The organism is Gilliamella sp. App4-10 (assembly GCF_001690495.1).
Classification (GTDB): Bacteria; Pseudomonadota; Gammaproteobacteria; order Enterobacterales; family Orbaceae; genus Gilliamella; species Gilliamella apicola_G.
In genome coordinates this window covers 1-57,671 of sequence record NZ_LZGS01000018.1, presented here as the reverse complement: position 1 = coordinate 57,671, position 57,671 = coordinate 1, and the positions used below count along the sequence as shown (strand labels likewise).

Annotated in this window: 47 protein-coding genes (1 of these 47 running past the window's edge); 27 read left to right on the top strand and 20 right to left on the bottom strand. The window is 35.5% G+C overall.

Annotation, left to right across the window (positions count from 1 at the left end; translation table 11 throughout):
• Together A9G23_RS03000 and eco are read right to left on the bottom strand one after the other, a co-directional pair.
• A protein-coding gene (locus A9G23_RS03000) for an extracellular solute-binding protein (RefSeq protein WP_065586210.1) crosses the window boundary here: on the bottom strand, nt 1-14 show its 5' end (the start). 1,096 nt of this gene lie to the left of the window's left edge; only the first 14 of its 1,110 coding nucleotides appear in the window; its start codon is at nt 12-14; its stop codon lies beyond the left edge, outside the window.
• Nucleotides 15-354: 340 nt separating this feature from the next.
• Nucleotides 355-849 (bottom strand): serine protease inhibitor ecotin, encoded by a 495-nt coding sequence (gene eco / locus A9G23_RS02995; RefSeq protein WP_065586209.1) that lies wholly within the window; start codon nt 847-849, stop codon nt 355-357.
• Between the two features lie 110 nt (nt 850-959).
• Between eco and ydiK the strand changes: the two genes are divergently transcribed.
• Together ydiK and pssA are read left to right on the top strand one after the other, a co-directional pair.
• A complete protein-coding gene (gene ydiK / locus A9G23_RS02990) occupies nt 960-2,012 on the top strand; it encodes an AI-2E family transporter YdiK (RefSeq protein ID WP_065586208.1) in 1,053 nt (350 codons plus the stop codon).
• Between the two features lie 211 nt (nt 2,013-2,223).
• On the top strand, nt 2,224-3,579 hold the full coding sequence (gene pssA / locus A9G23_RS02985) for a CDP-diacylglycerol--serine O-phosphatidyltransferase (protein WP_065586207.1): 1,356 nt from the start codon (nt 2,224-2,226) through the stop codon (nt 3,577-3,579).
• Between the two features lie 386 nt (nt 3,580-3,965).
• Here the strand turns inward: pssA and guaB are convergent, their stop codons facing one another.
• The 3 genes from guaB to ubiG all read right to left on the bottom strand — a co-directional run bounded on the left by guaB (nt 3,966) and on the right by ubiG (nt 7,785).
• A complete protein-coding gene (gene guaB / locus A9G23_RS02980) occupies nt 3,966-5,426 on the bottom strand; it encodes an IMP dehydrogenase (RefSeq protein ID WP_065586206.1) in 1,461 nt (486 codons plus the stop codon).
• 213 nt (nt 5,427-5,639) lie between these two features.
• A complete protein-coding gene (gene gntT / locus A9G23_RS02975; protein WP_442899761.1) occupies nt 5,640-6,980 on the bottom strand; it encodes a gluconate transporter in 1,341 nt (446 codons plus the stop codon).
• 94 nt (nt 6,981-7,074) lie between these two features.
• Entirely contained in the window at nt 7,075-7,785 is a 711-nt protein-coding gene (gene ubiG, locus A9G23_RS02970) for a bifunctional 2-polyprenyl-6-hydroxyphenol methylase/3-demethylubiquinol 3-O-methyltransferase UbiG (RefSeq protein WP_065586204.1), read from the bottom strand.
• A gap of 364 nt (nt 7,786-8,149) precedes the next feature.
• On the opposite strand from ubiG, the gene A9G23_RS02965 reads away from it, so the two are divergent.
• The 10 genes from A9G23_RS02965 (at nt 8,150) to A9G23_RS02925 (ending at nt 20,111) form a co-directional block, all read left to right on the top strand.
• On the top strand, nt 8,150-9,511 hold the full coding sequence (locus tag A9G23_RS02965) for a sodium-dependent transporter (RefSeq protein ID WP_218058767.1): 1,362 nt from the start codon (nt 8,150-8,152) through the stop codon (nt 9,509-9,511).
• Nucleotides 9,512-9,901: 390 nt separating this feature from the next.
• Entirely contained in the window at nt 9,902-10,153 is a 252-nt protein-coding gene (locus A9G23_RS11830) for an NYN domain-containing protein (RefSeq protein ID WP_442899744.1), read from the top strand.
• 21 nt (nt 10,154-10,174) lie between these two features.
• Nucleotides 10,175-10,417: an OST-HTH/LOTUS domain-containing protein gene (locus A9G23_RS11825; RefSeq protein ID WP_218058765.1), complete on the top strand. Its 243-nt coding sequence runs from the start codon at nt 10,175-10,177 to the stop codon at nt 10,415-10,417.
• A 361-nt stretch (nt 10,418-10,778) separates the two neighbouring features.
• Nucleotides 10,779-12,653 (top strand): molecular chaperone HtpG, encoded by a 1,875-nt coding sequence (gene htpG / locus A9G23_RS02955; RefSeq protein WP_065586203.1) that lies wholly within the window; start codon nt 10,779-10,781, stop codon nt 12,651-12,653.
• Nucleotides 12,654-12,836: 183 nt separating this feature from the next.
• Nucleotides 12,837-13,679: a BglG family transcription antiterminator LicT gene (licT, locus tag A9G23_RS02950; protein ID WP_065586202.1), complete on the top strand. Its 843-nt coding sequence runs from the start codon at nt 12,837-12,839 to the stop codon at nt 13,677-13,679.
• A 188-nt stretch (nt 13,680-13,867) separates the two neighbouring features.
• Complete coding sequence (locus tag A9G23_RS02945) at nt 13,868-15,763, top strand: beta-glucoside-specific PTS transporter subunit IIABC (RefSeq protein WP_065586201.1); 1,896 nt, start codon at nt 13,868-13,870, stop codon at nt 15,761-15,763.
• A gap of 3 nt (nt 15,764-15,766) precedes the next feature.
• Entirely contained in the window at nt 15,767-17,158 is a 1,392-nt protein-coding gene (locus A9G23_RS02940) for a glycoside hydrolase family 1 protein (RefSeq protein WP_065586200.1), read from the top strand.
• A gap of 178 nt (nt 17,159-17,336) precedes the next feature.
• Nucleotides 17,337-18,665, top strand: coding sequence for an OprD family outer membrane porin (locus A9G23_RS02935; protein WP_065586199.1), 1,329 nt, complete (start codon nt 17,337-17,339; stop codon nt 18,663-18,665).
• A 13-nt stretch (nt 18,666-18,678) separates the two neighbouring features.
• The gene (locus tag A9G23_RS02930; protein ID WP_065586198.1) at nt 18,679-19,443 is read left to right on the top strand and encodes a histidine phosphatase family protein; all 765 of its coding nucleotides are present in this window, start codon (nt 18,679-18,681) and stop codon (nt 19,441-19,443) included.
• Nucleotides 19,444-19,583: 140 nt separating this feature from the next.
• A complete protein-coding gene (locus A9G23_RS02925; protein WP_065586197.1) occupies nt 19,584-20,111 on the top strand; it encodes a methylated-DNA--[protein]-cysteine S-methyltransferase in 528 nt (175 codons plus the stop codon).
• Nucleotides 20,112-20,176: 65 nt separating this feature from the next.
• Here A9G23_RS02925 and A9G23_RS02920 read toward each other — a convergent pair whose 3' ends face one another.
• The 7 genes from A9G23_RS02920 to A9G23_RS02890 form a co-directional block, all read right to left on the bottom strand.
• A complete protein-coding gene (locus A9G23_RS02920) occupies nt 20,177-21,085 on the bottom strand; it encodes a lysine exporter LysO family protein (RefSeq protein WP_065586196.1) in 909 nt (302 codons plus the stop codon).
• Nucleotides 21,086-21,164: 79 nt separating this feature from the next.
• Nucleotides 21,165-22,109: a VirK/YbjX family protein gene (locus tag A9G23_RS02915; protein WP_065586195.1), complete on the bottom strand. Its 945-nt coding sequence runs from the start codon at nt 22,107-22,109 to the stop codon at nt 21,165-21,167.
• Between the two features lie 231 nt (nt 22,110-22,340).
• On the bottom strand, nt 22,341-23,642 hold the full coding sequence (gene eno, locus A9G23_RS02910) for a phosphopyruvate hydratase (protein WP_065586194.1): 1,302 nt from the start codon (nt 23,640-23,642) through the stop codon (nt 22,341-22,343).
• Between the two features lie 48 nt (nt 23,643-23,690).
• Nucleotides 23,691-25,328, bottom strand: a complete 1,638-nt coding sequence (gene pyrG, locus A9G23_RS02905; RefSeq protein WP_065586193.1) for a glutamine hydrolyzing CTP synthase — start codon at nt 25,326-25,328, stop codon at nt 23,691-23,693.
• Nucleotides 25,329-25,874: 546 nt separating this feature from the next.
• Nucleotides 25,875-26,162 carry a TonB-dependent receptor domain-containing protein gene (locus A9G23_RS02900; protein ID WP_065586192.1) on the bottom strand — a complete coding sequence of 96 codons (288 nt, stop codon included), beginning with the start codon at nt 26,160-26,162 and terminating at the stop codon, nt 25,875-25,877.
• A gap of 177 nt (nt 26,163-26,339) precedes the next feature.
• Entirely contained in the window at nt 26,340-27,821 is a 1,482-nt protein-coding gene (locus tag A9G23_RS02895) for a TonB-dependent receptor (protein ID WP_065586191.1), read from the bottom strand.
• 49 nt (nt 27,822-27,870) lie between these two features.
• Nucleotides 27,871-28,952 (bottom strand): IS3 family transposase gene (locus tag A9G23_RS02890; protein WP_442899759.1). Its coding sequence is split into 2 segments (ribosomal slippage): nt 27,871-28,706 and nt 28,706-28,952, totalling 1,083 coding nucleotides; the frame shifts between segments, so codons are not numbered across the junction.
• A gap of 77 nt (nt 28,953-29,029) precedes the next feature.
• On the opposite strand from A9G23_RS02890, the gene purL reads away from it, so the two are divergent.
• A complete protein-coding gene (purL, locus tag A9G23_RS02880) occupies nt 29,030-32,890 on the top strand; it encodes a phosphoribosylformylglycinamidine synthase (RefSeq protein ID WP_065586189.1) in 3,861 nt (1,286 codons plus the stop codon).
• A 232-nt stretch (nt 32,891-33,122) separates the two neighbouring features.
• Here purL and A9G23_RS02875 read toward each other — a convergent pair whose 3' ends face one another.
• Nucleotides 33,123-34,208: a 3-deoxy-7-phosphoheptulonate synthase gene (locus A9G23_RS02875; protein WP_065586188.1), complete on the bottom strand. Its 1,086-nt coding sequence runs from the start codon at nt 34,206-34,208 to the stop codon at nt 33,123-33,125.
• 950 nt (nt 34,209-35,158) lie between these two features.
• On the bottom strand, nt 35,159-36,238 hold the full coding sequence (gene aroB, locus A9G23_RS02870) for a 3-dehydroquinate synthase (protein ID WP_065586187.1): 1,080 nt from the start codon (nt 36,236-36,238) through the stop codon (nt 35,159-35,161).
• An 87-nt stretch (nt 36,239-36,325) separates the two neighbouring features.
• On the opposite strand from aroB, the gene A9G23_RS02865 reads away from it, so the two are divergent.
• Both A9G23_RS02865 and glnB read left to right on the top strand, forming a co-directional pair.
• Nucleotides 36,326-37,963, top strand: a complete 1,638-nt coding sequence (locus A9G23_RS02865; RefSeq protein WP_442899758.1) for an NAD+ synthase — start codon at nt 36,326-36,328, stop codon at nt 37,961-37,963.
• A 23-nt stretch (nt 37,964-37,986) separates the two neighbouring features.
• Nucleotides 37,987-38,325, top strand: a complete 339-nt coding sequence (gene glnB / locus A9G23_RS02860) for a nitrogen regulatory protein P-II (protein WP_065586186.1) — start codon at nt 37,987-37,989, stop codon at nt 38,323-38,325.
• Between the two features lie 6 nt (nt 38,326-38,331).
• Here glnB and A9G23_RS02855 read toward each other — a convergent pair whose 3' ends face one another.
• Nucleotides 38,332-38,973, bottom strand: a complete 642-nt coding sequence (locus A9G23_RS02855) for a hypothetical protein (protein ID WP_141669979.1) — start codon at nt 38,971-38,973, stop codon at nt 38,332-38,334.
• A 308-nt stretch (nt 38,974-39,281) separates the two neighbouring features.
• Here A9G23_RS02855 and A9G23_RS02850 point away from each other — a divergent pair, with 308 nt between their 5' ends.
• Nucleotides 39,282-39,908 carry a TfoX/Sxy family protein gene (locus A9G23_RS02850; protein ID WP_065586184.1) on the top strand — a complete coding sequence of 209 codons (627 nt, stop codon included), beginning with the start codon at nt 39,282-39,284 and terminating at the stop codon, nt 39,906-39,908.
• A 136-nt stretch (nt 39,909-40,044) separates the two neighbouring features.
• Here A9G23_RS02850 and rhlB read toward each other — a convergent pair whose 3' ends face one another.
• Nucleotides 40,045-41,274 (bottom strand): ATP-dependent RNA helicase RhlB, encoded by a 1,230-nt coding sequence (rhlB, locus tag A9G23_RS02845; RefSeq protein ID WP_065586183.1) that lies wholly within the window; start codon nt 41,272-41,274, stop codon nt 40,045-40,047.
• A 151-nt stretch (nt 41,275-41,425) separates the two neighbouring features.
• Between rhlB and trxA the strand changes: the two genes are divergently transcribed.
• From trxA to nrdG, 5 genes are all read left to right on the top strand, one after another.
• The gene (trxA, locus tag A9G23_RS02840) at nt 41,426-41,752 is read left to right on the top strand and encodes a thioredoxin TrxA (RefSeq protein WP_065586182.1); all 327 of its coding nucleotides are present in this window, start codon (nt 41,426-41,428) and stop codon (nt 41,750-41,752) included.
• Nucleotides 41,753-42,103: 351 nt separating this feature from the next.
• Nucleotides 42,104-43,366 (top strand): transcription termination factor Rho, encoded by a 1,263-nt coding sequence (gene rho / locus A9G23_RS02835; protein WP_065586181.1) that lies wholly within the window; start codon nt 42,104-42,106, stop codon nt 43,364-43,366.
• A gap of 174 nt (nt 43,367-43,540) precedes the next feature.
• On the top strand, nt 43,541-44,956 hold the full coding sequence (gene gndA, locus A9G23_RS02830) for an NADP-dependent phosphogluconate dehydrogenase (protein WP_065586180.1): 1,416 nt from the start codon (nt 43,541-43,543) through the stop codon (nt 44,954-44,956).
• Nucleotides 44,957-45,307: 351 nt separating this feature from the next.
• Nucleotides 45,308-47,443, top strand: a complete 2,136-nt coding sequence (nrdD, locus tag A9G23_RS02825) for an anaerobic ribonucleoside-triphosphate reductase (protein ID WP_065586179.1) — start codon at nt 45,308-45,310, stop codon at nt 47,441-47,443.
• A 14-nt stretch (nt 47,444-47,457) separates the two neighbouring features.
• Entirely contained in the window at nt 47,458-47,922 is a 465-nt protein-coding gene (gene nrdG, locus A9G23_RS02820) for an anaerobic ribonucleoside-triphosphate reductase-activating protein (protein WP_065586178.1), read from the top strand.
• Nucleotides 47,923-47,931: 9 nt separating this feature from the next.
• Here nrdG and can read toward each other — a convergent pair whose 3' ends face one another.
• The 4 genes from can to A9G23_RS02800 all read right to left on the bottom strand — a co-directional run bounded on the left by can (nt 47,932) and on the right by A9G23_RS02800 (nt 51,143).
• The gene (gene can / locus A9G23_RS02815; RefSeq protein WP_065586177.1) at nt 47,932-48,594 is read right to left on the bottom strand and encodes a carbonate dehydratase; all 663 of its coding nucleotides are present in this window, start codon (nt 48,592-48,594) and stop codon (nt 47,932-47,934) included.
• A gap of 39 nt (nt 48,595-48,633) precedes the next feature.
• Nucleotides 48,634-49,701 carry an FAD-binding protein gene (locus tag A9G23_RS02810; protein WP_065586176.1) on the bottom strand — a complete coding sequence of 356 codons (1,068 nt, stop codon included), beginning with the start codon at nt 49,699-49,701 and terminating at the stop codon, nt 48,634-48,636.
• 186 nt (nt 49,702-49,887) lie between these two features.
• Nucleotides 49,888-50,928, bottom strand: coding sequence for a CobW family GTP-binding protein (locus tag A9G23_RS02805; RefSeq protein ID WP_065586175.1), 1,041 nt, complete (start codon nt 50,926-50,928; stop codon nt 49,888-49,890).
• A 17-nt stretch (nt 50,929-50,945) separates the two neighbouring features.
• A complete protein-coding gene (locus A9G23_RS02800) occupies nt 50,946-51,143 on the bottom strand; it encodes a YbdD/YjiX family protein (RefSeq protein ID WP_065586174.1) in 198 nt (65 codons plus the stop codon).
• Nucleotides 51,144-51,454: 311 nt separating this feature from the next.
• Between A9G23_RS02800 and murA the strand changes: the two genes are divergently transcribed.
• The 6 genes from murA to A9G23_RS02770 all read left to right on the top strand — a co-directional run bounded on the left by murA (nt 51,455) and on the right by A9G23_RS02770 (nt 56,986).
• A complete protein-coding gene (gene murA / locus A9G23_RS02795; RefSeq protein ID WP_065586173.1) occupies nt 51,455-52,708 on the top strand; it encodes a UDP-N-acetylglucosamine 1-carboxyvinyltransferase in 1,254 nt (417 codons plus the stop codon).
• Nucleotides 52,709-52,762: 54 nt separating this feature from the next.
• The gene (locus tag A9G23_RS02790; protein WP_065586172.1) at nt 52,763-53,338 is read left to right on the top strand and encodes a DJ-1 family glyoxalase III; all 576 of its coding nucleotides are present in this window, start codon (nt 52,763-52,765) and stop codon (nt 53,336-53,338) included.
• Between the two features lie 11 nt (nt 53,339-53,349).
• Nucleotides 53,350-54,246, top strand: a complete 897-nt coding sequence (locus A9G23_RS02785) for a cation diffusion facilitator family transporter (protein WP_065586171.1) — start codon at nt 53,350-53,352, stop codon at nt 54,244-54,246.
• 93 nt (nt 54,247-54,339) lie between these two features.
• Complete coding sequence (gene pfkA / locus A9G23_RS02780) at nt 54,340-55,302, top strand: 6-phosphofructokinase (RefSeq protein WP_065586170.1); 963 nt, start codon at nt 54,340-54,342, stop codon at nt 55,300-55,302.
• Between the two features lie 222 nt (nt 55,303-55,524).
• Complete coding sequence (locus tag A9G23_RS02775; RefSeq protein ID WP_065586169.1) at nt 55,525-55,776, top strand: GNAT family N-acetyltransferase; 252 nt, start codon at nt 55,525-55,527, stop codon at nt 55,774-55,776.
• A gap of 139 nt (nt 55,777-55,915) precedes the next feature.
• Nucleotides 55,916-56,986 (top strand): acyltransferase, encoded by a 1,071-nt coding sequence (locus A9G23_RS02770; protein ID WP_081296911.1) that lies wholly within the window; start codon nt 55,916-55,918, stop codon nt 56,984-56,986.
• Nucleotides 56,987-57,671: the final 685 nt, after the last annotated feature.

Sequence of the window (57,671 nt, the reverse complement as noted above, 5' to 3'; positions counted from 1 at the left end):
CGTTGAGTAAACATGCTCACCACTTCTCCTCTAGTTGTAGGGATATTACATGTCAGACACAAGCCCATTGCAAAGACACAACGGACCCCCAAATTTTGCTATCGACGATGCTAACAATGATGTAAATAACCAATATCATAATCGCCCAGCGAAACCGAGGTAATAAGGCAATCACAAGTCATTAATAAAATAAATGAACGAGTAGAGCTAACCTTGCATTACGAGGGATAAAATACCTTTTTTTTAAAAGATGTCTACTTAAAAAATCAAATATTGGAAGTTTCAGTATTGAGTGGTTAAACTTTAACCACCCAAGAGATAGTTGCCACTCAATTAACAATTAATGAACGTATATTATTCGGCTATGGCTTGCATGATTTTAGATTTTGGTTGCCAAACACGATATTTAACTTGCAAATCGTTTGGCACGTAAAAAACTAATGGCAAACTACTATTATAGTTAAATAACCCTAAATTATGGTTAATTGTCACAAATTGATTTTTATTTTTACCTTCAGGACAAGCCATTAATGTTGAAATATTACCAATAGTCTTTTCAACGACATAGTAAGAGTATCCCCAACCTTTAAGCTCTTCTTGCTTAACAACACCACCTAAATTTTGTAAATTGCAATCAACATTCATCTCTTTACCAATAATCACTTCGACTTTTGCATTGTTTTCGTTTGCAATAGTTGGCAAATGAATAGCATAACGCGTAAAACCAACTTCAGCGTTTGGAAATGGTGCCGTATCATTAGCATTTTGAGTAACAGGTTTCATTTTCGGTGAATTAGCACACGCCGTTAACGCCACACCTAATAATGCCAATAACAGTAATTTTTTCATTTGAAATCTCCATTAAAATAATTAATCATAAGCACTATCGCACCATCGTATTAATTTTCAGTGATAATGCGTATAATAACGCTATCTAGATTAATAAATATGGTGCCAAAATGCCAGTAGAAAAAAACACTACAGATTTACTTAAGCTTATTTTAAACCTGTTAATTATTGGGTTGCTAATCATTATTACCTATCGTGTTGTTGAAGTTTTCTTATTTGGATTCTTCTGGGCGGTAATGGTGGTGATTGCCACTTGGCCATTAATGATAAAAATTCAACAAAAGATGTTTAACAAACGCTGGTTGTCAGTACTGGTAATGGCACTAATATTAGCGTTTGTTTGTATTATACCTTTTATATTAATTATTAGTTCGGTAGCACAAAATGGTCATCACCTTATTGAATGGGCAAAAACACTATCACATCAAAAGCTACCAACGCTTGAGTGGCTTGACAGCCTACCAGCTTTTGGCCCCGAACTACACCAAAAATGGTTAAATCTGATTCAAACTGATGGTTCTGATTTAGTTTCGAGCATACAACCTTATATTGGCACCATGATAGGCTGGCTACTTGCCCAAGCTACCAACATTGGCATATTCATTTTTCATGCTGGAGTGATGATTATTTTTAGTCTACTCTTATTTTTAAAAGGCGAAAATATCACCAAGTACGTCTACTTATTAGCCAACCGATTATCAAAACAATACGGCGCAATCACCGTTACATTAGCAGGGCAATCCATTCGCGCAGTGGCACTTGGTGTTGTGGTTACCGCCATCACCTTAGCTTTAATAGGAGGGGTAAGTTTTATATTAACCAATATGCCACTACCGGGGGTGTTAACTTTAATCTTATTTATTTGCTGTGTGGCACAAATTGGCCCAGTGGTTGTTATGCTAGGATCTAGCTTTTGGCAATTTTGGACAAGCAACACCATTGCTGGTATCGTATTAATTATTGTTGCAATCATCTTAACAACTTTAGATAGTGTAATGCGAGCTTACTTAATAAAAAAAGGCGCCAACTTACCGTTTCTACTCATCTTATTTGGCGTAATTGGTGGTTTACTGGGTTTTGGTATAATGGGATTATTTATTGGTCCAGTAGTGCTAGCATTAACTTATAAAATAATTCAAACATGGGTTGATGAACAATCTTAAACCATTTATCATCATAGATAATAAAGCATAAACAAGTTGCTAGAGGCGTAAGCGGCGGAATATGACTTAATTAAATAGCACACTTAACGCTAAAGCAACTTAGTCAAAATGCACATAATTTAAAAGGAGTGTTATTTTTCTGGCTTTACTTATGTTACATTAGAAGAACAAAATTTTAAAGTAACTTGCCAGTTATAATGATAAATAAATCATGAGAATACCATTTATAAAATATAATCATCAAAAGCATCTTGATGAATTAGCCAAAATTCAGCAAGATGCCGAACAATACCATATCTGCTATGATCCTAAAGCGTACCGACTGGCTTTAATTGAAAGTATAAAAAAAGCCCAGCACCGTATTTATATTGTTGCGCTCTATTTGGAGCAAGACGAAGCAGGTCAAGAAATTCTTAATGAACTGTATCAAATAAAACAACAACGTCCAAATTTAGATATCAAAATATTTGTTGATTGGCACCGTGCACAGCGAGGACGAATTGGGGAAGACAAAGCCCATACCAATGCCAATTATTATTACCAACTAAGACAGCAACACCCCAACATTGATATTCCCATTTATGGCGTTCCAGTTAATCGCCGTGAAGTGCTTGGCGTATTACATCTTAAAGGATTTATTATTGATGACACTGTCATTTACAGCGGTGCCAGCATTAATAATGTTTATTTACACAAACATGATAAATATCGTTACGACCGTTACCACTTTATCACTAACAGGTTATTAGCTGATAGCATGGTGCAGTTTATTCACGACCACTTTTTATCATATCAAGCTCTCCAACTGCTTAATACCGGCACAAACAAAACACGTAAACAAATCAAATCCGAAATAAAAATCCTACGCCAGCATTTAATGGATGCCAGCTATCAATACAGTGCCAATACCAACAACCAAACTTTATCGGTTGCGCCAATTATGGGACTTGGACGCAATAACGCATTAAATAAAATTATTCATAACCTAATTAACGTAACAGAACAAAAAGTCACTTTTTGCACACCTTACTTTAATTTGCCGAGCATTTTAGTGCGCGATATTATTCGCCTACTACGCAAGGGACGCCAAGTCGAACTTATTATTGGCGACAAAGAAGCTAACGACTTTTATATTCCACCAGACCAACCTTTTAATATATCAGGTGGACTACCCTATTTATACGAAATCAACTTAAGAAGCTTTATTGAGCGCTTGCAATCCTTTATAGATAAAGAACAACTCATCATACGCTTGTGGAAGGACGGACAGCAAACCTATCACCTTAAAGGCATCTGGGTAGATAATAAATGGGTACTTATAACTGGTAACAACCTAAACCCACGGGCATGGCGACTTGACCTTGAAAACGGTATACTAATACACGACCCAAAACAAGAATTAAGTAACAAATTCAACCAAGAACTTAATACTATTCGCCAAAAAACCACTTTGGTTACGCACTTTCAACAAATCCAAGCGAGCCAATTTTATCCAAGCCAAGTCCATAAATTAATAAAACGACTTAGTCGAATAAAAGTGGATAGAATTATTAAGCGGTTGCTATAAAAGTACCCTACTTTTCGGGTTACTGAATATACATAGCCACGTCAAGCATTAATATTTGGCGTGGCTATGTTTCAACTAATGGGCATCAAAAAGAGCCAATAGGGTGTCTCAGACTCCATTCCTAAGCTATGCTTCGGATATCAGGGGATTTTGCAAAAAAATCTCTGAATTCGGCAGGATAATTGTAGCTATTTTTACATCAAAAGCTCAAGCATTCAAACCTTACCCACCTAAAATAAGATTTGACCATCATAAAAAATTAGAGTGTTTTCTATAAAAAGTGTTCAGGAAAGCAATTGATTTTATTTGTTTTTATTCTTTTTTATGAAAAATAAAAATTCCTGAAAGAGAAGATCAAAAAAGGGAAAATTCCCCCTTTTTTAAGCTCATGCTCTATAATTAGGTGGCTCTTTGGTAATTAGTACATCATGTACATGACTTTCTTTCATTCCTGCACCAGTAATACGATAAAATTTGGATTTAGTTCTTAATTCATCAATTGTTGCGCAGCCAGTTAATCCCATGCAAGATCTTAATCCCCCCATCTGCTGGTGAACAATCTCTTTTAATGGTCCTTTATAGGCAATGCGCCCTTCTATACCTTCTGGTACAAGTTTGTCGGCAGCATTGTCAGTTTGGAAGTAGCGATCAGAAGATCCTTTTGCCATTGCGCCAAGCGATCCCATTCCGCGATATGATTTATACGCTCTACCTTGGAATAGCTCAATTTCGCCTGGGGCTTCTTCCGTACCGGCAAACATTGATCCAACCATCACACAAGAAGCACCTGCTGCGATAGCTTTGGCGATGTCACCTGAATAGCGAATTCCACCATCTGCAATAACAGGGATATTGTGTTTTTGTGCCACTTCAACAGCGTCCATAATAGCACTAATTTGCGGTACACCAACGCCAGTAACAATGCGTGTTGTACAAATTGAACCGGGACCAATCCCCACTTTAACAGCGCTAACGCCTGCATCAATAAGGGCTTTAGCGCCTTCACTGGTAGCTACATTACCGCCAATGATTTGTAAATCAGGATAAGCATTTCTTGCTTGGCCAATACGTTCAAGCACACCTTGCGAATGGCCGTGTGATGAATCAATTAATAATACATCAACACCCGCTTCAACTAATGCAGCAATGCGTTCTTCGTTCCCTGCTGCTGCGCCAACAGCGGCACCCACGCGCAAGCGCCCTTTTTCGTCTTTACAAGCATTAGGCTTTTGTTCCGCTTTATTGTAATCTTTAACGGTGATCATGCCTTTTAGGTGGAATCGAGCATCAACAACGAGCACTTTTTCAACACGGTGTTCATGCATTTTTTGCAGCACGATTTCACGTTGTTCACCTTCATTTACAGTCACTAACCGTTCTTTTGGTGTCATCACAGCGGTAACAGGTAAAGATAGGTCAGTTGCAAATCGGATATCGCGTGCGGTAATAATACCAACTAGTTCTTGAGTTTCAGTCACAACCGGAAAACCAGCAAAGCCATATTCTTTAGCTAGATCGGTAACTTGTTGTAGGGTTGCGGTTGGTAAGACTGATACAGGATCTTGTACAATGCCGCTTTCGTGCTTTTTAACTCGTCTTACATGGTTGGCTTGGCTTTCAATTGACATATTTTTGTGAATAAAACCAATGCCACCCTCTTGCGCTAGCGCGATGGCTAATTCAGATTCGGTCACTGTATCCATTGCAGCTGAGAGCATTGGAATATTTAATTTAATTGTTTGGGTAAGTTGAGTACGAATATCAGCTGTGTTCGGTAATACCGTTGATTGAGCTGGGACTAATAACACGTCGTCAAACGTGAGAGCTTCTTTAACTATACGAGACATGACAATATTCACCACTGGTTGGATTGTTGATAAAATATTGCCGAGGAATTCTACTTACTTTTAACTCAAAAGGCTAGTGGAATTTATTTTTTTATTCGAATGAAAAGATAGCCAATAAAATGAATTCAGATTAAATAAAGATAGATTGAAAGAACCTCACCAATTAAATGAAAACTGATGAGGCAAAAATTAAGTACTGAAGTAGTAGTTCTATTAAATAAACATATTAATAACTAAACATCCTACTAATCCACAAACTGAAATCACTGTTTCTAATAATGACCATGATTTCATGGTTTCAGTAATACTTAAGTTGAAGTATTCTTTAAACAACCAAAAGCCAGGATCATTTACGTGTGAAAACACAACACTACCGGCACCTGTTGCAATCACCATAAGTTCAGGGCTTACCCCTGTTGAAGCAATTAAAGGGAACACGATGCCACCTGCTGTCAATGCGGCCACAGTTGCAGAACCAAGCGCTAAACGCAGCAATGCAGCAATTAACCACGCCATGACAATCGGCGATACATTCGACGAATGCATCATCTGTTCAATGTAAACCTTGACACCACTATCGACAAGTACTTGCTTAAATGCACCACCACCACCAATAATTAATAGCATCATAGAGATAATTTTGATTGAATCAACCAAAGTTGAATTAACTTCAGCCATGGAACGACCGCGTAAAATCCCAAAGGTAAATACTGCGACTAACACTGAAATTAAAGTTGCAATGACTGGATCGCCCAAAAATTCTACATAAGGTAATACTGGATGTCCTTTATCTAAAGTCATATCGCAAACTGCACGAATCGACATTAAAATAACAGGAATTAAGGCAGTAAAGACACTCACAGCAAAGCTAGGCATTTGATCATCAGTGAATTTTTTAGAGTTATATAAACCTTCTTCAATTGGATGATTAATTACACGAATAAATGGTAATTTTGTTAATACAGGTCCGGCTAAAATTACCGTCGGAATGCCAATGATAGTACCATAGAGTAAGGTTCGCCCCATATCGGCTTTAAAAATTTCGGCAATTGCGGTTGGGCCTGGATGTGGAGGTAAAAATCCATGAGTGACAGATAAAGCGGCAGCCATAGGAATACCAATATATAATGGTGATATTCGTAACGTGGCAGCGATGGTTAAGACTAATGGTAATAATAAAACAAAGCCTACCTCATAAAAAAGTGCAAAACCAACAATAAAACCTGTAAGTGTAACAGCCCATTGAATTTTTTTATCACCAAATGTTTCAATAAGCGTTGTTGCGATACGTTGCGCTCCACCACAATCGGCTAATAGTTTTCCTAACATTGCCCCAAAGCCCATAATTAAGGCTAAACTACCGAGTGTGCCGCCTACCCCATTTTTAATTGACTTTACGACATCCATAACCGGCATACCTTCCATTACACCAACACTGAGTGCAACTAAAATAAGAGCAATAAAGCCATTGACGCGAAGCGGTAACATCAAAATAAGTAGCAATGCTACACCAATAGCAATTATTATTAACGGCATAAATAATCCCTCTAAAATAAAATAATCCGTGTTATCGGTAACATGCAAAATTATAGAAGATTTAAAAAAAAATACTGGGAAAAATATCTAAATTGAGAATTTGATCACATTTTTAGAATAAATCTGATTTTTGTGCCATTAATATATAATTTACATCTACATTTGAACTTAATTTAAATTGATTTTTAAATAAATGATATTCCATACCAACAATAGCCTGCACGTCCAATTTTGCTTGCTCAACCCAAACCATCAATTCTGACGGACGAATAAAGCGATTAAAGTCGTGCGTGCCTTTAGGCACTAGCCGTGCAATATATTCTGCTCCATAAATTAATAGCAATTTGGCCTTATGATTGCGGTTAATAGTCGATAAAAATAGTTTTCCACCAGGTTTTAACAATTTTGCGCAAGCTTGTATGACAGAAAACGGATCAGGCACATGTTCTAATAACTCCATGCAAGTAATAACATCATATTGGGATGGATGTTGTTGTGCATGATCTTCAACCGTTTGTTTTTGATAATCAATCGAAAGACCATTTTGCGAGGCATGTATTTTGGCAATGGCAAGCGATTCATCAGCAAGATCAATAGCGGTAACATTCGCTCCTAATTTTGCTAGACTTTCAGACAAAATACCACCACCACAGCCAACATCAAGCACGGTTTTGTTAGTCAATGATCCGCATTTTTGTTTTACATAATCCACACGTAGTGGATTAATTATGTGTAATGGTTTGCATTTGCCATTTGGATTCCACCAATCGGCGGCAAGTCGTGAAAATTTGTCGATTTCATTTTGGTCGATATTTTGTGACATAGAAACTCTTTAATATCAATAAAAGCTGAAAGCAACTATATGCTATGTGCTTGTAATTATCAATAAATAGCTCTAATAATTCTTTTCTGCTTTTAAAAATGGCATATCAAACAAGATTAGCCGTTTAATTATTTTTCTTTTGGGTATATTAAAAATATTTAATATGCTCAGAAATTAATACAATTGTCTTAAAAATGAATATAGTTTATTACTACTCGCTAAATTTTTATACAGACATAACTAATAACCTAATGAAATCTTGTTTATAGCCTTATTTCATGGCATGATTAAAAATTCACTTATAAAAGGCACACTTTTTTCACAACGCTAAATTAAACTAATTGAGATTAAAGGAAAAATATTAATGAGTACTGATACTATGAAAAAAAGTCACTCACAATGGAGCTCGCGCATGGGTTTTATGCTTGCCGCAGCCGGGTCTGCTGTTGGTTTGGGTAACATTTGGAAATTCCCATATATGGCCGGTGAAATGGGCGGCTCTGCGTTTGTGCTTACCTATTTACTTTTTATGTTTGTTATTGGCTTGCCAATTTTAGTTTTAGAATGGTTAATTGGTCGTCGTGGGCAAAAAAATCCAATTCATACTATGGAGGATGTAGCTGTTTCTGAAGGTCGTTCTAAATCATGGCGTTGGGTAGGTATCATTGGCGTAGTGGGTTCATTTTTAATTCTGTCATTTTATAGTGTTATTGGTGGTTGGGCGACAGATTACATTGTTTTAGCCGCACAAGGTACTTTCGAAGGTGCTCATGGTGAAGTTACAGGCCAAATTTTTGATAACTTTCTTGGTAACGTAAGCCATTTATTAACTTGGCACACCGTATTTATGTTTGCCACCGCATCTATCGTTGCTATGGGGGTGGGAGCCGGTTTAGAACGGGCCTGTAAAATTATGATGCCTGGTCTAGGGGTATTACTATTAGCATTAGTTGGGTATGCTGCCTATGTGAGTGGGCCATCTTTTGGTGAAGCCTTTAAATTCTTATTCACTCCAAATTGGTCTGCAATTAATGGCACTGCCGTATTAGCGGCATTAGGTCATGCGTTCTTTAGCCTATCTTTAGGTATGGGTATTATGATGGCGTATGGTTCATACCTTGGTAAAGATGTTAATCTATTATCTACTGCGCGCACTGTGGTCATCTTAGATGTCATCGTAGCAATGCTATCAGGCATGGCAATATTTCCTCTCGTGTTTGCTAATGGTTTACAACCTGGTGAAGGTCCTGGTCTTATTTTTGTTACTTTACCTATTGCCTTTGGTAATATGGCTGGTGGTACTGTTTTAGGTGTTTTATTCTTTATATTCCTAACTTTTGCGGCGCTAACCTCTTCAATTTCATTACTTGAGCCAACCGTTGAATTATTAGAAGAAAAAACACCATTGGGTAGAAAATCAGCTACTATTTTAAGTAGTTTAGTTATTTGGGCTTTAGGTATTGCTTGTTTATTAGCATTTAATGAATGGGCTGAAGTCAAACTATTTGGTAAAAATATTTTTGATTTACTTGATTACCTGACTAGTAAAATCATGTTACCACTTACAGGATTAGGTACTGTGGTATTTGGTGCTTGGATGATGAATCAAAAGCTAATTCGCCAAGAGCTAAACTTAAGCTCGGTCTGGTTTAGCATTTGGACTATATTAACTCGTTACATTGTTCCTGTTGCGGTTATCATAATTTTGGTTTACGGTTTTGTATAAAAGACCATTACAAATTTATTTTTCACAAAAAAGCCTTGAACTATCAAGGCTTTTTTTTAAATTTAAAACAATCATCATAAGGTAATGGCTATGTGTATTACTTTGCATTTATAACAATAACTAGAATATACATATAAATTTTATAGGAAAAATAACTAAAATGAGTAAATTGCCCCAAAATTAGTTGTGCTTATTGATACGAACAATATATCTTCTGATATTATAGGATCTTTACCTGATGAAATAGCCAAATATAGAGTCATTAGTGTTAAACGCATATAGGGTCATGGGAGCTCATCTAAATGATAATAAATGGAAAGAACAATTATTACCTCATTCCATTACATCAACTCAACCGTTTGCTTACACAAAAGGAAACAATGCTAGGATATAGCTATTGTCATTGATGCTATGGATTTACTATATAGCAATCTCTTTAATATTTTTTGTATTGTCTCTAGTGACAGCGATTTTACTAGACTTGCTTCTTGCATAAGAGAAAATAGTATCGCTGTTTATGATTTTGGATTGAATAAGATCCCTGAATCATTAATAAAAGCTTGTAATAAATATATTTATCTTGAAAATTTAATTAAAATTGAAAAAACTAAACTTCAAATATATCTGGACGTAAAGCTCTAGAGGAATGAAAAATATGTCTAGTTGATTTATTTTATTAAAAATTCAGTTAAAAAAGAAAATGACCTTGGTTGGGCATCACTAAGGCAAATTGGTAGCTATATTAAGAAAACTAAACCTAATTTTAATGTTAAAAATCATGGCTACACTAAGCTATTAAACCTAATAAAAACTATTAATTTATTGAAAATTAAATTATCAAAACATACAACAAATGTCAGAGTACACCCGAATACAAAAATATCATCGTTACGAATTAAACTTTGACAAATAAAACTGACTCTTATTTAAACCTAACATGACAAGTGCTAGTTTTTATAGGTGACAGCTAGGTTAAATTTAGTACAGCGATTTATTCCTATATCCATTTTTGCTAAAGTGATGGGGTCATAATTCAATTTTTACCAAAAGTTATGCGATAAAATTCATTTCTGTATCCCTTGAAATTCATTTTTTTATTCCCATATAACAATACATCAATTAATCAAACCATTAAGCTATTTATGCTTAATTAATGTTAAAGATAATTTTACAAAGCGTCACCTAAACAAAAAGGTCAAATTTAAATATCGCTTATTTTATCTTTTATGTTACTTGAGCTAATTAATTATATTTGAGGTACTAATCAATGAGCAAAGCAGGCACTGAAACTCGTGGATTTCAATCCGAAGTTAAACAAATTCTACATTTAATGATTCACTCTTTATATTCAAATAAAGAAATTTTTTTAAGAGAGCTTATTTCTAACGCATCTGATGCCGCCGACAAACTTCGTTTTAAAGCTCTTGAAAATCCAGATCTATATGCTGGTGATGGTGAACTTGGTGTGCGTATTTCTACCAATAAAGAAGCCGGTACTTTAACGATTGCCGATAACGGTATTGGTATGACGCGTGATGAAGTGATTGAAAACTTAGGTACTATTGCGAAATCTGGTACTAAGGCGTTTTTAGAATCTATTGGTAGCGATCAAGCCAAAGACAGCCAATTAATTGGTCAGTTTGGCGTAGGTTTTTATTCTGCTTTTATTGTTGCCGATAAAGTCACTGTTAGAACACGCGCAGCCACTGCAAAAGCTGACGAAGCGGTTATGTGGGAATCATCAGGTGAAGGCGAGTATACAATATCGGACGATAATAAAGAAACTCGCGGTACCGAAATCATTTTACACTTAAAAGAAGACGAAAAAGAGTTTTTAGACGATTGGCGCTTGCGTTCTATTATCAGCAAATATTCTGATCACATTTCACTTCCTGTTGAAGTGCAAACCACTGACGAAGAAAGCAAAGAAGTTAAATGGGAAAAAGTCAACAAAGCCCAAGCACTGTGGACGCGTAGCAAATCTGAAGTGACCGACGAGGAATATAAAGAATTTTATAAACACCTGTCACACGATTTTGCTGATCCACTAAGTTGGAGCCATAATCGTGTGGAAGGTAAGCAAGAATATACCAGCTTACTTTATATCCCAGCAAAAGCACCTTGGGATATGTGGAATCGCGATAATAAACATGGCTTAAAATTGTATGTGCAACGCGTATTTATTATGGATGATGCGGAACAATTTATGCCAAACTATTTACGTTTTGTAAAAGGCCTGATTGATTCAAATGATCTGCCATTAAATGTATCGCGTGAAATTTTGCAAGATAACAAAATTACCCAAAACTTGCGTAATGCGTGTACTAAACGTGTGTTACAAATGCTAGAAAAACTTGCCAAAGACGACAAAGAACAATATCAACAGTTTTGGAGTGAGTTTGGTTTAGTATTAAAAGAAGGTACCGGCGAAGACTTTGCTAACCGTGAAACGATTGCTAAATTACTTCGTTTTGCATCAACCCATACTGATAGCGATGCACAAACTGTGTCACTAGAGGATTACATTAGCCGTATGCAAGAAGGTCAAGAAAAGATCTACTTTATTACCGCTGACAGCTATGGTGCCGCTAAAAATAGTCCTCATCTTGAGCTATTCCGTAAAAAAGGCATTGAAGTCTTATTGTTGTCCGATCGTGTTGATGAATGGATGATGAGTAACTTAACTGAATTTGATAGCAAACAATTCCAATCTATTAGTAAATCAGACGAATCAATCGAAAAATTAGCTGATCAAGATAGTGAAGAGCAAAAACAAGTCGAAAAAGAACTTGAACCATTTATTGAACGTGTTAAAACCGTATTAGGCGATAAAGTGAAAGAAGTGAAATTAACCCATCGCTTAACCGACACACCAGCAATTGTCACCACTGCCGCTGACGAAATGAGCACGCAAATGGCTAAATTGTTTGCAGCAGCAGGTCAGAAAGCGCCGGAAATCAAATACACGTTTGAAATAAATCCAGATCATAAATTGGTTAAACGTATTGCCGATACGCAAGATGAAAGCGCATTTAACGATTGGGTTGAATTATTGCTTGATCAAGCTTTACTTGCTGAAAAAGGCTCGCTTAGCGATCCAAGTAAATTTATTCAAACCATGAATAAACTATTAGCGCAATAATAAGAAAATATTGACTAACTAGCCTCGATAAGTTAACTCTATCGGGGCTTTTTTATACTTGTAAAAAAAGGCCAACTATATTTTTTCAAATAGTATGATGTTTATCACACTTTTTTATTTTTTTGCTTCCGATTTTTTTATGCCGATTCATAATAAATAAACATAAGGAATTGATTATACCCAATGAAAGTTTATAAAATATTAAACAATAATGTTATTGTCACACTTGATGCCAAAGGCAATGAATTAATCGTCACCGGTCGTGGAATTGGATTTAAAAAACGTGAAGGCGATTTAATCGATCCTAGTCTCATAGAAAAGCAGTTTTCACTAGATAATAAAGAAACTTTCCCAAAGTTTGAAGAATTACTTTCAAAAATTCCCTTTGAAGTGTTAACTACATCCGAAGTTATCATTAATCATGCTAAACAGTGTATAGATGGCAGATTGCAAGACAGCATTTATATTTCACTGACTGATCATATCCATTTTGCCATTGAGCGCCATAAACAAGGATTTGATATACCCAATGGCTTTTTATGGGAAATTAAAAAGTTTTATCCTAAAGAGTTTCAGATCGGTTTATATGCGCTAGCAATAATAAAAGATCGATTATCAGTTGAATTACCTGAAGATGAAGCCGGTTTTATTACTTTTCATATCATCAATGCACAATTAAATGACACAATGCCCAATATTGTCAACTTGACTAAAATCATGCGCGAAATCCTCAATATTGTAAAATATCATTTTAACTTTGAATATGATGAAAACTGTCTATCTTATCAGCGCTTTGTTACCCATTTAAAATTTTTTGCGCATCGTATATCAAATCAACAATTCCAACCACATCAAGATACCTCTCTATATGAAATCATCCGTCAAAAATACGCGCAATCTTATTTATGTACTAAACAAATAGATTTACATTTGATACAGCAATATCAACATCCACTTTCTGATGACGAAAGTCTTTATTTAACCATTCATATTGAACGGTTACGCACTGAATTGAAAAAACAATAATGTGATATAAGTCACGATTTAATCATTACGATTAAACAATCTATACTCACTTTTCTTAAATCATGCTAATCTTAGCAAATCATTTTTGGATTGTTATTGCATAGTGAAATAACTAGCTATGCGAGCAAAACCTAAATTCCTTAAATTAAAGGGATTTAGGTTTTTTTTTGCATTAGAAAGGATAAGGTATGAAAAACAAACAACTTGCCGAATCAATTATTCAACATGTTGGGGGAAAGGACAATGTTATCAGCTTAGTGCATTGTGCGACTCGCTTAAGGTTTGTGTTAAAAGATGATAATAAAGCTGATGCAGATACATTAAAAAAACAGGTTGGTGTAATTACTGTTGTACAAAGTGGAGGACAATTTCAGGTCGTTATCGGTAATAATGTTGCAGATATTTTTAGCGATATCATGCAATTAACCAATCTTAATGAAAATCCTAGCTCAGAGACCAAGTCAGGCAAAAAATCAGGCGTGCTATCTAAATTGATTGATTTAGTTTCAGGTATTTTTATTCCTGCGCTAGCTATTCTTGTTGCAGGAGGAATTTTAAAAGGCTTAATATCTCTGTTACAAATACTTAATATCATTGCCCCTGAAACACCAACTTATAACTTCCTATTTGCCATTGCCGATGCACCATTTTATTACCTCCCTATTATTTTAGGTTTTTCTGCCGTGAAAAAATTCGGTGGCAATCCTTATGTTGGAATGGCTCTCGGTGGAGCTTTAGTTCACCCCAATATAGTCGGTATGATGAAAGGAGCTCTAGAATTACAAACTGAATTCTTCTCTATTCCAATTAATCTTATTCCCTATGCTTCATCTGTATTCCCAATTATTTTGGCAAGTTGGTTCTATTCACTATTAGAACGAAACTTTAATAAAATATTGCATGATTCGTTTAAAAAATTTATTTCTCCATTACTTGGCATCTTAATTACGGTACCTTTAACGTTTACGGTCATAGGTCCTATAGTATCAATTTTGAGTGATGCAGTTGCCTCGGGCATTATCTATATCTACCAACTTAATTCCGTTATTGCCTCAATGATTTTAGCCGCTGTTTGGCAAATCATGGTGATCTTTGGCGTTCATTGGGGATTAGTGCCATTTGCCATGAACAACATAGCGCTTTACCAAGAAGATTTCATGTTGCCAATTCTGTTCCCTGCAGTCTTTGCTCAAACTGGTGCAGCATTAGCTGTCATGTTACGATCTAAAGATAAACAATTTAAAGGGTTAGCAAGTTCTTCGGTATTGTCTGGCATTTTTGGCGTGACTGAGCCTGCAATCTATGGGGTCAATTTGCCATTAAAAAGACCATTTGTGATTGGTTGTTTATCTGCCGCTATTGGCGGTGCTATTGTTGGTTGTTATCACTCTGTAGCCTATTCATTTGGCTTTATTAGTATATTTGCATTTTTACAATTAATCCCACCAGAAGGTATAGATGAAAGATTTTATGCTGTTGTCGTTGCTTCAATTCTATCATTTACCATTGCGTCATTAGCCACTTACTTTTTTGGTATAGCTAAAGATAAATCGAAAACTAATGAAAGCGATAATTTATCGCCTAATAATATAGATAATGAAAACATTGAGAAGCAAAATAATACTACGATTTACAGCCCAATGACTGGAAAAGTCATTGCATTAAGTGAGGTTAACGATCCCACATTTGCCAGTGAATTAATGGGTAAAGGTACAGCTATCATTCCTACAATTGGACAAGTTGTAGCGCCTGATGATGGTGAGGTCGTGTCACTATTTAGAACCAAGCACGCAATTGGTTTGCAAACTGACTCCGGAGCCGAAATATTGATCCATATTGGTATCGATACCGTTAAATTAGACGGTCAATATTTCCAGGCTCATATCAAAGCAGGTAACAAAGTAAAAAAAGGCGATTTATTAGTTAGTTTTGATATAGAAGCAATTAAGCAGGCTGGTTTTGAAGTGACCACGCCAATCATTATTACAAACAGTGATAACTATCAAGACATACTACCTATATTCAAACAAGATAATATTCAAAGTGGAGAGGCTTTATTAGCGTTATCCCAAAATAAGGAGTAAAACATGCCAACAAAATTTCCTAGTAATTTTCTTTGGGGCGGTGCTATTGCCGCCAATCAAGTTGAAGGGGCTTACCGTACAGATGGTAAAGGTTTATCTACATCAGATTGTACACCAAATGGTTTATTTGGTGACATCATTAATCGAAACGAAACCAATATTACAAGCATAAAAGATAACGCTATCGATTTTTATCATCGTTACCCAGAAGATATTGCCCTATTTGCTGAAATGGGTTTTACCTGTTTACGAACATCAATTGCTTGGACACGTATATTCCCGAATGGCGACGAAGAACATCCTAATGAAGCGGGGCTAGCCTTTTATGATAAATTATTTGATGAAATGGCAAAGCACAACATCACGCCATTAGTCACTTTATCACATTATGAAATGCCCTATTATCTGGTCACTCAATATGGCGGTTGGGGCAATCGTAAAGTAATTGAATTCTTTACTCGTTATGCTAAAACCGTTTTTGCACGTTATAAAGATAAAGTTAAATATTGGTTAACCTTCAATGAAATCAACATGTCATTACATGAACCTTTTACGGGTGTAGGCTTGGATAGAAACAGCACTAAGCAGCAAATCTACCAAGCTATCCATCATCAATTGGTTGCTAGTAGCCGAGCGGTTAAACTTTGTCATCAAATGATTGCTGATGCCAAAATTGGGAATATGCTATTAGGTGCAGTGGCTTACCCGCTTACCCCAAAACCGGAAGATGTTTGGGCAACTCATCAAGAAAATCATGGTTGGCTATTTTTTGGTGATGTGCAAGTTCGTGGTCATTACCCAACTTATATGAATCGCTTTTTTAAAGAAAATAATATTAAGCTTGAGATCACCGAACAAGATAAACAAGATCTAAAAGAAACCGTCGATTTTGTTTCATTTAGCTATTACATGAGCTGTTGTGCAACATCCGATGAGTCTCAGAAAACCAAAGGTAATATTTTAGATATGGTACCTAATCCTTATCTTAAATCATCCGAATGGGGGTGGCAGATCGATCCAACTGGGATTCGTTATCTCCTTAATTTACTTTATGAACGTTATCAAAAACCACTATTTATTGTTGAAAATGGCTTGGGTGCCAAAGATAAATTAGAAGCAGACGGCACTATCAATGATGATTATCGAATTAACTATATGAATGATCATTTAGTACAAATTCGTGAGGCTATTAATGATGGCGTTGAAGTCATGGGCTATACCAGTTGGGGGCCAATAGACCTTATCAGTGCATCAAAAGCCGAAGTGACTAAACGTTATGGCTTTATCTATGTTGATTTAAACCAAGATGGTACAGGTACGTTAAATCGCCTCAAAAAGAAAAGCTTTTATTGGTATCAGTCCGTGATTTCATCAAAAGGTGAAAATTTAAAATAGTAAGATAACTTAGGGGGATTATGCTTAGCAACTTCCCCCTTTATTTCATTCAAAATAAACAGATCAACATAGAAGCAGATACCAGTAAAAAGAGAACAATATAAAAAAATAATTGAATCAATTTAATAATTAAAATCGTTTTGCTATATACAAACAGGAATAGGTTAAGAAAATAACAATGAAAATCAAATATCTCACAATGATGCTACTGGGGATATCGAGCTCTTCGGCATCGGCAAATGAACTAACGAATAATTCACTCTTCGATAATCTATTTTTTAAAAATTCTAAGTTTGAATTTTCTACTCGTAATCATTGGAAGTATTTAAAAGAAAATGCAGCCCAACAAAAAGAGGTACACAGCGCTTGGGGGCAAGTATTCACTTTGGATTATAAATCAGGCTTCTTATTCAACACTATTGGTTTTGATGTCACATATGATAATGTAATAAAATTAGGTGCTAGTGATTATTTTGCAACACGTAATTTACTTTATAATGATGGTAAAAGTTATAACAAACATTATGCCCATGGTTTTAATAAAATGACCCAACGTTATGCAAAAATTAAATTTGACAATAATGCCATTCATTTCAACGGTAAAATTGGCTGGCATAGTTTGAAAAATTTTGGAATAATAAGTTCATCTAAACACCTTACTCGCAATAGTTATCTGGGTTATAGCGGAATTCTAAAATATGATAATATTTACTTATCGTTAGCTTATATAGATAGCACATTACCTCGAGAATCCGCCAGAAAAGTACATTTTTTAACCAAAGATAGTAAAAAAGTCATTAATAATATTTCAACAGTTGAAATCGCTTATAAAGATAAAGATCTTACTTTAGATTATTCTTATGGTGTTGCCAAAGACTATCTAAGACGCCATGTTATTGAATTATCCTATAAACCAATGCAAAAGTTGATTTTAGGCGGGCAATTCTACGGTAGTTATGCGCTTGATAATTATGATTCTATGAAGCAAAACAAAAAAGAGTTTGAAAATCATGCGTGGCATTATGCAACTGATATAGAATGGAAAGAAAAAGATTGGAGTGTTAAAATCGGATTAGCTTACACTGATGCTAATAAACACAATGCAATTGGGCATTATAATCGGCATTTAGGCAAAAATACACGGGCTCGTTTTAATGGTTTGGCTGCTGCAGGTGCAGACTATTTACGCGATGGTGAACTAGTGCTAACCACTGTAATGAGCTATGATTTTGTTAAAGATAATAGCACAGGCTTATATATGAATTATGGTCAATTTAACTACAAACATAATACATTGAAAAATGGCGAAATAAACGTTTTCGATATATGGAGACCAACTAGTAGTGCATTTAAAAATCTTTCTATTTTATCAAAGGTTGGTTATGGATGGTCTTATAAAACATTAAGTACCTCAGACCTTACGCCAAAACTTAGACACGGAAAATATCAACGTTCACCTTCACTTTCAGCAGAAACCGTTATTGATTACAAATTTAACTTATTATAAAGAGGACAGAAAAATGAAAAAATTTATTATACTAACCAGCTCGTTAATTATTTCAATATTAAGTGTATCGCAAGCTTTTGCTGATGATATTTATCTTTATGTGGCTCGACATGGTAAAACCATGTTTAATAATGTTCATCGTGCACAAGGGTGGTCAGATACGCCTTTAACAAAACCTGGTGTTGAAGTGGCCGAGCAATTAGGTCAAGGTTTAAAAGATGTTAAATTTATTTCGGCTTATTCTAGTGATTTAGGTAGAGCACGCCAAACAGCTCGCATTGTTTTAGAAACCAAAGGCGATCAAGTTCAAATTAATGAAATGGAAGGATTGCGTGAAGTCTGTTTTGGCGATTTTGAAGGCGATCTTGACCCTAATATGTGGAATCCTGCAGCCCAACACTTAGGTTATGCATCAGATAAAGATCTAATGGCAGATATGGCAAAAGGTAAAGTTACCCTAAAAAAAATGATAGATGCTATTGCTGCAGTTGAAAAATCTGGTGAGGCTGAAAACTATAATAAAGTAAAAACACGCATGCAGTCTTCATTAAAAACCATTGCCGAATCAGCCAAAGCACAAGGCGGTGGTAATGTTTTAGTGGTATCACACGGTATGGCAATTACAGCTATGGTTGAAGAATGGCTAGATAAACCAATTACGGCAGGATTAGGCAACGCCAGTATCACTAAAATTCGTTACACCGACGACGGTAAATTTGTTGTTGAAAGCCTTGGCGACATGAGCTACGTCGAAAAAGGTAAAAATCAAGCTAAATGATTTTAAACATATGGCTCGTCAATGAGCCATATTCCTTTTTATCGTTCATGTACAATATTGATAGATAAATTTGTCGTATTTATCACTATAAAAAAGCATCATGTATCATCATTTTTTATAGAAAATTATAAAAGGTCAATATGTTTTATTTATGTAATTATTCATCTCCCATGGGATTAATTACCTTGGTTAGCCAACAAAATAAGCTAGTTAGTGCATGGATTGAAGGGCAAAAATATTTTGGCAATATAGTCAGTGCACAAAAAGAAGAAAAACCTAATTTGCCTATTTTTAATTCTACAAAAAAATGGCTTGATGATTATTTTTTAGAAAAGAAACCAAATCTATATCAGCTAGAGCTTGCGCCAAACGGTACACCTTTTCGACATTTAGTATGGAAAATCTTATGTGAAATCCCATATGGTAAGGTCACAACTTATGGCGATATCGCAAAACAGATTGCACTAAAAACAGACAAACCACGCATGTCTAATCAAGCAGTGGGTGGTGCTGTTGGTCATAATCCAATATCAATTATCATTCCTTGCCATCGGGTCATTGGTGCTAACGGCAATTTAACGGGTTACGCTGGGGGGATTGATAAAAAAATCCAACTGCTACAACACGAAGGCGTCGACACTACGCCTTTTTTTGTTCCTAAAAAATGAGCGTGTATAAAACATAACCTAAAAAATAAAAAACTTCAGGTAGAATATTGATTTTATGTGATTTTTTAAAACACACTATAATTAAGCAAGGTAATAAATATAGGCATAAGGAGAGTCAATAAAAAACCTTGGGCAATAGCTGCAGGAACAATGGTTATCCCTCCTCCTTTTTGTAGCATTGGTAGTGTAAAGTCCATTGATGTTGCACCACACAATCCTAATGTTGTGAATTTAAAACGCTTAATCAATGTAGGAATTAAAATAATTGCGCACAATTCTCGTAACATATCATTTAAAAATGTAGCACTACCAATAATTGGCCCGTGCGCTTCTGTCATTAAAATACCTGACAATGAATACCAGCCAAAGCCAGATGACATGGCAAGACCAACGCGAACAGGCAAGTTTAAAATAAATGAAGCAACGATCCCGCCCAATAAAACGCTCATTACAACCAATATGGATGTCGTCATCCCAACTTTATTGAGTAAAATTTGCTTAATCGAAATATTATTACTACGTAATTGAATTCCGACTAAAAATAATAAAAAAACTAGGATAATTTGAGTTACATTTTCAGCATATTGCCAAATAAATAATGGTAATAATCCACAAATAAACCCAACAATTAATGCAATACACACACGTAATGATTCAAGAATCATCTTAAAATGTGACGTATAAGTTTGATTTAAATTTTCACTTTTGGAGGTGGAAAAAAAATCCAACATCATTAAAACAACAAAATTCCCGCCGAACGTGCAAATAAAAAGAACAATTGCATAGCATAAAATAACTTGCAAATTAGTGGTTAAATTATCCAACTGTGCAAGTTCGGCTCCCATAATGAACAAAATAAGATATATCATCCAACTCAAAATTAGATTAATTTTTGTTAGCCAATTACTATTTTTTATTTTAATTAAATAACCTATACAAAGCGGCACTAGCGCAATAAGAATGCCAAAATACATATTTTATTCCTTAACTATCCATTCATTAATTTTTAAATTATTGAATCAAGTATACGTTTTAATCTATTAATGCTAATAATTATGTTAATGATGCTAAATTTTGTTCAATATTAAATTGAAGCTGATCCAATAAAGCATAGCGGTTACGGTATTCTGAACGTTTTTTACTGGCAATTTCTTCAATTGTTTTTCGATTAATTTGGTTTGGTAGTATAAATAAACCATTGGTATCTGGTTTTCCATCAAGGGTTAACCAAAAATCGTCATAATCAGACAACACTCGTTCTTGACGGCTATTGTAACGCCAATTGTTATAGATATGTGTTTTATTACCTACAGCAACAATTTGCGTTAATTGATAGTAACGTGCAACGGTTAATGCAGCTTCAACTGCAACACGTTTAGGGAATAGCCCATAACAGGCTTTAGTTGCTTTTTGTACACGAGTACGTGCGTCATCGTGACCTGTACCTTGTAAACCAGCAATAAAGAGCGTTGGCTTACCTTGATATTCAACAATTGAAAACGTTAAAGTGGTTAAATCAATCCCATCACTATCATAAAAATAAAGGCTTACTTCGCCTTCTCTGGCAAATTTGTTACGAGCTTGAACCGCAATTTGGATATTTGTTTCATTTTTAACAATAACATTAGCCAAAACAAACGGCGAATCTGGATTATAAAAAGCTTTGGTTACGCTGTCGGGTTGTTTTGCTAAAAAGTCATAATGATAGGCTAATGCAGCATAGCGTACTTTTTGGCTTAAACAAGATGCTAAATAAGGTCGCTGTAATTTGCATGGTAAATTAGTTTGGCACGAAAGATAATAACCAAGTAATGGGTATTGTCTTAATTTATTAAGCCATTTTAGAGTAATTGGGCTTAAGAATAAGGTTCTTAAAAAAAACTTATAACGATAGGTCGGGTTAAGCCATAATTCATTTAGTGGTAATTTACCAGCATAGAGCCAGTTAAAGAGTTGCCATTTACTTTTTGGCCGAGACATATTCGTAATATTATTCATAAGTAGAACTTTAAATCGAGTTAGTTATTTTATCTATTATAGAGTGGCTAAATTAATCAATATGCATTATTTATTAATAAGCCATAAAAAAATCAAACATTAAGAGTACAACACAACCTTATTCGGCGCAACTATTCCTACATCAAGTAATGTTTAAATTATATGAAAATAAAAAAACGGTGAACTAGTCACCGTTTTTTTAAGTGATAATTATAGTTTATAAAAAACTAATTATTGACCTTTAACTTCTTTTAAACCGTTGAATGGCGCTTTTGAACCTAAAGCTTCTTCAATACGGATCAATTGGTTGTATTTAGCAACACGGTCAGAACGGCTCATTGAACCTGTTTTGATTTGCCCCGCCGCTAAACCTACAGCTAAATCAGCAATTGTTGAATCTTCGGTTTCACCACTACGGTGAGAGATAACTGCTGTATAACCTGCATCTTTCGCCATTTTAACCGCAGCAATAGACTCGGTTAATGTACCGATTTGGTTTACTTTAACTAAAATAGAGTTAGCGATACCTTTTTCAATACCTTGTTTGAAGATTTTAGTATTGGTTACAAATAGATCATCACCGACTAATTGGATTTTGTGACCTAGAGCTTTAGTTTGGTATGCCCAACCTTCCCAATCACTTTCATCTAAACCATCTTCGATTGATACGATTGGATATTGTTCAGTTAAACCTTCTAAGTAGTGAGTAAATTCTTGCGCAGTGAATTCTTTATTACCCTCACCTTTTAATACGTATTTACCTGTTTCTTTGTTATAGAATTCAGAAGCTGCACAGTCCATCGCTAAAGTAATGTCTTTACCTAATACATAACCAGCTTTTTCTACTGCTTCTTTAATGCAAGCTAATGCTTCAGCATTTGAATCTAAGTTAGGCGCAAAACCACCTTCGTCACCCACTGCAGTATTCATGCCTTTAGCGTGTAATACTTTAGCTAAGTTGTGGAATACTTCAGAACCCATGCGGATTGCTTCACGTACTGTTTTAGCACCAACCGGTTGAATCATAAATTCTTGTAAGTCAATGTTGTTATCAGCGTGTTCACCACCGTTGATGATGTTCATCATTGGTAATGGCATCGAGTATTGACCTGGCGTACCATTAAGGTCAGCAATGTGTTGATAAAGAGGAACACCTTTAGCTGCCGCAGCTGCTTTAGCCGTTGCTAAAGATACAGCAAGAATTGAGTTAGCACCTAAGTTAGATTTGAAATCAGTGCCATCTAAATCAAGCATGATTTGGTCGATAGTAGCTTGATCTAAAGCATCTTTACCAACAACTGCTTTTGCAATTGGACCATTTACGTTTTCAACTGCTTTTAATACGCCTTTACCTAAAAAGCGAGACTTGTCACCATCACGAAGTTCTAACGCTTCACGTGACCCCGTTGATGCCCCAGATGGCACGATTGCAAGGCCAACAAAACCTCCTTCTAAATGAACTTCGGCTTCAACAGTTGGATTACCACGAGAGTCGATGACTTCACGACCATGTACTTTAACGATTTTTGCCATGTTATTTTCCCTCTATATGACAGATATATTAATAATGTTAATTCAAAACTATTTTTGTTGCTGCTCTTGATAAGCTTTGGCAGCTTTAATAAAACTACTAAAGAGTGGATGTCCATCCCTTGGCGTTGAAGTGAATTCTGGATGGAACTGACACGCAACAAACCATGGATGATCTGGTATTTCGATGATCTCAACTAGCTTTCTATCCGTTGAAAGACCGGTGACCTTTAACCCAGCTTTAACCACTTCAGGTAATAAATTGTTGTTTACTTCGTAACGATGTCGATGACGTTCGGCAATCGATTCATTTTTATACATACCGTATACTAATGAATTTGGTTCTAAATGGCAAATCTGCGAACCTAAGCGCATTGTGCCCCCTAAGTCACTATTTTCATTGCGTTGTACTACATTTCCCGATTCGTCGCTCCATTCTGTAATTAAAGCAATGATTGGATTTGCACAATCTTTGACAAATTCGGTTGAATTAGCATCTTTAATACCTGCAACATTACGTGCATATTCGATCATAGCCACTTGTAAGCCAAGGCAAATACCTAAATATGGAATTTTATTTTCGCGCGCATAGCGAGCCGCCATGATTTTACCTTCAACGCCACGATAACCAAATCCACCTGGAATTAAGATCGCATCTAAACCTTGCAGTAAATCAGTTCCACGTGATTCAAGATCTTCTGAATCAATATAACGGATATGCACAGTTAAACGATTTTTCAATCCACCATGTTTTAACGCTTCATTAACTGATTTATAAGCATCTGGTAAGGCGATATATTTACCCACCATACCAATAGTCACTTCACCCACTGGGTTGGCTTCTTCGTAAATCACCTGTTCCCATTGCGATAAATCGGCTTCTTTACATTCAAGATTGAATCGTTTACAAACAAAAGTATCTAAGTTTTGTGATTTTAATAATGCAGGTATTTTATAAATAGAATCGACATCTTTCAGTGAAATAACTGCACGCTCAGGAACATTACAAAATAGTGCGATTTTAGCTCGTTCGTGTGCAGGAATAATGCGGTCGGAACGACAGATTAATACATCCGGTTGAATACCAATTGACAGTAACTCTTTTACTGAATGTTGCGTAGGTTTAGTTTTAACTTCGCCAGCAGATGCTAAATAAGGTACTAACGTTAAATGCATAAATAACGTGTGCTCACGCCCCACATCTACGGCTAACTGACGGATCGCTTCTAAAAATGGAAGTGATTCAATATCACCTACTGTGCCACCAATTTCAACAATCGCAACATCAAAACCTTTTGCCCCATCAATTACACGTGATTTAATTGCATTAGTGATATGAGGAATAACTTGAACTGTTGCTCCTAAATAATCACCACGGCGCTCTTTACGTAATACATCGGAATAAATGCGACCTGTAGTGAAGTTATTTTTTCGCGTCATTTTAGTGCGAATAAAACGTTCATAATGACCTAAATCCAGATCGGTTTCAGCACCATCTTCAGTCACAAACACTTCACCATGTTGAATAGGACTCATTGTACCCGGATCGACATTAATGTAGGGATCGAGCTTGAGCATGGTGACATTTAAATTGCGGGCTTCCAAGATTGCAGCGAGTGAGGCTGCGGCAATGCCTTTACCAAGAGAAGAAACGACACCGCCTGTAACAAAAATATAATTCGTGACCATTAATACCAGACCATTATTAATTTAATTAGAACAATATTGCATCGATTTTAAAGAATCAAAACCAATACAACATACAAGAATCAGACGGGAATGCAGTATAGCAGAATCCGCCTTGTCTCACAATTGAATAATTAGCTTTAACTAATTCTTTTAAAAGAGTGTCACCAAATTTATTCTTATGTTTTAAAATGGCCCTTTTTAATCAGCCTTGCTTATTATATCGGTAACAGCTTGTTAAACTTTTGAATTAGATTCTACACCTATCTGTGCATTTTTTGTATTTTATGTGATCTTAAAAAAACCGTTTGTTTTAACTTTAATATTAAAGAGGTAATTAGATAATTTTTATTGCATGATTATCATCGTCAACATTCGATATTAAATTTTCAGCCTCTTAACTAATATAAAAAACCCTATAAACATTTTTAATGTTTAACAAACTGAATTTATTAACAAAATACCGAAAAACAAGCTGAGTTATCTTGCCAATAATGACTTACCTCATTTTTAATGCTTAATTAATTCAGTACTTGTTTTTATATCACCTTACAGTCTATAACTAGCGGTCAACAAAAAGGCTCTAGGTGTACCCGGCATACTACTTGAACGCCAATACTCTTTACCCAGTAAATTAGTGAATGCTAAAGTTACATCAAAGTAGCGAGATTGATAACCAACCGCAGAATTCCATACGGTATAACCAGGGCGTTTAAATTCGTTCTTATCATCGTTATACATCGATCCTTTATAATTAAGTTCCACTTCAATAAACCAATTATCGTAAGGTAAATAACGAACGCTTAAATAACCACTATGCTTAGCCGTGTTAGGCAAATATTTGTTCTAATTGGCTGGTGTTTTTTTATCTTTATGGACTTTGGCTTGTTGATAACCAATACCGCTATTAATGTACCATTTTGATGCCAGCTGACCAATAGCGCTTAGCTCAATGCCTTGGCTACGATCGCTCCCTTTTACCTGCCAATTATAAGGATCATTAACGGCATCCGGCTAGTAACGGACATTATATAGTTCGAGATCATAAAGGGCGATTTGAGAGGAAAGTTTATCAGCTAGCCAATCGCTTTTAATTCCCACTTCATATTGACGCGAATATTGGGGTTTATCATCATAAACTGTTTTTGAGTTGGTCGAAATTGTAATAAGACCTCGACCTCCATAAGGTGCAAAATTTTTACTATAAGAAGCATAAAAACTCTGCGATTCCACAGGTTGCCAAATTAAACCAAATCGAGGACTTAACGAGTGCCCATCATATGAACGGTTTTGATGTTTTAATTTGTCATTTGATGCAAAATTATAATTATCGTAACGTAATCCTGCTAATAATTTCCATTGTGCTGTAAAACTAATTAAGTCTTGCCAATAAAATCCTTTCGATGTGGCTTTATGATTAGTTTTAGTATTCAATTTACTATAATGAGGCTTTTTGGAATGCCAATGCGGATGAAACGGATCAACCACCTCTGGATAAACGTTGGTTAAGGCTAATCTTGGTTGGCGCTTTTCAATGTTATATTCAATACCAATAAGCATATCATGAACAATACTTGCTGTATTAAATTTACCCATTAAATCAGCAGTGTTACTATATGTCTTATTAGCAGTTTCTTGCCAAGCTCGGCGAAATTGCAATTTACCTTGATGATGACAATCTTTACCATTATTCAGTTTGCCATTTAAATGACAATAATTACCTGCATAAATGTGATCAAAATTTTGAGACGCTTGACGGTATTGATTGGTTAATTTAATAGACCAGTCATGGTTGAATTCAAATCCCATGACAGAACGTAATGAACGATAATTATCTTTCACATAATCATTAGAATGAGCATAGGCCGTTTTAATCGATACGCCTTTAGGTAAATCATAATAAGCCGGTGTCCTATCAGGCTTACGCCACAAATTATCATGAGTATATTGAACTAACCAATTAAATCCATCTAAATTATCATAAAGTATACTTGGTGAGACCATTGTATCCCTTTGCTTAATGCCTTTACGAAAGCTTCTGTTTGATTGATGATCAACAGTCATTCGCATCGCAAGTTTATCATGTAAAACGTGATTGATATCCACCATACCGCCATACTTATCCCATGAACCGCTACGTAAGCTTAAAATCGAAGGCGAATCAAAATTAGCTTGTTTACTAATCATATTAATGATGCCACCACCCGACCCACGTCCATAAAGCACAGATGCCGGGCCTTTTAACACTTCAATCCGTTCTATGTTTGCGGTACTTTGCCTAACCTGTCCACTTGCACGAACACCATCACGATAAATATCACCAGAACTTGCTGAAAAACCACGGATTTTTATACCCTCATCTCTCATATCATAAGTTGTATCAACGCTTGGCAATTTATTGATTATCACATTGAGATCGTTTTGCCCGTAAATTTTTTGTTGCTCTAGGTTAACAGAATTAATCGTTTGAGGAATATCTTTGATATCAAAAGGCATTTTTGTTGCTGTAAATACCCCAAACTTAGTACAAGATTCAAGTAGAAAATCATGCTGTTTGTTTTAGTGTTTTATATTCGAGCGGTGTCATGTTATTTAATGCCTCATGCGGTCTTTCGGTGTTATAAATCGTTAACCATTCTTCGGTTATTCTCCTTGCTTGCGCTAAGTTGTTAAAAAGATATAAATCGAGTACTTCAGTACGATAGGTGCGATTAAATCGTTCAATGTACCCGTTTTGATATGGGCTACCGGGCTCTATATAATCAATGGCTATATCATGTGATTTAGCCCAGTTTATAAAGGTTTTTCCTGTAAATTCTGGTCCATTATCGACGCGTATTTTTAATGGATAGCCATGATATTCAGCCAGTTTATCTAAGTAACGGGTAACTCTCACTGCCGGTAAGCTTACTGCAATATCAATACCTAACGCCTCACGATTAAAGTCATCAATGACATTGAATGTCCTAAAGCGACGTTGATTACAGCTACTGTCACTCATAAAATCCATTGACCAACATTCACCTTGTTTATTAGGAACCAATAGCCTTTCTGGGCTTCGTGGAGGAATACGTTTTTTACGCTTTACCCTGAGATTAAGCTTTAATTCACAATACACCCGATATACCCGTTTATGATTCCATTTATAGCCGAGCTTTCTGATACGATTAAAGCATTTAGGAAAGCCCCAGCGTAAATGCCGGTCTGTGATAGCATTCAATACCGAAACAATCACCGAATCATCCTGTAACTTAGGTTGATAATAGTAAGCACAACGACTTAAGCCAACAATGGCACAACTCATAGCAATAGTAACCAAATGATTTTGTTGTAGTTGCTGTGCCCACGTTTTACGTGCCCCAGTTGGCACTAAAGCTTTTTTATGATTTCTTCCTGAAGCTGAGATTTTAAACTGAGCTCAGCAAACATCTGTTTAAGTTTACGGTTTTCGGCCTCCAGCTCCTTTAAACGTTTGATATCCGAGGTTTCCATACCACCGTATTTATCTCGCCATTTATAGAAAGTTGAATTCCCCATGCCATATTTACGGCAGAGTTCCTTGACAGGAATACCTGCTTCAGCTTCTTTTAAAATAGCGACGATTTGATGTTCAGTCATTTTTTTCATAATTAAATCCCCTTTACTTGTATCATAGAGAATTTTCTACTTTTTTGCTGTACTATTTTAGGGGATAGTTACATCGTATTAGTAAAATCCTATCTGTTTGTCGTGAAAAATCGATTCCTGTGATTAACCTGGATGCACAATATATTCATTTTGTTGATTTGACTGATAAATTGACGGATGAACAACGGTTAACGCTCGATAAATTATTGCAATATGGTCCTAAAACTGCACAAATAAATGTCATAGATAAATCCAGTAAACTACTCTTTTTAGTCACGCCTCGGGCTGGAACGATTTCACCATGGTCATCAAAGGCAACCGATATTGCGCATAATTGTGGATTAACACAGATTCGTCGCATTGAACGCGGTATTGCGTATTATGTCGAAACTCGTTCGCCTTTGACTCAAGTGCAGCAAGTCGCTTTTGAAGCGTTGATTCATGATCGCATGATGGAGACCGTGCTAACTGATTTTGACAAAGTTGAAAAGTTGTTTAAAGTTGACCTACCAGTGCCAATAACCATAATTGATTTATTGGGGCAAGGTCGTAAGGCTTTGGAACGGGCCAATCTTAAATTAGGTTTGGCATTAGCGCCTGATGAAATGGATTATTTAGTTGAAAATTTTGAAAAATTAAAACGAAATCCGACTGATATTGAACTTTATATGTTTGCACAAGCTAACTCTGAGCATTGTCGCCATAAGATTTTTAACGCTGATTGGATTATTGATGGTAAAAAACAGCCTAAATCACTGTTTAAGATGATCAAAAATACTTTTGAACACACCCCTGATTATGTTTCGTCCGCTTATAAAGATAATGCAGCGGTGATGGATGGGTCGAAAGTTGGGCGCTTTTTTGCGGATAATGAGAATAAAACCTACGGCTATCATCAAGAATATGCGGATATTTTAATGAAAGTTGAAACGCATAATCATCCAACTGCCATATCACCTTGGCCGGGTGCAGCAACGGGGAGTGGGGGTGAGATTCGTGATGAGGGTGCAACAGGGCGCGGGGCTAAACCTAAAGCTGGTTTAGTGGGTTTTTCGGTTTCTAACTTGCGGATCCCTAATTTTGAACAACCTTGGGAGCAAGATTTTGGTAAGCCTGATCGTATTGTCAGTGCGTTTGATATTATGATGGAGGGGCCTTTAGGGGGAGCAGCGTTTAATAATGAATTTGGTCGTCCGGCTTTATTGGGTTATTTTCGCACTTATGAAGAGCGAGTAAATAGCCATAATGGCGAAGAAGTGAGAGGTTATCATAAACCGATTATGTTAGCGGGTGGTATGGGTAATATATGTCGTGAACATATCCAAAAAGATGAGTTTCCTGCTGGCGCTAAGCTCATTGTGTTAGGTGGTCCAGCAATGAATATTGGTTTAGGCGGTGGCGCTGCTTCATCTATGACATCAGGTCAATCCGATGCAGATCTGGATTTTGCTTCTGTTCAGCGTGATAACCCTGAAATGGAGCGCCGTTGTCAAGAAGTTATCGATCGTTGCTGGCAACTAGGTGAAGATAACCCTATTTTGTTTATTCATGATGTGGGTGCTGGTGGGTTATCTAATGCGATGCCTGAGCTGGTTAGTGATGGTGGCTGTGGCGGTCAATTTGAGCTCCGAAAAATACTCAGCGATGAGCCGGGTATGTCCCCGTTAGAAATCTGGTGTAATGAATCGCAAGAGCGTTATGTTCTTGCCATCCATTCCAATAAATTGGCATTGTTTGATGAGCTTTGTCAGCGTGAACGAGCGCCTTATGCCGTTATTGGTGAGGCAACAGCAAATAAAGCGCTGTTTTTGCATGATGAGCATTTTAATAATAACCCGATAGACTTGCCACTGGATGTACTGCTTGGTAAAACGCCTAAAATGCAACGTGATGTAAAAACACATCAGGCGCATGGTGATAATTTTTCAACTGCTGATATTAATTTATATGATGCGGTCAAACGGGTTTTACACTTACCAACGGTTGCCGAAAAGACCTTTTTAATTACCATTGGTGATCGCTCTGTGACGGGGATGGTGGTGCGAGATCAAATGGTTGGCCCATGGCAAGTGCCAGTTGCTGATTGTGCGGTTACGACTGCAAGCTTAGATAGCTATTACGGAGAAGCTATGTCAATCGGTGAGCGTGCACCCGTTGCTTTGCTTAACTTTGCCGCCTCGGCAAGGCTTGCCGTTGGTGAGGCGATTACCAATATTGCCGCAACGAATATTGGCGATATCAAACGCATTAAGCTTTCAGCTAACTGGATGGCCGCTGCTGACCATCCGGGCGAAGATGCTGGGCTTTATCAGGCCGTTAAAGCAATAGGTGAAGATCTATGCCCAGCATTGGGACTTGCAATTCCGGTTGGTAAAGATTCGATGTCGATGAAAACCACATGGCAACAAGATGGTGAACAAAAAGCAGTGATATCGCCGTTATCATTGGTGATTTCGGCATTTGCGCGCGTTGAAGATGTGCGTAAAACCGTAACACCACAATTGCGTACCGATCAAGATAATACGTTATTGTTGGTTGATTTATCGAAAGGTCATCAAGCATTAGGGGCAACCGCACTTGCGCAAGTGTATCGTCATTTAGGCCAACAAACAGCGGATGTTCATGATCCTAAAGAGCTGCTTGCTTTTTATCAAGCCATTCAAGCTTTAGTCAGTCAAAATGTGTTGCTGGCTTATCATGATCGTTCCGATGGGGGGCTGTTTGTGACATTAGCCGAGATGGCTTTTGCTGGGCATTGTGGTGTTGATGTTGATATTTCTCAATTAGGCCAAGATGTGATTGCTTCGCTATTTAATGAGGAGCTTGGCGCTGTTATTCAAGTGGCCAATAGTTGTTTAGACGAGGTGAGGGCTTACTTTAAGCAGTTTGGCTTATCCCATGCGGTTCATGCTTTGGGTAGTGCTAAAGCAGGACAACAATTTATTGTGCGTAACAAATCTGCTGTGGTTTATAGTGAGTCGCGCTCAATGTTAAGAACATGGTGGGCCGAAACGACTTGGCAGATGCAACGTTTACGTGACAATCCTGAGTGTGCTGATCAAGAACACCAAGCGAAACAAAATAAAGATGATCCTGGCTTAAATGTGCACTTAACTTTCGACCCACAAACGGATATTGCTGCACCTTATATTGCGAAAGGTGCAAAACCTAAAGTGGCCATTTTGCGTGAACAAGGTGTTAACTCGCATGTCGAGATGGCCGCCGCATTCGATCGAGCTGGTTTTGAGGCCATCGATGTGCATATGACTGATTTACTCTCAGGTCGCATTACACTTAACCAATTTAGTACACTGGTTGCTTGCGGTGGCTTTTCTTATGGTGATGTGTTAGGCGCGGGAGAAGGTTGGGCTAAATCGATTTTATTTAACGAAAAGGTGCGTGATGAATTTGAACGATTTTTTCATCGCCAAGATACGTTATCGTTAGGGGTTTGTAACGGTTGTCAGATGATGTCAAACCTTAAGGATCTGATTCCAGGGGCTGATTTGTGGCCTCGTTTTGTGCGTAATTTGTCAGAACGTTTTGAAGCGCGCTTTAGCTTAGTGCAAATTCAATCAAGCCCTTCGTTGCTATTTACTGATATGGCGGGTTCGCATATGCCAATTGCGGTTTCACACGGCGAAGGGCGTGTTGAGGTTTGTGATGATACGCATCTAACTAATTTAGAAGCATCAGCATTAATAGCGGCATGTTATATTGACCATTATGGCAAAGTAACACAGCAGTACCCTGCCAATCCCAATGGTTCACCAAACGGTATTACTGCGGTGACATCTGAAGATGGGCGAGCAACTATTATGATGCCACATCCAGAAAGGGTATTTAGAACAGTTGCTAATTCATGGCATCCAGATAATTGGGGCGAAGATAGCCCATGGATGAGAATGTTCCGTAATGCTCGTAAGCAGTTAGGTTAACTAACCGATATATCGCTGGTACTATTGTTGGCGATATATTTATCTTCATTTATTTGTTAGGAAATAACTTGTCGTTTTCTTACAAGTAATAAATATTATTTGGGAAAAAATATCGATAAGATTACCGTATTAGCTATATTGAGGATAGGCTATATCTGAAAAGACAGTGTAGTTCATTGGGTGACTGTAGCAAAATCCTCCACCTTTTGAGGCGGAGGAAGATATCAAAAAATTACGCTTTAGGTGGTTGTTTTTGTCTTTCAGTTAGTGGTTTCGCTAACTGGCTATTCATTTTTTGCAACACTTGTTCAGTGGTTTGCCAATTGATACAAGCATCGGTCACTGACACACCATATTTAAAATTTTCTTGTGATTGTTCAGAAGATTGATTGCCTTCAAACAAGTTACTTTCAATCATCACGCCAATAATTGAATTATTACCAAGCTTAATTTGTTCAATAATTGCGTCGGCAACAATCGGTTGATTGCGATAATCTTTATTGGAATTAGCATGGCTACAGTCAATCATTAAGTTAGGTAATAATCCTGCTTTTTGCATTTGAATTTCACATAATGCGACATTTTCAGCATCAAAGTTAGGTGTTTTACCACCACGCAAAATAACATGACCATGTGGATTGCCCATTGTTTGTAAAACGGTCACTTGCCCTTGTTGATTAATGCCTACAAAACGATGAGGCATAGAGGCTGATTTCATGGCGTTAATGGCCACATCCAAACTACCATCTGTCCCATTTTTAAAACCGACAGGCATCGAAAGCCCTGAGGCCATTTCTCGATGAGTTTGTGACTCAGTGGTTCTTGCACCGATTGCAGACCAGCTAATTAAATCAGCGATATATTGTGGTGTATTGGGATCTAATGCTTCGGTTGCAATAGGTAAGCCCATTTCAGCAATATCGAGCAGTAATTTACGTGCTTTTTTTAGTCCATGTTCAATATCAAATGAGCTATCCATATGAGGATCGTTAATCAAACCTTTCCAACCAACAGTGGTTCTTGGTTTTTCAAAATAAACACGCATGACGATAAATAAGTGATCCTTAACTTCGTCTGAGAGTTTTTTTAATTTATGCGCATATTCAAGTGCTGCAATAGGATCATGAATAGAGCAAGGACCACAGACGATAAGTAATCGGTGATCTCGCCTTTCTAAAATATCCACAACAGTTTGACGAGATGAAGCTATTTGATTTTTTAAATCTTCAGAAAGAGGATAAAGCTGTTTAATTTCTTCGGGGGTGATTAACATGTGTTCGTCTCGGATTCGGACATTATTTAGGGTATCTTTTAACATTTTTATTTTCCTTGTTAAAATCATTTAAACTTTATATGTAAAATATTAATTACATAAACGTTTATTATGTAAACACAAAATTACATAATAGTAAATGAAATTTTAGCTGTTTATTAAATGATTCATTTTTATATTTTGTAATTTGATAAAAAGGTACTTGCAAAACGGGTATCTAAGCAAGCTAAATATAAAATTGTGTAATCAAATGTTTACATTTCGATAGGTTGCAGGAAAATACCGGGTTGTTTACACTTCATGATTAAAATAATTCGCTAACAGTGCATAAAGCGTTTTACTTGAAATCGCATTATATGGTTTAAACGTATTATAAAAGGTAATAAATCGCTTAACCTTTTATTTTCTATCTTTTGAATTGCTAACTATTGTTGATTATGCTACTTCTTCATAAATTTCCGTATCAGGTTTTCGGTCTTGCCATTTGTTTGTGGGCAGGCAGGCTTATTAAATTTTTGACCGACACAATTCATGTAGAAAATTACGCTGTCTGTTTTTAGTGTTTTATATTTAATAAATGGCATATTATTGAATGCCTCATGGGGTCTTTCGGTGTTATAAATGAAATGTTCTAAATAAAAGAGGTCAAATGTCACCCAAATAGGTTTTTTATCACGTTTAGCTTGGTATCTTAATTTATTTTCAATGGACTTTTGAACTTTAACCAGATGTTTAATGTCATAAATGATGGTTTCATAACGTTAGTTCTTACGGGTTAAAGGGACGAATAACCTCAATAGGGCTTTTTTAGCACGTTATAAATGGTCGAACGATTGATCATAATATGTTTAGACAAATCAGTGACGGTTATTTTTCTTTATGATATAAGCGCCATATCGCTTGTTTGTGATACGGCGTTAGTTTTGTGATGTATATTCATTAACGTAGCTTCTTAACTTACTGTCAACGATGCAACTAGTTTTATCAATCATTGATTAAGTCAGTTTTATAGATTGAAATACCACGTCTTTATCAATGCCATCCATCACTTCAGCATGCCCAATTTTAGTGGGTACAACTAGCCGTAATTGTCCTGATAGTACTTTTTTGTCTCGTAACATGTGTGGTAGGTAAGATTCAATCGGCATTGTTGTTGGTCTGTTAACTGGTAGCTTAGCGCGAATTAATAAGTTTTTAATCCGTTCAATATCTGCTTGGGTTAATTTGCCAAGTAATTTTGCGGTTTGTGCAGCCATTAGCATACCGACACTGACGGCTTCGCCATGTAGCCAGTTTCCATAGCCTAATTCTGCTTCTATCGCATGGCCATAAGTATGACCAAGATTTAAAATAGCGCGCATGTCTTGTTCAGTCTCATCAGCAGCCACCACTTTTGCTTTTAGTTCGCAGCAATGGTAAATACAGTAACTTAATGCGTTAACATCTAAATTTAATAAATCTTCTATATGCTGTTCTAGCCAATTAAAAAATTCGGAGTCTAAAATAATACCGTATTTTATCACTTCAGCAAGTCCTGCCGAAAGTTCTCGTTGCGGTAATGTTTTTAAACAATGGAGATCAATGACAACTGATTGCGGTTGATAAAATGCGCCAATCATATTTTTACCCAGTGGATGATTAATCGCGGTTTTGCCACCTACAGATGAGTCAACTTGGGACAGTAGTGTGGTGGGTACTTGAATAAACTTAATGCCACGTTGATAAGCTGAAGCGGCAAATCCAGCAACATCACCAATTACGCCTCCACCTAATGCAATCAGTATTGAGCTTCGGGTATGATTATGGGCAAGCAAGGCTGTGAGTATCATATTCCATGTTTCCATCGTTTTATACTGCTCACCATCAGGAACAACGACTGACTCGGTCCTTATACCATGCTTTTCAAGCATATCAATTAATGTTTGTAAATAAAGGGGCGCGATAGTTTCATTCGTAGCAATGAGCACGCGTTGACCAGCTTGGAGTTTAAAATGTTGAAATTTGCTTAGTAGATTTTCACCAATAGTGATTGGGTAACTGCGTTTAGCTAATGCCACATTTAATATTTTTTGCATAATAATTTCCAGACAAGTCAAAGCCAATTTATTATTGCATGTTAGCGATAAAAAAGTGGCAGTGCAACTTAGAATCATTTAAACTTAATGATAATTTCGATTTGTGATATTAAATTTTATATGTCTTTATCTATTGTTTTAGCACAAAAAAATTGGCGTGTGGGCGATATTGAAGGGAACGCTCAACAGATTATTGAATTGATAAATAGCCACTCATCCGATGATCTCATTATTTTTTCAGAACTTGCTTTGTGTGGGTATCCACCCGAAGATTTAATTTTCCGTGTGGATTTTAAAGAACGTTGTCAAAACGCATTGTCATTAATTCAACAAGCAAGTATACAGTGTGCAGTCGTTGTTGGTCATCCGCATTGGCAAGATCAAAATATTTATAACGCACTTTCCTTTTTCTGTGATGGAAAATTGTTAGCTCGCTATCATAAACAATGGCTACCTAATTATGATGTATTTGATGAAAAGCGTTATTTTTCTGCTGACAATCAAACTTGCGCAGTCAATTTTAAAGGTCAAAAGATTGGTTTGTTAATTTGTGAAGATCTTTGGCAAAATCAGCCAATCGATGATATTAAACAAGCTCAAGTTGATTTTGTGGTGGCAATTAATGCTTCGCCATATGATTATGAAAAACAGCAACAACGATATAATTTAGTTAAACAGCATGCAAAACGCACCGGTTTAGCCATTGTTTATGTCAACCAAGTTGGGGGGCAAGATGAGTTAGTCTTTGACGGTGGATCTTTTGTTTGTAATGAAGACGGTAGAATTGTTTGTCAGCTAAATTCATTTGAAGAACAAGTTGTCGCTTTTGAATTGGGTATAAATCATCCCGCGATAATTGATAAGAGTGAAAATAATCCACTAGCTTCAGTTTATGATGCATTGGTACTTGCAACTCGCGATTATGTGACTAAAAATGGCTTCCAAGGCGCCGTATTAGGGCTTTCTGGCGGTATTGATTCTGCTTTAACCCTTGCTATTGCGGTTGATGCTTTAGGTAAAGATAAAGTGCAAGCGGTAATGATGCCATTTCGTTATACCGCCGATATTAGTATTGCAGATGCCAAAGAAGAAGCTGAAATATTAGGGGTTGAATTTGATATTGTTTCAATTGAACCGATGTTTGATGCGTTTATGTCATCTTTAAGCCCAATGTTTTTAGACACACAAAAAGATACAACAGAAGAAAACCTGCAAGCCCGCTGCCGTGGTGTTATTTTAATGGCACTATCAAATAAACATCGTAGTCTGGTACTAACAACGGGTAATAAAAGTGAAATGTCGGTAGGTTATGCAACCCTTTATGGTGATATGGCTGGTGGTTTTGATGTATTGAAAGATGTACCTAAAACTATGGTGTTTGCATTGTCAAAATATCGAAATACGCGTTCGTATGTTATTCCTGAGAGAGTAATAACACGACCACCTTCAGCGGAGTTAGCACCTGATCAGAAAGATGAAGATAGCTTACCGCCTTACGATATTTTAGATGGAGTTTTGAAAGGTTATGTTGAACACGATCTTTCCATTGAACAACTTATTGCACAAGGTTATGATGAGGCGACAGTAAGACGTGTTATTAAATTGGTGGATATGAATGAGTACAAACGACGTCAATCAGCAGTTGGTCCTAAAATCACCACTCGTAACTTTGGTAAAGGTCGTCGTTATCCAATCACTTCTGCTTTTGGTTTTAAAAATTGGTAATCTCGAATTAAGGGAAAATAGATATGAAAAAAATTGAAGCAATTATTAAACCATTCAAATTAGATGATATTCGAGAAGCGCTTGCTGATCAAGGTATTACCGGTATGACAGTTACTGAGGTTAAAGGTTTTGGGCGGCAAAAAGGCCATACCGAGCTTTATCGAGGTGCGGAATATATGGTTGATTTTTTGCCGAAAGTAAAAATTGAACTTATTGTTCCCGATGATATTTTAGAAATGTGTATTGAAACTATTATGAAAACAGCACAAACAGGTAAAATCGGAGATGGAAAAATTTTTGTTTATAATGTTGAGCAAGTTATTCGTATCCGTACTGGCGAAATGGATGAATCTGCCATTTAGTTTAACTTATTGAATGTCAGGCCGCTCTTGTCTGAGTAATTCAGCAGTCACAAAACCTTGAATCGAACAAATAAGAAGGTTCATATTTGAACCTGTTTCAAGTAATAGTAGTTTTTCGGTTGTATCCGGTGCTGGGATCGTTTTTACACCAACAACAGTGCCAGTATTTTTATGCCAGACTTGAATGTTATCATCTATATTGCGAATCATTGGATTCCCAATATAGAGAAGGTTATCCTCCATATTTTTCCAATCTATAAAATTCAATGCCTCTTTAATTTGATTTATATCATTATCGATAATAAATCCCCAGAAATAATATTTTCCTATTTTTCCAAGATCCATTGCATTATCGTAATAGCCTGTGATTGTTAAGTTTTTATAAGTCATGGGAGTTTTGAAATAAACATAGTTTTTGGCTATATCAGAACGATTTTCGACAGGAATATAAGCTTGGTTTTGGTTAAAAAGCTTAATGTGAGTATATTTCTCTAATTCATCTTTATTGTTATAAATGTTTCTAAAAAAGTCAGATGTGCAAAGTGTTAACGAATCAATTAATGGTAACTTATCGGCAGACGCGACAAAAGAGTAAAACATAAAAAGTAAAGCAATAATGTTTTTTATCATGTTGATTGAATTTGACAAAAATGAAGTACCATTAAATTAGTTGGCCATGATTGTATAATTATTACGACAGAATAACAATGTTAAAGCTATTTTTCTTTTTAAACATTATTAAGATTTGTTTTTCTTGATGGTGTCTTTTACAAAAATTAATTTAATCTCACAAAATTATAATTTATCAAGTAATAATATACTTAATGTTTATATATGGAATGCAGATCGCATAATTATGAATTTATTTGGAAATAGTTTGAATATAGAATCACTATAATTTAGATTAATCGATAAGTTACTTTAGTTACTTAATAAAGTTTAGATGGAAATTAATTATGTGCTCAATATTTGCAAATCGAATTTTAACAGAGCTTTCTGATGTTAAAGATATTTCAATTAAAACATTTTTTGGAGGATTTAGCGTTAATAGTAAGGATATAATGTTTGGTTGGATTAGTCAGAAAGATTTTTATTTAAGGGGACATCCTGATTATCGCTCATTGTTTATTAATTTAGGTATGCAGCCGTTAAGTATAACAACAGGTATGTCAAATAAATTACTTGATTATTATAAAGTTGATGATGAGCTTTTTAATGATCATGAAAAATTGCTAGCTATGATAAACATGGTGATCAAATACACTATAAAAGAGCAAGATGAAAAAAATGAAATTAAAGCAAAACGAATAAAAGAGCTGCCAAATATGACTTTGTCATTAGAAAGATTATTATGTAGCGTCGGGATCAAAGATGTCGAAACACTTCAAAAAGTAGGGTATTTAAATGCGTATTTTAAAATAAAACAGAAAAAAGAGGCTATTTCAATTAATATATTATTTATCTTATATAGTTCATTACATCGATTTCATGTTGCTACCTTATCGCAGGAAACTAAAAAAGAAATTGAGCTTGAATATCAAAGTTTCTTAAAGCAGATGGATCATGATTCATATAAAGAATAGATTTGGATCGCAGTATTAATAAGGCATATTAACAATACAATCATAAAAAGCTATCTAAAATTAGTGTATAGTAAAGCATAATTACTTTAACTAGTTTTTTATGATTGATGTTATTTTTATCTGCCTTTTTATTTAGTTAGTTTGAATTTTTTCTACGTGGTGGCCGTCTAAAAGGTTTTGGGATTGGTAAATCAACCAATAATGCAGAAGGGTCATACTGGCTAACTGGAATAGCATGATCAATTGCTTTTTCAATAGCAGGTAAGTTTTGTGAATAACGTTCACAGGCTAGTGAAATCGAATAACCTTTTGCTCCAGCTCGCCCTGTTCGCCCAATTCGATGACGATAATCATCACAATCGTCTGGTAGATCATAGTTGAATACGTGAGTAACATTTGGTATGTGCAATCCTCTAGCTGCGACATCGGTGGCGACTAAAATATCAAGATGACCTTGGGTAAATTGTTCTAAAATTGATAAACGTTTTTTCTGGGCAATATCGCCGGTCAATAATCCAACACGATGACCATCAACAAAGAGATGTCGCCAAATCTTTTCACAAGTCACTTTGGTATTGGCAAACACAATACAGCGATCAGGCCATTCTTCCTCAATGAGAGTTTGCAAAAGTGCTAATTTATCTTTATTAGAAGGGAAAAATAGCTCTTCTTTGATTCGATGACCAATTTTTTGCTCTGGTTCAACTTCGACATACTGGGGATTGTTCATATGTTCAAAGGCTAATTCACGCACGCTATGCGTTAATGTTGCAGAAAACAACATAGTTAACCTTTTTTGCGGTGGAGTCATATGTTTAAAGATCCAACGTATATCGCGGATAAACCCTAAATCAAACATGCGATCCGCTTCGTCTAACACAACAACTTGAATTGAGTCTAAATTAACGTAATTTTGCTTCGCATAATCAATCAATCGCCCTGTTGTTGCAATTAAAATATCGACTCCTGTGGAGATCATTTTTAATTGTTTATCATAGCCATCGCCACCAAAAGCTAATCCTAATTGTAAACCTGTTTCTTTAGATAATAGTTCAGCATCATGATAAATTTGCACAACTAATTCTCGCGTTGGTGCAATAATGATAGCTCTTGGTTGATTGGTTTGATGATCGGGTAAAGGTTCATGATTCAACAAGTGATTAAATGTTGATGCCAAAAATGCCATGGTTTTGCCTGTACCTGTTTGCCCTTGTCCAGCAATATCAATTCCTTTAGTGGTTAGTGGTAAAGTTTTTTCTTGGATAGGAGTACAATAAACAAACTCCTTTTTATTAAGCGCTTTTAACACTAAAGGATGAAGAGGGAATTGGCTAAAAGTTGTTTGGGTAAAATATGATTGAATCATTATGGTTGCAAATATAATTATCAGAATTGTGAGATTATAACACACTAAATACAGTGACATCACTAATAATTATGCCCTATTATACTAATTACTAGTAGTGAAATTTAAAGTAATCTATTATGGATTTAGTTAAAAAGTGTTGGAGATAAAAATGAGTAATAATATCGTTCAGTTATCGGAAGTAACCTTCGATAAAACAGTCAATGAATCAGCAAAACCAGTACTCGTTGATTTTTGGGCTCCATGGTGTGGGCCTTGTAAAATGGTTGCTCCAATTTTGGAAGAAATAGTTGAAGAATATGGCGATAAGATCGTTATCGCTAAATTAAATGTTGAAGAAAATCCTAATATAGCGCCTAAATTTGGCATTCGAGGTATACCTACTTTATTGATTTTTAAAAATGGGCAAGTTGTTGCGTCTCAAGTTGGGGCTTTATCTAAAGTTCAACTTAAAAATTTCATAGAACCTCAATTATAACAAATATCATATATCTAATAAGAATAGCTAAACTAAAAGAGTAATAATTTACTCTTTTTTTGTTAGATTTAGTGATCTATTAATAACTAATTCAATTAAATATAGACATATTAATGTTTTTAGTGTAAATTGCTAACCTCTTACAATATTCCTTTCTACAATTCATTGTTTTTATTGGTAAAGTGGTGAAAATCTATATTCATATCTTCAATTATCATCAAAAGCTAAGTAATCGATTGAATTTATGTGTTGTAAGTAGAGAGAAATTTTTTATAAGTAAATGGAACGAATATACAAAAATAATATTAAATTGCAAACATATCAACTTTATCCTCAAGAATTTTTAAAATTATGAATTTAACTGAATTAAAAGACACTTCTGTTTCCGAGCTTGTCGCGCTTGGTGAAAAAAAAATGGGGCTTGAAAATCTTGCTCGCCTTAGAAAACAAGACATTATTTTTGCAATTTTAAAGCAACATGCAAAAAGTGGTGAAGATATCTTTGGTGATGGCGTACTGGAAATTTTGCAAGATGGATTTGGCTTTTTGCGTTCAGCCGATAGCTCTTATTTAGCTGGGCCTGATGATATCTATGTGTCACCAAGTCAGATTCGACGATTTAATTTAAGGACTGGTGATACCATTGCGGGTAAAATCCGCCCACCAAAAGAAGGTGAGCGTTATTTTGCTTTATTAAAAGTTAACGAAGTTAATCACGATAAGCCAGAAGATGCCCGCAATAAAATTCTATTCGAAAACTTAACGCCACTTCATCCAAATTCCCGTTTACGAATGGAAAGAGGTAATGGTTCAACCGAAGATATCACAGCAAGGGTACTCGATTTGGCATCGCCAATAGGTAAAGGTCAACGTGGTTTGATTGTTGCGCCGCCAAAAGCAGGTAAAACAATGCTTTTGCAAAATATTGCTCAAAGTCTAGCAGTCAATCATCCTGAATGTGAATTAGTGGTATTGATGATTGATGAACGCCCTGAAGAAGTGACTGAAATGCAGCGTTTAGTTAAAGGCGAAGTTGTTGCGTCGACATTTGATGAACCAGCAGCAAGGCACGTTCAAGTCGCTGAAATGGTTATTGAGCGTGCAAAACGTTTGGTTGAACATAAAAAAGATGTGATTATTTTATTAGACTCAATCACCCGCTTGGCTCGTGCATACAATACGGTTGTTCCATCATCCGGTAAAGTATTAACTGGTGGTGTCGATGCTAATGCGTTACATCGTCCAAAACGCTTTTTTGGAGCTGCCCGTAATGTAGAAGAAGGCGGTAGTTTGACAATTATTGCAACTGCACTGATTGATACGGGGTCTAAAATGGACGAGGTTATCTACGAAGAGTTCAAAGGTACGGGGAATATGGAAGTCCATTTATCTCGTAAAATTGCTGAACGTCGTGTGTTCCCAGCCATAGACTTTAACCGTTCTGGTACCCGTAAAGAAGATTTAATGACTTCACCAGATGAACTACAAAAAATGTGGATTTTACGCAAAATTCTTAACCCAATGGGCGAAACTGATGCGATGGAATTTTTGATTGACAAACTTGCCATGACTAAGACCAACGATGAGTTTTTCGAAATGATGAAGCGTTCATGATTTACTCAGTTGTTAGTAAATATCATTAAAGTAATGAAAAAGAGCCGTATTATATTCTGATACGGCTTTTTTTATGGCAAAATATAGCGTAATTTATAAAACTTAATTAAGTTTTAGATGTTGTTAAAAAACCTTATGGTTAAGGTTATAAAGGTTTAATAAAGGAGCCAACTCATGTCAAAACAACAAATCGGTGTTATTGGAATGGCAGTTATGGGGCGAAATCTTGCGCTCAATATTGAAAGTCGTGGATTTTCTGTTGCTATTTATAATCGTTCTAAAGATAAAACAGAGCAAGTCATGACTGAACATTCTGATAAAAAATTGGTTCCTTATTTTACCATTGAAGATTTCGTCAATTCTTTAGAAAAACCACGTCGTATCCTAATTATGGTTCAAGCAGGTAAAGGTACTGATGCTGTAATTGATGAACTACGCCCACTTTTAGATAAAGGCGATATTATTATCGATGGAGGTAATGCTTATTTTGAAGACACAATTCGTCGTAATAAAATGTTATCAGCTGAAGGGTTTAACTTTATTGGTGCGGGTGTTTCTGGTGGTGAAGAGGGTGCACTTAAGGGGCCATCAATTATGCCGGGTGGACAAAAAGAGGCTTATGAATTAGTTGCACCTATATTAGAGCAAATTGCCGCTAAGGCTAGTGGTGAACCTTGTGTGACTTATATCGGCCCAAATGGGGCAGGCCATTATGTGAAAATGGCTCACAATGGTATTGAGTATGGCGATATGCAACTCATAGCTGAAAGCTATTCTATATTAAAACATGCTGGTGATTTAACTAATGATGAACTTGCTGACGTGTTTACCGATTGGAATAAAGGTGAATTAGACAGTTATTTGATCGAAATTACCGCCGATATTTTCAAACATAAAGACGAAGAAGGTAATTATTTAGTTGATGTGATTTTAGATGCTGCAGGCAATAAAGGTACAGGTAAATGGACCAGCCAGAGTGCGTTAGATTTAGGTGAGCCTTTATCATTAATCACTGAGTCTGTATTTGCTCGTTATTTATCAGCTATTAAAGATCAGCGAGTCGTGGCCGCAAAATTATTAAAAGGTCCTGAAAAACAGTCTTATAGTGGCGATAAGAAAGAACTGATAGAGAAAGTTCGTAAGGCGCTATATATGGGGAAAATTATTTCTTATGCACAAGGTTTTGCTCAGTTGAAAGCCGCATCCCATAAATATCAATGGAATTTGAATTATGGTGAAATAGCTAAAATTTTTAGGGCAGGTTGTATTATTCGTGCGCAATTTTTACAAAAAATTACGGACGCTTATGCTGAAAATAACGAGATTGATAATTTGTTGCTAGCCCCTTATTTCAATAAAACGGCAGAAGCTTATCAACAATCATTGCGTGATGTGGTGTCTTTAGCCGTACAACAAGGTATTGCTGTTCCAACACTTTCGGCGGCTATTACTTATTATGATAGCTATCGTTCGGCGGTATTACCCGCTAATTTGATTCAAGCACAACGAGATTATTTTGGTGCTCATACTTATCAACGTATTGATAAAGAAGGTGTGTTCCATACGGATTGGCTAAATATTGAATCATAATTTGTTTGATTAATAATCTTATTTTGGTATACAAAAGTGCAAGGCTTACTTGCACTTTTGTATATTTGTTTTTCTAGTGGATTTATTTCTTTTTTTCCCGTCTTATATCTTAGTATTTCATAAATGCTTGTCATTATTGACTTTAAACTTGTCAAGTTATTTTATTTATTAAAAAACCTAGAAAAACACTATATATGGTGTATAATTTTAAAATAAATACTATATATAGTATTTATTTAAGCGATGTGAAAACTCAGTTTTATATCATACAAGCGTAATAATTACAGGAATATTTTTAGTGATATAAAACCTATGCCAATTGCTAATTATTAATGAATATTGAGGAGATGTATGCCTGTTGTAATTAAACGTGATGGTTGTCAAACTGCATTTAATGAGACTCGAATCAAAGATGCCATTGTCAAAGCTGCGGTGGCGGCCAATGTACATGATCCAGATTATTGTGCAGCGGTTGCTCGTATTGTTACCAATCAAATGAGTGAGCGAGAAAGAGTTGATATTAACGAAATTCAAAATGCAGTTGAAAATCAGTTGATGTCAGGCCCTTATAAAAAATTAGCAAGAACTTATATTGAGTATCGCCACGATCGTGATCGCGCTCGTGAAGAACGTAGCCTTCTAAATCAAGATATTCGTGGACTAATTGAGCAAAGTAACGTTGCTATTTTAAATGAAAATGCTAATAAAGATAGTAAGGTTATTCCTACTCAACGTGATTTACTCGCTGGTATTGTGGCAAGGCATTATGCTAAACAATATTTATTACCAAAAGACATTGCACACGCCCACGATTGTGGTGAAATTCATTATCATGATTTAGATTATGCACCATTCTTCCCGATGTTTAACTGTATGTTAATTGATTTGGATGATATGCTAACTAATGGATTTAAAATGGGTAATGCGGAAATTGAGCCACCAAAATCAATTGCAACAGCGACAGCAGTAACTGCACAAATTATTGCTCAAGTCGCTAGCCATATTTATGGTGGGACGACTATTAATCGCATCGATGAAGTTTTATCAAAATTTGTGACCATTAGTTATAACAAACATAAACAAGTGGCTGAGGAATGGAATATTCCAAGTCCAGTGGCTTATGCTGAAAGTCGTACCCAAAAAGAGTGTTATGATGCATTTCAATCTCTAGAATATGAAGTTAATACCTTACACACCGCTAATGGTCAAACCCCGTTCGTTACTTTTGGCTTTGGCTTGGGAACTAGTTGGGAATCACGTTTAATTCAAGAGTCTATTTTAAAAGTTCGGATTAAAGGGCTAGGTAAAAATCATAAAACGGCTGTTTTCCCGAAATTGGTTTTTGCAATTAAAGAGGGTATTAATCATAAACCAGGCGATGCAAATTATGATATTAAACAACTTGCTTTAGAGTGCGCTAGTAAACGTATGTACCCAGATATTCTAAATTATGATAAAGTTATTGAGGTGACTGGCTCATTTAAAACACCAATGGGCTGCCGAAGCTTTTTAGGTGTTTATGAAGAAGAGGGGCAATTAATTCATGATGGTCGTAATAATTTAGGTGTAATTAGTCTAAACTTGCCGCGTATAGCGATTGAAGCTAAAGGCGATGAAATGCGTTTTTGGGAAATTTTAGATAATCGTTTAGCGCTATGTAAAAAAGCGTTAATGACGCGTATTGCTCGACTTGATAGCGTAAAAGCACGTGTAGCTCCTATTTTATACATGGAAGGCGCTTGTGGTGTGAGACTTAACGAAGACGATAGTGTTTCTGAAATTTTCAAAAATGGTCGTGCTTCAATCTCTTTAGGTTATATTGGAATCCATGAAACCTTAAATGCACTTTACGGATCCCAAACTCACCCTTTTGATAGTGATAAATTACGCGAAAAAGGGATAGAAATTGTTGAGCGATTACGTAAGGCGGTAGATCAATGGAAGGAAGAAACTGGTTATGGTTTTAGTTTGTATAGCACACCAAGTGAAAACTTATGTGATCGATTCTGCCGACTTGATACTGCTGAATTTGGAGCGATTCCTGGCGTCACAGATAAAGGTTATTATACAAATAGTTTTCATCTTGATGTTGAAAAGAAAGTTAATCCGTATGAAAAAATCGAATTTGAAAAACTTTATCCTTCTGTCGCAAATGGGGGATTTATCTGCTATGGTGAGTATCCAAATATGATTAATAATATCAAGGCATTAGAGGACGTTTGGGATTACAGTTATACTCGAGTGCCTTATTATGGAACTAACACGCCAATTGATGAATGTTATGAATGTGGCTATACAGGTGAATTTTCATGCACTAGTAAAGGTTTTGTATGTCCAAGCTGTGGTAATCATGATTCTTCAAAAGTGTCTGTTACTCGCCGTGTTTGTGGATATTTAGGTAGTCCTGATGCTCGTCCATTTAATGCAGGTAAACAAGAAGAGGTAAAACGTCGCGTCAAACATTTGAATAATGGCCAAATTGGTTAATAAATACAATATTTATGAATTATCATCGTTATTATCCTGTCGATGTTGTTAATGGAGAGGGAACTCGCTGTGTGCTTTTTGTTGCAGGTTGTGTACATCAGTGCCCTGGCTGCTTTAACAAAAGTACATGGGGAGTAAATTCTGGTTTGCCATTTACGCAATCGCTTGAAGATCAAATTATCAAAGATTTACAAGACACTGAGATAAAACGGCAAGGATTATCGTTATCTGGCGGTGATCCTTTGCATCCACAAAATGTGTCAACGATATTAAGACTGGTTCAACGTGTTAAATCCGAGTGTGATAGTAAAGATATCTGGCTTTGGACGGGGTATAAACTTAATGAGTTAACCGTCGAACAACAAGCCGTTATTCCTTACATTGATGTGCTAATTGATGGAAAATTTATACAAGAACTTGCTGATCCACGCTTATTGTGGCGAGGAAGCAGCAATCAAGTTATTTATCGTTTTAAATAAAAAATTGGGTTATTTTTGTGACTTATGTAAATTTAAAAGATAAGAAATTGCCTCACGATAATTAATTTCAAGATTTTCACTGCTGGATGATGTGATATGTAAATCGGTTATTTTACCGTTATCAATACCGTAAACCCAACCATGTAAATTGACTTTTTGACCTCGTTGCCAAGCTGATTGGATTATTGTGGAGTGACCAAGGTTGTAAACTTGTTCAATTACATTGAGTTCACATAACACATCTAAGCGGATATCGGGTGGAAATTGGCCCAGTAGTGAGCTGTTTCGAAACCACAGATCACGAATATGCAGTAGCCAGTTATTAATTAACCCTAAATCAGGATTTTCAACTGCATCACGAATTCCACCACAACCTAAATGCCCACAAACAATGATATCTTCAATTTTAAGTACATCTACAGCATATTGGACTACAGATAAACAGTTGAGATCGGTATGAATAACAAGATTGCCTACGTTTCTATGAACAAATAGCTCACCTGGTTTTAACTGAATAAGTTTTTCTGCTGAAACACGGCTATCTGAACAACCGATCCATAAAAATTTTGGATTTTGTGCAACAGCAAGCTGTTTAAAAAATTCCGGATCTTCTTGCTCAATTTTTTCTGACCATTCGTGATTCAAATGAATTAAATCGTTTACATCAAACATAACTAATATTTTCCTATATATTTCATTACTATTTTTATTTTATGTTATCCAATATTGTTCAATATACTGAACTTTACTTTTCATTATCAATTTACGCCATAAAGGAGTTGTTAATAGTTTAGCTTTAACAATTTTGCTATAAAGTTTTAAACGTAATGGAATTGTACGTTGATAATAACATTTGTTGGGGTTTGGATTACCACTATTTAGAATTTTGCTTAAAATTTCAGCGCTATCCAAAGCATAACTAATACCTTCTAAAGAGCTTGCACTAATAAAACCAGCGGCTTCTCCAATTAGAAAGATATTTTCATTGCCTGTGTGAAAATCACCAAACCTATTTGGGTAAACCACTAAACATTTTTCCGTTTTGAGTGGTTTACCGAAAATAAATCCTTGTGTTGCTAATTTTTCTTTTAATTGTTCAAATTTTTCATTTGCTATTTTTTTAGGAAAAGAGCCACCAAAGATAAAATAACCATCTTTCGAAATACTCCAAGCATAGCAATTTGTTGATTCATTATCGAATATACACGAATTAAATGGATTTGGGTGCAGATCTGTAAACCATTGCTGTATCGCCACATATTGTCTTATTGTATGCTGAGGATATCGCATTCGCCTAACAAGAGAATTGGCACCGTCAGCACCGACCACATATTGCGTTGTGATATTATGTTCAGTTTTATTTTCATCAATATAGGTGATTTGATAACCATCAATGATACGTCTTACTTCTTTACAAAGCGTATTATGAAGAATGGTTACTTTTGATGGTATCAGTGATTTTAGCCACAGATCGAATTTGTGCCGATCAAAACTCACATAACTTCGTTGATAATTGCGAATAAGTTTGGTTTGTAAGTCATAAGTTTTTACACTAAAAATTTGAGGATCCGTTAAAATATCAGCTGGTAAGTTTAAATTTTGCCGAACAAAGGACCTTTGCGCATCATCCACTAATAGTCCACCACAAGGTTTATGAAATCCTTCATCTTCTGTTTGAAGTTTGGTATCTAATGCAATGACTTTGAAAGAAGGGCTAAGTAAACGAGCTAGCGGACAGCCAGCCGGTCCAAGACCTATGATTGCTATATCGTAATTCATGTTATTGTGCTGCTTGTATTATAACGTTTAAAGGGGGGGAGGCATGTTAGCAAATTAAATGAAGTGTGGCTATTAAAGATGTAAGCATCTCTACATTAATTAGCTTATTAAAAATTTCAGTGAAGTATTTGTTTCAGTATAAAAACAGGATGTAAATTTACTTTTTCAATGTATTTATTTTCGCTTTTAGTCTGATATTGTTTTCAAAAATGCTTTGTTTAAATCATTAAAAGGTAGTGTTCGACTGATTATTACTAATCGAGATATTCTTTCTGATAAATGTTGCCAGGGAGAACCATAGTCAAATCCTACGACTTTATGTACACCTTGAACAATTAATCGTTGCTCATTACCTTTAATAGCTAAAACACCTTTGTAGCGTAACATGTCATTGCCATATTGTTCGACCAAACTCTCCATAAAAGTGCCAATTTTTTTCAGATCTAGCTCGCCGGCTTCAAAAAGATATGAACAAATATTATCATCCCATGATGTAACTTGTTTTTGGATTGGGAGTGGTTGAAAATTTGCTTCAAGTTTTTTAGTTGGGTTGATAACAAAAAAGCCTTTATTTATTGTTAATTCATCACTGAGATCAAAGGCATGTATATCAAGCCATTGTGATTTTAGTATTTGCCCTTTTATCGCTTCAAAGATAATGCCTTTATGATTGATTTTATGAATTCGATTAATCACTTCGGCTTTTTGTTGATTACTAATACAATCGGTTTTAGTTAAAATAATGCGATCTGCAAAACCAATTTGTGAAAGAGCTACCCGATGTTCATTAAGATGTTTTAAAATATGATTGGCATCGACAAGAGTAATAATGCCATCAAGTTGAATTGTTTCTCGAATTAAATCATCAATAAAAAAAGTTTGAATGATTGGTGCTGGATCGGCAAGTCCGGTTGTTTCGATAATCAGTCGGTCAACTTGTAATTCACCTGTTAAACGCTTTGCGTGTAATTTATGTAATGCTTCAGTAAGTTCGCCTTGCACGGTACAACAAATACAGCCATTAGTCATTTCGACAATTTGAATTTTAGGACTAACATTTAATACATTGCTATCAATGTTTACTGGACCAAATTCGTTTTCGATAATAATTATTTTCTCATTATGGTTATATTTTAGTAAATAATTGATGAGTGTTGTTTTACCTGAGCCAAGAAATCCAGTTAATAACGTTACAGGTAATAATGGAAATGAGATAAGGTTTGTCATTTATAGTTTCTTAATTGCTAGCAACACTTAAATCCACCTTTACCATTATACTTCGCCTCTTGACGCTCTTTGAAGAACTCTTCATAAGTCATGGGTATTTGTTCTGGGTGAGTGAGCTTCATATGCTGAACATAATTATCATAATCAGGAATACCAACCATTAGTTTAGCTGCTTGACCAAGATATTTTCCGGCTTTTGCGAGTGAATTGAACATATCTTTTCTCTTGATTGAACATCATTATGTTGATGATGTAAGGATATTGTGTGTTATATCACATAACTTAAATTATTTTAAAAAAAACTAATCCATTCCAATATAAAGTGCTAAATAGTCTAAGTCAATCATTAATAGAGCATAATTATTACTCGATTCTAAAATAAGACAAGATTTTTGATAACGATTGATTCTATTTACTTTTGTTTCATTTAAGGAAGGCAATATTTTATTTTTTTCATGAAATTCATTTATCTATTAATAAATAACTCTTATAATATTTGATAGTTTATCAGGTATAAGAGTTAATAATGGAAAAGTTTCACGTAACAGGTCCAACCACACTAAATGGTGAAGTGGTTATCTCTGGCGCAAAAAATGCTGCGCTACCCATTTTATTTGCTGCGATTTTAGCTGAAAAACCAGTAGAGCTTCGTAATGTTCCCAAGTTGAAAGATATCGACACAACGCTGGAATTGTTAAGCCAGCTAGGCGTAAAATGTGAACGAAGTGATATTATTCATCTTGATGCTGGTCATCTTAATAATTATTGTGCACCTTATGAGCTAGTTAAAACGATGCGCGCTTCAATTTGGGCTTTAGGTCCACTTGTTGCTCGTTTTGGACAAGGACAAGTTTCATTACCTGGTGGCTGTGCTATCGGCGCAAGACCTGTTGATCTTCATATTACGGGTCTTGAACAATTAGGGGCAACAATTACACTTGATGAAGGTTATGTTAAAGCATCGGTAAATGGACGACTTAAAGGTGCTCATATTGTCATGGATAAAGTGAGTGTGGGCGCTACCGTTACTATTATGTCAGCAGCGTCTTTAGCTAAAGGTAAAACCGTAATCGAAAATGCAGCTTGTGAACCTGAAATTGTTGATACAGCTAAATTCCTGAATATGCTAGGCGCTAAAATTACCGGTGCTGGTACAATGCGTATTGAAATTGAAGGGGTCGAATGTTTAGGTGGTGGCGCGCATGAGATCGTTTCTGATCGCATTGAAACAGGGACTTTTTTAGTTGCGGCAGCTATATCTCAAGGTAAAATTACTTGTCGTAAAACGGATCCTACCTTGCTTGATTCTGTGCTTTCTAAATTGAAGGAGGCTGGTGCTAAAATTGAAATTGGTGACGATTGGATTTGTTTAGATATGCAGGGAAAAAGAGCGAAAGCGGTCAATATTCACACCGCTCCCCATCCAGGTTTTCCTACCGATATGCAAGCACAATTTTCATTATTGAATATGGTTGCTGAAGGTACAGGAATCATTAAAGAAACGATTTTTGAAAATCGATTTATGCATGTGCCTGAGTTAATTCGTATGGGCGCTAGAGCTGAAATTGAAGGCAATACCTTAATTACGCATGGCGTTGAAAAATTGAGTGGAACACAAGTCATGGCAACGGATTTAAGGGCGTCAGCAAGTTTAGTTTTAGCTGGTTGCATTGCTGAAGGATTAACTACGATTGATCGTATTTACCATATTGATCGTGGTTATGATAATATTGAAGAAAAACTAATAAAATTAGGCGCGAATATTGAAAGAGTAAAATAAATCTCATTTTATTAAATATGATAAGTCAGTTACTTATTCAAAAGAGGGACAACAATGACAAAACAAGCGTTGGTATTTTTATCAAATGGTTGTGAAGAAACAGAAGCAGTCACGACAATTGATTTATTAACCCGAGCCGATATTAAAGTGACTACCGCGAGTATCTCGAATATTCGTGAAATTGAATGTTCCCGAGGAGTAACAATTTTAGCTAAAAAAACGATTTTAGATATTCAATACATTGATTTTGACGTTGTCATTTTACCTGGTGGTGTAAAAGGCGCAGAAAATTTTCGAGACTGTCCATTATTGATCGAGAAATTAAAACAAACACATCAGAGTGGTGGTATTGTTGCTGCAATCTGTGCTTCGCCAGCTATGGTTTTACAACATCATAATTTATTCCCACACGCTGATATGACCGGTTATCCAACCACTAAAGAAGCATTCAAAAATTGGAAAAACGATAGAGTTTATTTTGATGAGCCGAATAAAGTTATTACAAGTCAAGGTCCAGCAACTTCGATTGATTTTGCTTTAAAAATTATCGATGTGTTGTTGGGGAGAATTAAAGCTGCTGAGGTTGCGCGGCAATTAGTTCTTCCTTTGGGGATTGAAGCCTATCAATAATTAGGTACCAAATGTCAAATTTACATTTGTACGAAAAATTAGTTAAAAGAGCGACGTTAATTGCTGTTTTAACCTCTATTGTGCTGATTTTAATTAAATTTATTACTTGTTGGTTTACAGGTTCAATAAGTTTATTTGCGTCATTATTGGATTCAAGTATCGATCTACTTGCTTCTGGTTTTAATTTCTTTTTAGTCCGTTATGCACTAAAACCTGCTGATGCTGATCATACCTTTGGTCATGGTAAAGCTGAGTCCTTGTCCGCATTATCACAAAGCGCATTTATTATTGGCTCAGCGATAATTTTATTACTTTCTAGTATTCGATATTTTATTCATCCGAGTGAACTTCAGGCACCTTTATTAGGAATAGCTGTTTCTACCGTTTCTGCTGTAATTACAGGTGTTCTTGTTTTATATCAAAGATATGTAGTAGAAATTACTAACAGTAATGCTATACAGGCTGATATGTTGCATTATTTTTCCGACATGTTGATGAATATTGCCGTTATCGTTGCACTTTGTTTAAGTTGGTATGGCATTACTTATGCTGATGTGACTTTTGCATTATTTATTGCTTTATATATTTGTTATAGTGCATATTATATTGCCTATAAAGCCATTCAGGATCTGCTTGATCGCGCTTTACCTGATAGTGATAATGTACGAATTGCTGAAATTGTTGCTTCATATCCTGAAGTACGAGGCTTTCATGATCTAAAGACCCGGCAAGCTGGTACTCTAAAATTTATTCAATTGCATCTTGAATTGGATGATGATATGACTTTAGTCACGGCACACGCTATTGCTGATGCTATTGAAAAACATATTTCTAAAGAATTCTCTCCTGCGACAGTAATTATTCATCAAGATCCAATTTCTGTTGTACCGATCGAAATGATGAAGTAGGAAAATTAATCAAAAATAGCCTTTATCGTCTATTGTTAGATATCTGTTAAGCCTCTATAATAACTAAAAGTTAATAATTTGGAGTTAGTTTATATGATAAAAAAAATAGGTATTTTAACCAGTGGTGGCGATGCTCCAGGAATGAATGCAGCTATCCGTGGTGTAGTGAGAACTGCATTAACAGAAGGTTTGGATGTTTTTGGTGTTTATGATGGTTATATGGGCCTTTGTGAAGATCGTATTATTCAACTAGAGCGTTCAAGTGTGTCAGATATCATTACCCGTGGTGGTACATTTCTTGGCTCGGCTAGATTTCCCGAGTTTAAAGATAAAGCCGTAAGGCAAAAAGCCCTTGCCAATTTAAAAAAACATCAAATTGATGCTTTAGTGGTTATTGGTGGTGATGGTTCATATATGGGGGCAATGCGTTTAACCGAAGAAGGTTTTCCATGTATCGGCTTACCAGGTACTATCGATAATGATATTCGTGGTACTGATTATACAATTGGTTATTTTACTGCACTTAGTACTGCAGTTGAAGCAATCGATAGATTACGTGATACTTGCTCTTCACATAATCGAATTTCAGTTATTGAAATTATGGGGAGAGACTGTGGTGATTTAACCTTAAATGCCGCTGTTGCTGGTGGTTGTGAATTTATGATTATTCCTGAGGTTTCTTATACTAAAGAAGATCTAATCGAAGAAATTAAACTTGGCTTTGCAAAAGGTAAAAAACATGCAATTGTGACTGTTACAGAGCATATGTGTGATGTAAATCAACTTGCAGCAGACATTGAAGCTGCAGTTCACCATGAAACACGTGCAACGGTATTGGGACATGTTCAACGTGGCGGTTCTCCTGTTCCTTATGATCGTATTTTAGGTTCTCGTATGGGAGCTTATGCTGTTGAATTATTGTTACAAGGTCATGCAGGTAGAAGTGTTGGTGTGCAAAATGGTAAATTAGTTCATCATGATATTATAGATGCTATCAATAATATGAAACGACCATTTGATATGGATCTTTATAATACAGCTAAACGTTTATTTTAATTATTAGTTGTGTCACGTAAGCATGATCTGTTTTGATAAAGATCTAGCTATTTGATTATTGGTGAACTGTTGAAAATGAAATTTTAAAACAGTCACCTATTTATATTATCTTCTTTTAAAGTCAATTGATATTGGGAGATTCTACTATAAAAAAGTTTTGAATTTATCAAGTATGAATGTGCTTCATAATAAATGAATTACAATGGTATATAGGTAATTTCTATGTCGTTATATTTCTTAGAAGATAATGATCGTTTTTATGCTTGTGATGCTAATAATAAAGAAATAGCTGAAATGACTTTTACAAGAGTAGGGAAAGATAAAGCTACTATTAATCATATTTACATCGATCCAGTATATCGTGGTCAAGGTATTGCTGATAGTTTATTAGACATAGTGGTAAAAAAATTACAGCAAGAGGAACGTGAAATTATCCCAATTTGTTCATTTGCGGTTAATAAATTGGCTAGATAATTAGATTAAGTTAAATGATGTAATTAATTGATATATTAATTATATTATGCCCTATTTTTATTTTTGTAAATGGTGGTTCTAGTTACACGAATATGTGGTATTGTATGCATATTCACTTCCATTGTTTATAATATCTAAAATGATAACAAAAAAGTCGCAAAAGATTAACTCCATTCACGTATTACGTGGTGTTGCAATTATTATGATTGTTTTTAGCCATTGTTTAGGAGTATTTAAAAATACCCATTTAATTGCTAATAGCTATTTGTTTTCTTTTTTAAATTTATTTGCCTTTAATTTTACCACTTTTTTTGTATTAATTGCTGGTTTCTTATTTCAACATCTAACTTATAAATTTGATACTGAGACTTATTATTTATCTAAATTTAAGACAGTAGTATGTCCTTATATTTCTGTATCTATTTTTTGTTTTATTTTTTTTCATTATCCGTATTTATCTAATTTACCGTGGTATTCATCGACTGAACCTAGCGTTATTAGCACAATAATTAAGATGATGTTAACTGGAACACAATTGCTACCATTGTGGTTTATGCCGATGATCATTATTATTTATCTAATGGCTCCATTGTTATATTTTTGGTCAAAAAAAAGTTTAATGGTAGCAGGACTTATTTCTATGTTTTGGGTTGTAATGTTTACTAAACCTGATTTTACTCAACCTATCTTAAATTTGTTGCATTATGGTCCAGTTTATCTAATTGGTATGATGATAAAACAAAATTATGAAACCATTATGAAGTCAGTAAAAGATAATTTGTTCTTAGTCATATTCTTTTTTTGTCTATGTTTTTTGGTTTCATTTACTTATCGTTATGTGAGCCATTTAGGTGTTGAAAGTCTTTATTACGATACATTACAAAAGATTATTTTATTTATATTAGCACTTTATTTTTTAGATGGGCTCAATTATAGAACAAATGAAGGAAAGCTATATAAATTCTTTTCTTATATGGCTAATGTAAGCTTTCCTATCTATTTTATTCATGAAATTATTGTATTAGAACTTGAAAGACTACTGTATATGTCTCCGCTCAGTAATATAATCAAAACTGACAATGGTTGGTTAGCTTCTTTGGGCGCGGTGATCTTTTTAGTATCTACTTTAGTTGTAAGTATCATTATTGCTAATATAATAAAATTTATTTTTAAAAATAAAACAAAATATCTCATTGGCGGAATTCGGTAAGTAATGACATTCTCATTTTAATTTAGCTCTTTCAAGGTAAATTTTTATTAAAAGAAACTGTATGACTTTTATATCTAGAAAAATAAATAGCTTTTTAATTGAATAATATTTTCAGAATATAAATCAAAGCTCGAAGTTTATACTGAAAATACAATAGACTGCGTATTAGAATATAAATTAACTTAATAAATTGTTTTTCAATAGCAAATGATATTTATTTTATTTATATTAAAAGTGCTGAACAAAAAAAACGATCAAAAAAAAATCAAACGGAGAAGAAAATGAAATTAATACTTGCATGATTTTTTAAACCCCCTATAATGCGCATCCACTGACACGCAGTCAGCGACAAGCAGACAGTGAGTGAGTTAAAAAATAAGATCGAAAAATTGAAAAAAAGATCTTGACGAATTAAAAGGTGTAGCGTAGTATACGCAGCCCTTGAGACAGCAAACTAAATTGACAAAAAGTTGATTAGATATTGAAGCTGTCAGCTCTTTAAAAAGAAGAAACAGACAATCTGTGTGGGCACTTGCGAGACGAAGAATGAAAAGTCTACGGACTTAAAAGAATCAAGTCTTGATAAGTGACACTGAAGATTCATTTGAATATGTCAGAGACAGTTATTGAGCATCAAACTTTAAATTGAAGAGTTTGATCATGGCTCAGATTGAACGCTGGCGGC

Coding starts and splice junctions, on each gene's coding strand:
- eco (WP_065586209.1), bottom strand. CDS start 849: ATGAAAAAATTACTGTTATTGGCATTATTAGGTGTGGCGTTAACGGCG.
- ydiK (WP_065586208.1), top strand. CDS start 960: ATGCCAGTAGAAAAAAACACTACAGATTTACTTAAGCTTATTTTAAAC.
- pssA (WP_065586207.1), top strand. CDS start 2,224: ATGAGAATACCATTTATAAAATATAATCATCAAAAGCATCTTGATGAA.
- guaB (WP_065586206.1), bottom strand. CDS start 5,426: ATGTCTCGTATAGTTAAAGAAGCTCTCACGTTTGACGACGTGTTATTA.
- ubiG (WP_065586204.1), bottom strand. CDS start 7,785: ATGTCACAAAATATCGACCAAAATGAAATCGACAAATTTTCACGACTT.
- A9G23_RS02965 (WP_218058767.1), top strand. CDS start 8,150: ATGAGTACTGATACTATGAAAAAAAGTCACTCACAATGGAGCTCGCGC.
- htpG (WP_065586203.1), top strand. CDS start 10,779: ATGAGCAAAGCAGGCACTGAAACTCGTGGATTTCAATCCGAAGTTAAA.
- licT (WP_065586202.1), top strand. CDS start 12,837: ATGAAAGTTTATAAAATATTAAACAATAATGTTATTGTCACACTTGAT.
- A9G23_RS02945 (WP_065586201.1), top strand. CDS start 13,868: ATGAAAAACAAACAACTTGCCGAATCAATTATTCAACATGTTGGGGGA.
- A9G23_RS02940 (WP_065586200.1), top strand. CDS start 15,767: ATGCCAACAAAATTTCCTAGTAATTTTCTTTGGGGCGGTGCTATTGCC.
- A9G23_RS02935 (WP_065586199.1), top strand. CDS start 17,337: ATGAAAATCAAATATCTCACAATGATGCTACTGGGGATATCGAGCTCT.
- A9G23_RS02930 (WP_065586198.1), top strand. CDS start 18,679: ATGAAAAAATTTATTATACTAACCAGCTCGTTAATTATTTCAATATTA.
- A9G23_RS02925 (WP_065586197.1), top strand. CDS start 19,584: ATGTTTTATTTATGTAATTATTCATCTCCCATGGGATTAATTACCTTG.
- A9G23_RS02920 (WP_065586196.1), bottom strand. CDS start 21,085: ATGTATTTTGGCATTCTTATTGCGCTAGTGCCGCTTTGTATAGGTTAT.
- A9G23_RS02915 (WP_065586195.1), bottom strand. CDS start 22,109: ATGAATAATATTACGAATATGTCTCGGCCAAAAAGTAAATGGCAACTC.
- eno (WP_065586194.1), bottom strand. CDS start 23,642: ATGGCAAAAATCGTTAAAGTACATGGTCGTGAAGTCATCGACTCTCGT.
- pyrG (WP_065586193.1), bottom strand. CDS start 25,328: ATGGTCACGAATTATATTTTTGTTACAGGCGGTGTCGTTTCTTCTCTT.
- A9G23_RS02895 (WP_065586191.1), bottom strand. CDS start 27,821: ATGCCTTTTGATATCAAAGATATTCCTCAAACGATTAATTCTGTTAAC.
- A9G23_RS02875 (WP_065586188.1), bottom strand. CDS start 34,208: ATGTTAAAAGATACCCTAAATAATGTCCGAATCCGAGACGAACACATG.
- aroB (WP_065586187.1), bottom strand. CDS start 36,238: ATGCAAAAAATATTAAATGTGGCATTAGCTAAACGCAGTTACCCAATC.
- A9G23_RS02865 (WP_442899758.1), top strand. CDS start 36,326: ATGATAATTTCGATTTGTGATATTAAATTTTATATGTCTTTATCTATT.
- glnB (WP_065586186.1), top strand. CDS start 37,987: ATGAAAAAAATTGAAGCAATTATTAAACCATTCAAATTAGATGATATT.
- A9G23_RS02850 (WP_065586184.1), top strand. CDS start 39,282: ATGTGCTCAATATTTGCAAATCGAATTTTAACAGAGCTTTCTGATGTT.
- rhlB (WP_065586183.1), bottom strand. CDS start 41,274: ATGATTCAATCATATTTTACCCAAACAACTTTTAGCCAATTCCCTCTT.
- trxA (WP_065586182.1), top strand. CDS start 41,426: ATGAGTAATAATATCGTTCAGTTATCGGAAGTAACCTTCGATAAAACA.
- rho (WP_065586181.1), top strand. CDS start 42,104: ATGAATTTAACTGAATTAAAAGACACTTCTGTTTCCGAGCTTGTCGCG.
- gndA (WP_065586180.1), top strand. CDS start 43,541: ATGTCAAAACAACAAATCGGTGTTATTGGAATGGCAGTTATGGGGCGA.
- nrdD (WP_065586179.1), top strand. CDS start 45,308: ATGCCTGTTGTAATTAAACGTGATGGTTGTCAAACTGCATTTAATGAG.
- nrdG (WP_065586178.1), top strand. CDS start 47,458: ATGAATTATCATCGTTATTATCCTGTCGATGTTGTTAATGGAGAGGGA.
- can (WP_065586177.1), bottom strand. CDS start 48,594: ATGTTTGATGTAAACGATTTAATTCATTTGAATCACGAATGGTCAGAA.
- A9G23_RS02810 (WP_065586176.1), bottom strand. CDS start 49,701: ATGAATTACGATATAGCAATCATAGGTCTTGGACCGGCTGGCTGTCCG.
- A9G23_RS02805 (WP_065586175.1), bottom strand. CDS start 50,928: ATGACAAACCTTATCTCATTTCCATTATTACCTGTAACGTTATTAACT.
- A9G23_RS02800 (WP_065586174.1), bottom strand. CDS start 51,143: ATGTTCAATTCACTCGCAAAAGCCGGAAAATATCTTGGTCAAGCAGCT.
- murA (WP_065586173.1), top strand. CDS start 51,455: ATGGAAAAGTTTCACGTAACAGGTCCAACCACACTAAATGGTGAAGTG.
- A9G23_RS02790 (WP_065586172.1), top strand. CDS start 52,763: ATGACAAAACAAGCGTTGGTATTTTTATCAAATGGTTGTGAAGAAACA.
- A9G23_RS02785 (WP_065586171.1), top strand. CDS start 53,350: ATGTCAAATTTACATTTGTACGAAAAATTAGTTAAAAGAGCGACGTTA.
- pfkA (WP_065586170.1), top strand. CDS start 54,340: ATGATAAAAAAAATAGGTATTTTAACCAGTGGTGGCGATGCTCCAGGA.
- A9G23_RS02775 (WP_065586169.1), top strand. CDS start 55,525: ATGTCGTTATATTTCTTAGAAGATAATGATCGTTTTTATGCTTGTGAT.
- A9G23_RS02770 (WP_081296911.1), top strand. CDS start 55,916: ATGATAACAAAAAAGTCGCAAAAGATTAACTCCATTCACGTATTACGT.